Annotated in this window: 38 protein-coding genes (1 of these 38 running past the window's edge); 26 read left to right on the top strand and 12 right to left on the bottom strand. The window is 72.7% G+C overall.

The window, feature by feature from the left end; all coding sequences use genetic code 11:
• Positions 1–281 carry the 3' portion of an MFS transporter gene (locus tag ABZ842_RS31200; RefSeq protein ID WP_361544274.1) on the top strand. It extends 970 nt beyond the left edge of the window, so only the last 281 of its 1251 coding nucleotides appear in the window; the start codon falls outside the window, past its left edge; it ends in the stop codon at positions 279–281.
• Positions 235–1560 carry a D-arabinono-1,4-lactone oxidase gene (locus ABZ842_RS31195; protein WP_361544271.1) on the top strand — a complete coding sequence of 442 codons (1326 nt, stop codon included), beginning with the start codon at positions 235–237 and terminating at the stop codon, positions 1558–1560. The genes ABZ842_RS31200 and ABZ842_RS31195 overlap by 47 nt, the downstream gene beginning before the upstream one ends.
• Positions 1561–1854: 294 nt before the next feature.
• Here the strand turns inward: ABZ842_RS31195 and ABZ842_RS31190 are convergent, their stop codons facing one another.
• Positions 1855–2688, bottom strand: a complete 834-nt coding sequence (locus ABZ842_RS31190) for a hypothetical protein (RefSeq protein ID WP_361544364.1) — start codon at positions 2686–2688, stop codon at positions 1855–1857.
• A 605-nt stretch (positions 2689–3293) separates the two neighbouring features.
• Here ABZ842_RS31190 and sepH point away from each other — a divergent pair.
• Positions 3294–4391, top strand: coding sequence for a septation protein SepH (gene sepH / locus ABZ842_RS31185; protein WP_361544268.1), 1098 nt, complete (start codon positions 3294–3296; stop codon positions 4389–4391).
• A 75-nt stretch (positions 4392–4466) separates the two neighbouring features.
• On the opposite strand, the gene ABZ842_RS31180 is transcribed toward sepH, so the two are convergent.
• Together ABZ842_RS31180 and ABZ842_RS31175 are read right to left on the bottom strand one after the other, a co-directional pair.
• Positions 4467–5837: an aminotransferase class I/II-fold pyridoxal phosphate-dependent enzyme gene (locus tag ABZ842_RS31180; protein ID WP_361544361.1), complete on the bottom strand. Its 1371-nt coding sequence runs from the start codon at positions 5835–5837 to the stop codon at positions 4467–4469.
• A 40-nt stretch (positions 5838–5877) separates the two neighbouring features.
• Complete coding sequence (locus ABZ842_RS31175; RefSeq protein ID WP_361544265.1) at positions 5878–7236, bottom strand: glutamine synthetase family protein; 1359 nt, start codon at positions 7234–7236, stop codon at positions 5878–5880.
• A 327-nt stretch (positions 7237–7563) separates the two neighbouring features.
• Between ABZ842_RS31175 and ABZ842_RS31170 the strand changes: the two genes are divergently transcribed.
• The 4 genes from ABZ842_RS31170 to ABZ842_RS31155 are packed head-to-tail and all read left to right on the top strand — an operon-like array spanning position 7564 to position 11712.
• Positions 7564–8415 (top strand): acetoacetate decarboxylase family protein, encoded by an 852-nt coding sequence (locus ABZ842_RS31170; protein ID WP_361544262.1) that lies wholly within the window; start codon positions 7564–7566, stop codon positions 8413–8415.
• A complete protein-coding gene (locus ABZ842_RS31165) occupies positions 8408–9880 on the top strand; it encodes an aldehyde dehydrogenase (RefSeq protein ID WP_361544259.1) in 1473 nt (490 codons plus the stop codon). Before ABZ842_RS31170 ends, ABZ842_RS31165 begins: the two co-directional genes overlap by 8 nt.
• Positions 9873–10859 (top strand): 3,4-dihydroxyphenylacetate 2,3-dioxygenase, encoded by a 987-nt coding sequence (locus tag ABZ842_RS31160; RefSeq protein WP_361544256.1) that lies wholly within the window; start codon positions 9873–9875, stop codon positions 10857–10859. The genes ABZ842_RS31165 and ABZ842_RS31160 overlap by 8 nt, the downstream gene beginning before the upstream one ends.
• A gap of 1 nt (position 10860) precedes the next feature.
• Entirely contained in the window at positions 10861–11712 is an 852-nt protein-coding gene (locus tag ABZ842_RS31155; protein ID WP_361544253.1) for a fumarylacetoacetate hydrolase family protein, read from the top strand.
• A gap of 41 nt (positions 11713–11753) precedes the next feature.
• Here the strand turns inward: ABZ842_RS31155 and ABZ842_RS31150 are convergent, their stop codons facing one another.
• The 3 genes from ABZ842_RS31150 to ABZ842_RS31140 all read right to left on the bottom strand — a co-directional run bounded on the left by ABZ842_RS31150 (position 11754) and on the right by ABZ842_RS31140 (position 14892).
• On the bottom strand, positions 11754–12485 hold the full coding sequence (locus ABZ842_RS31150) for a gamma-glutamyl-gamma-aminobutyrate hydrolase family protein (protein WP_361544358.1): 732 nt from the start codon (positions 12483–12485) through the stop codon (positions 11754–11756).
• A gap of 341 nt (positions 12486–12826) precedes the next feature.
• Positions 12827–13411, bottom strand: a complete 585-nt coding sequence (locus ABZ842_RS31145) for a MarR family transcriptional regulator (RefSeq protein WP_361544250.1) — start codon at positions 13409–13411, stop codon at positions 12827–12829.
• 494 nt (positions 13412–13905) lie between these two features.
• Complete coding sequence (locus ABZ842_RS31140) at positions 13906–14892, bottom strand: ParB/RepB/Spo0J family partition protein (RefSeq protein WP_361544247.1); 987 nt, start codon at positions 14890–14892, stop codon at positions 13906–13908.
• A gap of 151 nt (positions 14893–15043) precedes the next feature.
• Here ABZ842_RS31140 and ABZ842_RS31135 point away from each other — a divergent pair, with 151 nt between their 5' ends.
• From ABZ842_RS31135 to ABZ842_RS31075, 13 genes are all read left to right on the top strand, one after another.
• Complete coding sequence (locus tag ABZ842_RS31135) at positions 15044–18886, top strand: BTAD domain-containing putative transcriptional regulator (RefSeq protein WP_361544244.1); 3843 nt, start codon at positions 15044–15046, stop codon at positions 18884–18886.
• Positions 18887–19111: 225 nt separating this feature from the next.
• Positions 19112–19525 carry a cell division protein SepF gene (locus ABZ842_RS31130; protein ID WP_361544241.1) on the top strand — a complete coding sequence of 138 codons (414 nt, stop codon included), beginning with the start codon at positions 19112–19114 and terminating at the stop codon, positions 19523–19525.
• A gap of 105 nt (positions 19526–19630) precedes the next feature.
• Positions 19631–20779, top strand: a complete 1149-nt coding sequence (locus ABZ842_RS31125) for an ATP-binding protein (RefSeq protein WP_361544238.1) — start codon at positions 19631–19633, stop codon at positions 20777–20779.
• Positions 20776–21141 carry a nucleotide pyrophosphohydrolase gene (locus ABZ842_RS31120; protein ID WP_361544235.1) on the top strand — a complete coding sequence of 122 codons (366 nt, stop codon included), beginning with the start codon at positions 20776–20778 and terminating at the stop codon, positions 21139–21141. The genes ABZ842_RS31125 and ABZ842_RS31120 overlap by 4 nt, the downstream gene beginning before the upstream one ends.
• Positions 21142–21345: 204 nt before the next feature.
• The gene (locus ABZ842_RS31115; protein ID WP_361544232.1) at positions 21346–22188 is read left to right on the top strand and encodes a DUF6099 family protein; all 843 of its coding nucleotides are present in this window, start codon (positions 21346–21348) and stop codon (positions 22186–22188) included.
• Between the two features lie 211 nt (positions 22189–22399).
• Complete coding sequence (locus ABZ842_RS31110; protein WP_361544229.1) at positions 22400–23323, top strand: LLM class F420-dependent oxidoreductase; 924 nt, start codon at positions 22400–22402, stop codon at positions 23321–23323.
• Positions 23324–23328: 5 nt separating this feature from the next.
• Entirely contained in the window at positions 23329–24255 is a 927-nt protein-coding gene (mmuM, locus tag ABZ842_RS31105) for a homocysteine S-methyltransferase (protein ID WP_361544226.1), read from the top strand.
• 108 nt (positions 24256–24363) lie between these two features.
• Positions 24364–25878, top strand: coding sequence for a 3' terminal RNA ribose 2'-O-methyltransferase Hen1 (locus ABZ842_RS31100; RefSeq protein WP_361544223.1), 1515 nt, complete (start codon positions 24364–24366; stop codon positions 25876–25878).
• 77 nt (positions 25879–25955) lie between these two features.
• Entirely contained in the window at positions 25956–28634 is a 2679-nt protein-coding gene (locus ABZ842_RS31095; RefSeq protein WP_361544220.1) for a polynucleotide kinase-phosphatase, read from the top strand.
• Positions 28635–28837: 203 nt separating this feature from the next.
• Positions 28838–30070 (top strand): arginine deiminase, encoded by a 1233-nt coding sequence (locus ABZ842_RS31090; RefSeq protein ID WP_361544217.1) that lies wholly within the window; start codon positions 28838–28840, stop codon positions 30068–30070.
• Positions 30071–30340: 270 nt separating this feature from the next.
• Complete coding sequence (gene argF / locus ABZ842_RS31085) at positions 30341–31390, top strand: ornithine carbamoyltransferase (RefSeq protein WP_361544214.1); 1050 nt, start codon at positions 30341–30343, stop codon at positions 31388–31390.
• Positions 31391–31513: 123 nt separating this feature from the next.
• The gene (locus tag ABZ842_RS31080; protein WP_361544211.1) at positions 31514–32347 is read left to right on the top strand and encodes an enoyl-CoA hydratase family protein; all 834 of its coding nucleotides are present in this window, start codon (positions 31514–31516) and stop codon (positions 32345–32347) included.
• A gap of 13 nt (positions 32348–32360) precedes the next feature.
• Positions 32361–34724, top strand: a complete 2364-nt coding sequence (locus tag ABZ842_RS31075; RefSeq protein ID WP_361544208.1) for a bifunctional salicylyl-CoA 5-hydroxylase/oxidoreductase — start codon at positions 32361–32363, stop codon at positions 34722–34724.
• A gap of 6 nt (positions 34725–34730) precedes the next feature.
• Here ABZ842_RS31075 and ABZ842_RS31070 read toward each other — a convergent pair whose 3' ends face one another.
• Both ABZ842_RS31070 and ABZ842_RS31065 read right to left on the bottom strand, forming a co-directional pair.
• Positions 34731–35618, bottom strand: a complete 888-nt coding sequence (locus tag ABZ842_RS31070) for a PaaX family transcriptional regulator C-terminal domain-containing protein (RefSeq protein ID WP_361544205.1) — start codon at positions 35616–35618, stop codon at positions 34731–34733.
• A gap of 9 nt (positions 35619–35627) precedes the next feature.
• Complete coding sequence (locus ABZ842_RS31065; protein WP_361544202.1) at positions 35628–37250, bottom strand: AMP-binding protein; 1623 nt, start codon at positions 37248–37250, stop codon at positions 35628–35630.
• 97 nt (positions 37251–37347) lie between these two features.
• On the opposite strand from ABZ842_RS31065, the gene ABZ842_RS31060 reads away from it, so the two are divergent.
• The 5 genes from ABZ842_RS31060 to ABZ842_RS31040 all read left to right on the top strand — a co-directional run bounded on the left by ABZ842_RS31060 (position 37348) and on the right by ABZ842_RS31040 (position 43986).
• A complete protein-coding gene (locus tag ABZ842_RS31060; RefSeq protein ID WP_361544199.1) occupies positions 37348–38562 on the top strand; it encodes an acyl-CoA dehydrogenase family protein in 1215 nt (404 codons plus the stop codon).
• Positions 38559–38957, top strand: coding sequence for a RidA family protein (locus ABZ842_RS31055; protein ID WP_361544196.1), 399 nt, complete (start codon positions 38559–38561; stop codon positions 38955–38957). Before ABZ842_RS31060 ends, ABZ842_RS31055 begins: the two co-directional genes overlap by 4 nt.
• A gap of 211 nt (positions 38958–39168) precedes the next feature.
• The gene (locus tag ABZ842_RS31050; protein ID WP_361544193.1) at positions 39169–39714 is read left to right on the top strand and encodes a MarR family transcriptional regulator; all 546 of its coding nucleotides are present in this window, start codon (positions 39169–39171) and stop codon (positions 39712–39714) included.
• A gap of 174 nt (positions 39715–39888) precedes the next feature.
• The gene (locus ABZ842_RS31045) at positions 39889–42180 is read left to right on the top strand and encodes an excinuclease ABC subunit UvrA (protein WP_361544190.1); all 2292 of its coding nucleotides are present in this window, start codon (positions 39889–39891) and stop codon (positions 42178–42180) included.
• 198 nt (positions 42181–42378) lie between these two features.
• Positions 42379–43986: a DHA2 family efflux MFS transporter permease subunit gene (locus ABZ842_RS31040; RefSeq protein WP_361544187.1), complete on the top strand. Its 1608-nt coding sequence runs from the start codon at positions 42379–42381 to the stop codon at positions 43984–43986.
• A 238-nt stretch (positions 43987–44224) separates the two neighbouring features.
• On the opposite strand, the gene ABZ842_RS31035 is transcribed toward ABZ842_RS31040, so the two are convergent.
• Complete coding sequence (locus ABZ842_RS31035; RefSeq protein ID WP_361544184.1) at positions 44225–45544, bottom strand: acyltransferase; 1320 nt, start codon at positions 45542–45544, stop codon at positions 44225–44227.
• A gap of 706 nt (positions 45545–46250) precedes the next feature.
• Between ABZ842_RS31035 and ABZ842_RS31030 the strand changes: the two genes are divergently transcribed.
• The gene (locus tag ABZ842_RS31030) at positions 46251–46850 is read left to right on the top strand and encodes a response regulator transcription factor (RefSeq protein ID WP_361544181.1); all 600 of its coding nucleotides are present in this window, start codon (positions 46251–46253) and stop codon (positions 46848–46850) included.
• 112 nt (positions 46851–46962) lie between these two features.
• Here the strand turns inward: ABZ842_RS31030 and ABZ842_RS31025 are convergent, their stop codons facing one another.
• From ABZ842_RS31025 to ABZ842_RS31015, 3 genes are all read right to left on the bottom strand, one after another.
• Entirely contained in the window at positions 46963–53592 is a 6630-nt protein-coding gene (locus ABZ842_RS31025) for a type I polyketide synthase (protein ID WP_361544178.1), read from the bottom strand.
• A gap of 23 nt (positions 53593–53615) precedes the next feature.
• Complete coding sequence (locus ABZ842_RS31020) at positions 53616–54647, bottom strand: ketoacyl-ACP synthase III family protein (RefSeq protein WP_361544175.1); 1032 nt, start codon at positions 54645–54647, stop codon at positions 53616–53618.
• A 75-nt stretch (positions 54648–54722) separates the two neighbouring features.
• Positions 54723–57671 (bottom strand): amino acid adenylation domain-containing protein (locus tag ABZ842_RS31015; protein WP_361544172.1); only part of this gene is annotated, 2949 nt, incomplete at its 5' end.

Genomic DNA, 57671 nt, shown 5'->3' with positions numbered 1-57671 from the left:
TCGTCGCGTCGCACATCCCGAGCACCAAGCTGACCGAGGGCATGACCTGGGTCAGCACCGGACTCGCGGTCGGCGTGGCGCTCGGCTCGGCCGCCGCGGGTGCGGCGGTCGACGCCTGGGGCGCCGAGACGGCCTACGGCGTCTCGGGGGTTGCCGGGGCGGTGGCTGCCGTGGTGGCGTTCCTGGGATACCGCCGGCTGCGGCAGCCGGCACCGACGCAGGAGGTGCAGCGGGTTGACGAGCGCGATCAGCACGGCGAGCGCGACGCGAGCGTGGCGTAACTGGGCGGGGAACGTCAGCGCCCGCCCGGCTCGGGAGGCCACGCCGGCATCCGCGACCGAGGTGGCGGACCTCGTGCGACGGGCGGCCGAGGACGGCCTCGCGGTCAAGACGGTCGGTTCGGGGCACTCCTTCACCGCGGTCGCGGCCACCGACGGCCTGCTGATCCGGCCCGACCTGCTCACCGGGATCCGCCGGATCGACCGGACGGCGATGACCGTGACCGTCGAGTCCGGCACGCCCCTCAAGCGGTTGAACGCGGCCCTCGCGCGCGAGGGCCTGTCGCTCACGAACATGGGGGACATCACGGAACAGACCGTCGCCGGGGCCGTGAGCACCGGCACCCACGGCACCGGTCGGGACTCCGGCTCCATCGCCGCGCAGATCACCGCACTGGAACTGGTCACCGCCGACGGTTCGCTGATCACCTGCGACGCCCGGCGGAACCCGGACGTCTTCGCCGCCGCCCGGATCGGACTCGGCGCCCTCGGCGTGATCACCGCGATCACCTTCGCCGTGGAGCCCCTCTTCCTGCTGACCGCACGCGAGGAACCGATGTCCTTCGCCCGGGTCACCTCCGACTTCGAGGAGCTGTACGCGGAGAACGAGCACTTCGAGTTCTACTGGTTCCCCCACACGGGCAACTGCAACACCAAGCGCAACAACCGCACCCCGGGCCCGCTCGCCCCGACCGGAGCGGTCAGCGGCTGGATAGACGACGAACTGCTCTCCAACCGGCTCTTCCAGGTGGTCAACTCGCTGGGCCGGGCCGTGCCCGCCACGATCCCGACCATCGCCAAGATCACCAGCCGCGCCCTGTCGGCGCGCACCTACACCGACATCCCCCACAAGGTCTTCACGACTCCGCGCCGGGTCCGCTTCCTGGAGATGGAGTACGCCGTGCCGCGCGAGGCGTGCGTGGCGGCGCTGCGCGAGGTGAAGGCGATGGTCGAGCGCTCCCCGTTGAAGATCAGCTTCCCGGTGGAGGTGCGGACCGCGCCGGCCGACGACATCGCGCTCTCCACCGCCTCCGGGCGTGACAGCGCGTACATCGCCGTCCACGTGTACCGCGGCACGCCCCACCGGGGGTACTTCACCGCGGTGGAGCGGATCATGACCGCACACGGCGGCCGGCCGCACTGGGGCAAGATCCACACCCGTGACGCGGACTACTTCGCCCGGGCGTATCCGCGGTTCGACGAGTTCCTGGCGCTGCGCGACCGGATGGATCCGCAGCGGCTGTTCCGGAACGACTACCTGCGGCGGGTGCTGGGCGCGTAGCCGGCCCTCCGAACGAGCCTTAGGGGGCTTCTGATGGATCAGGCTGGGTGAGGGTGGGGTCCCTCCCACGCCCTCCGGGCGTAGGGGAGGGGTCTGGTGCCGTGGATCTTCCCCCTGTGCCCTGCGGGCACGGGGACCCCCAGCGGAGGAGGGAGTCGACGCGGAGTGTCGGCGACCGGCGACGACGCGGAGTGGGGGCACATCCCGGGCCGAAGGCCCAGGGGGAGCGGTGCCAGGGCACGCGAGCCCAGCAAGATCCATCAGAAGCCCCCTATGTCGTGGGCTGGCCCGTCCTCAGGAGCCGCCGGAACCTGCGCCGGCGCCGGTCTTGGCGCCGGGGGTGCTCGTGCCGCCCTCCGTGCCGGGCTTCCCGTCCGCGGGCGGGGAGGGCTGCGCCGGCGGCGACGCGGGCCGCGACGGATCGGCGGGATCGGCCGGGTCGGGCGCGGTCGAGGGCTTCGACGACTCCTTGGGGTCGGGCGCCGGCTTCGTCGGCTCGTCCGTCCGGGATCCGTCCGGGGCGGGCTCCTTCTCCTGCCCCCCCTTCTCGGCCTCCTCGGCCTCCTCGCCCTTCTCCGTCTGCTGCCGGTCGCGTTCGTCGGCCGGCGGGGCGGACGGAGCCTCCTTCGGCGCGGACCCGTCGCCCTGGCCGCCGCGGACGACCGAGCCGACCGTGGTGCCGTTGCCGCCGTCGAGGCCGGAGCCGGAGAGCATCTCGTACCCGGTGATCCCGGTCATGGCGACGCCGAAGACCACGGCCGCTGCGACGGTCGGGCGCTTCCAGCCGCGGACGCGGGTGCCGTGGGTGGTGGGCGCACCGAACTCGCCGTCGCCTCCGTCCCCGCTTCCGCCATCGCTCCCGGCGGGCACCGCGCTTCGTACGCGGCGGCTCGGACGACGCGGTCGGGTGGTGGCCCCGCGTAGCTGGTCACCCGTACGGCTGAAGAGGTGCTGGAAGACCGAGCCGCCGCAGGTGGCGACGATGCTGACCACGCCGGCGCCGATGATCGTGCCGTAAACGCCGAGCCTGGAGGCGAGCACGGCCGCCGCGACGGCAGCGAGGGCGCTGCCGGCCACCTGGGGAACGCTCAGATCCAGTCGTCGCCCGGAGCGCTCCTCGCGCGTCACGTCCCGGTCGTCCCGGTCGTCCTGGTCGTCGCGGTCGCCCAACGGGTCCCCAGGACGGTCCCCAGGGCCCCTCAGGCCGTGAACGTCCCTGGTGCCGCGCTGGATTTCCTCCCGGTCGTACCGGTGTGCACCGGTATCCGGCCTCTGATGCATCTTCAGCCCCTGCTTGCCTTTCTTCCAAACCTGTACGCAAGAGGGACAGATGAGCGAAGTGAATAGTTCCCTTTGAGAAGAATCTGTGAACCAGGACACGCGTCTTCCGCGCCTCGCGGTCGAACTGTGGTGAGCGTCGCGAACTTCGATGGCGCGGCAGTCCACTCCCATGGCCCGAATGGAGTACTGTGGCGAGCCCTGGGCCCGAGCTCCCTCATGGGTGTCCGGACCTCGGGAAAGGGGGCCGAAAGCGGCGCTCGAACCGGCAGCGCCGTGATGTCGCACGGAAATCTGCACACAGAGTGACGCCTGGTCACGCTGAGTGGTGAACAGGTAACCGTGCCATAACGGCGATCACGGGCACATGCCCGACACGCCGGGCAACTCGACAAGGTTGTGGCAGGCTGCACCCGGGCAGGCCACACTCGACTAGCGGAAGCAGCGACGCACAGGTGACGTCGGCAGGCACCACCCGGGAGGTCCCCATGCCCGAACTGCGTGTCGTGGCCGTCTCCAACGACGGCACACGACTGGTGCTCAAGGCTGCGGACAACACGGAGTACACCCTTCCGATCGACGAGCGGCTGCGCGCCGCCGTACGCAACGACCGCGCCCGACTCGGTCAGATCGAGATCGAGGTGGAGAGCCACCTCCGTCCCCGTGACATCCAGGCGCGGATACGTGCCGGTGCCTCGGCCGAAGAGGTGGCCCAGCTGGCCGGCATTCCGGTCGAGCGGGTGCGTCGCTTCGAGGGTCCGGTGCTGGCGGAGCGCGCCTTCATGGCGGAGCGGGCCCGCAAGACGCCCGTACGCCGCCCCGGCGAGAACTCCGGTCCGCAGCTCGGCGAGGCCGTGAAGGAGCGGCTGGTGCTCCGCGGCGCTGACAAGGACACCGTGCTGTGGGACTCCTGGCGCCGCGACGACGGCACCTGGGAAGTGCTGCTGGTCTACCGGGTCGCCGGTGAGACGCATTCGGCCACGTGGACGTACGACCCGCCGCGCAGGCTGGTGCAGGCCGTCGACGACGAGGCGCGCGCGCTGATCGGCGAGACGGACGACACCATCGCGGCGCACGAGCCGAGCCTTCCGTTCGTGCCGCGGATCGCCCGTCTGCCCAGGGACCGGCCGCTGGACCGGACGGGGGACCGCGCGGCGGACCGCGACCGTACGGGCGGAAGCGGTACGCACAGCCCGTCGTCGAGCGAGGACGGCAGCGGCGAGCGGGACTCCCTGACGAGCCTCCTGGAGGCCGTGCCGAGTTTCCGCGGTGACCTGGTCGTACCGGAACGGGTGAATCCGGCCGAGTCGTCCCCCGAGCCCGTGCAGGAGCCCGAGGCGGCGGAGGAGCCGGTCGCGCCCGCGGCGTCGGCGGGTGCCGGATCCGCGTACGCCGACGTCTTGATGCCCCGTTCGGTGGCCGGTCATCGGGACCGTCTGGTCGGTACGACGGACCGCCAGGCCGAGGCCGACGGCGTCCGTCCGGGGCGCCGGGCCGCGGTGCCGAGCTGGGACGAGATCGTGTTCGGCACGCGCCGCAAGAAGCAGGACTGAGGGCCGTACCGGCCCTGACGGCGAGCAGGGACCCCGATGACCGGGGCCCCTGCTCGCCGTTGCGCTGCCCGGCGTTTACGGCGCCGCGGCGCGCGCCAGCTCCTCCAGGCGGTCGTGCAGCTTCTCCACGTACCCTTCGGACTCCGGCTTCATCAAGACGCTGCGCAGTACCCGCGAGCCGTCCTCGTCCGCGATCACCTTGGGGTGACGGGCGGTGAAGGCGGGGGCGGAGGCGCGAAGCGTGCTCAGGAAGACCGGATCGCCCTCCGTCATGCCCTGATGGAGCATCTGTTGTGCCGCCGCGTCGATCCTCGAGAGCGCGACCGGGTCCGTTCGGGGGAAGTACGACACGATGTCGAGTTCGGGCGGCTGGTACAGCTCCAGCCGCTCCGACGCCTCGATCAGCTCCGCCCAGCGCAGCGCGGCGCGCCGGCCGGCGGCCAGCACCCGTCCCAGACCGTCGGCGGTGGGCGGCAGCAGTTGGAAGGTGAGCCAGAGGGCCGCCGCGGACGCCCCGGCGCGCGAGCACTCCAGGCTGATCTCCCCGAGGTGGAGATCCGTGGACGTGAAGTACGTGTACGGGGAGTCGTGGAGGTAGAAGCGGCCGACGTCGGGGTCGGCGAAGAGCACCGCGCCGCAGCCGTAGGGCTGCAGGCCGTGCTTGTGCGGATCGACCACCACGGAGTCGCAGTCGGAGATCGCCCGCCACGGGGCCGCGGGCAGCCCCGCGCCGTCCGGGGCCCCGGCGAGCAGGGTGAAGAAGCCGCCGTAGGCCGCGTCGACGTGGAGGCGCACTCCGTGGCGCTCGCGCAGCGGCAGTACCCGGTCGATCGGGTCGATCGCGCCGAGGCCGGTGGTGCCGGCGGTGAGGACGACGGTGCCGACGCGGCCCGTGCTCAGCAGTTCTTCCAGGGCGGTCGGGTCCATGCGGCCGAGGTCGTCCGTGGCGACGGGGTGGCCCTCGACGCCGAGGACGCCGCACATGCGGCCGTGGGTGTAGTGCGCCTCGGCGCTGTAGGCGACGCCGAGGCCCGGGTGGAGTTCGCGGGCCACGTACAGCGCCTCCAGGTTGGCGACGGTGCCGCTGGTGGTGAGGTGGCCGAGGTGGGTGTCGAGGCCGAACATCGCGGCCAGTTGCCCGACGACCTCCTTCTCCATCGCGGCGGTGGCCGGGCCGCCGTCCAGGGCGTGGTTGTTGGGGTTGATCAGCATCGCGGTGGTGTAACCGACGACGGCGGCCGGGTGCGGCGGCTTGAGCATCTGCCCCGCGTACCGGGGGTGGAAGAAGGGGTAGTTGTCGCGCAGCCGCTCGGTGAACTCCCCGAAGACCTCCGCGAAGCGCTCGTCGGGGACGGCCAGGGACGGGTGGGGCTCGTACGTGCCGAAGCCCTCCGCCCACCGCTCGTGGGAGCGGACGGCCTCACGGAGCCAGTGCTGAAGGTCCATCGTCATGGAATTCCCTCGTGAGTGTGGTTTGGGAGACGGATCAGAGCATGCGGGCGTACTCGCGGAACTCCCAGTCCGTGACGGTGCGTTCGAACCGTGCGAGTTCTTCGCGTTTGAGTGCGATGAAGACTTGGGTGAAGCGGGAGCCGAGTGCTTCGCTCAGCGTCCGATCCGCTTCGAGGGCGGACAGGGCGTCGCGCAGGGTGGTGGGGAGCGGTGCGGACGGTCGCGCCGACGAGGACGACACGGGAGGGGGAGCCATGAGATCGCGTTCGATGCCGTCCAGGCCGGCCGCGAGGAGGGCGGCGACGACGAGGTGGGTGTTGGCGGCGGCGTCCGCGCCCCGGACTTCGATCCGGGTGCCGGAGCCCCGCTCCGGGGGGATACGGACGTAGGCGGTCCGGTTGTCGTGGCCCCAGTCGGCCGCTGTCGGTACGAGGGAGTCGGGAGACACCAGCCGGGTGTAGGCGTTCACCGTGGGGTTGAGGACGGCGGTGAGGGCGGGCGCGTGGTGGAGCACGCCCGCGAGGAACGAGCGGGCGAGGGGGCTGATGCCGTCGTCGTCGGTCGGGTCGGCGAGGAGGTTGACGCCTTCGGAGTCCACGAGGGAGAGGTGGACGTGCTGCCCGCTCCCTGCCGCCTCGCTGAAGGGCTTGCCCATGAAGGTGGCCCGTAGCCCGCGCCCCGCGGCGATCTCCTTGATCGCGTACTTGAACAGGAAGGCCCGGTCCGCCGCCCCCAGGGCGGGGCCGTGGGTGTGGTTGATCTCGAACTGGCCCCCGCTGAACTCCTGGTTGCCGCCCCGGATGCCAAGGCCCAGCGCGTGGCACTCGCGGATCAGGTGCGACAGCAGCAGATCGGGGTCGTACGCCGCGCCGACGACGTAACCGGCCGTCTCGTGCGTGGAGTACGGGCGCCAGCCCCCGGCCGCCGCCGGATCCGGTGCCAGCAGATAGAACTCCAACTCGGGCGCGGCCACCGCGTGCAGCCCCGCGGCGGCGAGGCGTTCGACCTGGCGGCGCAGGATGCCGCGCGGATCGAGGTGCAGGGGCGCGTTCCCGTCGGACGGGTCGAGGAGGTCGGCGAGGAGGAAGGCGGTGCCAGGGGCGTAGCCGGGGAGCGCGAGGGTGTCCGGGGCGATGCGGGCGTGGGCGTCGGGCCAGCCGCGCCCCGAACTCTCCGGGAGGTCGGCCGGGTTGCCGGCGAGCCCGGTGACCATCAGGGCCTGGCAGAAGGACAGCCCCGCCCCGGCGAGGCGTGCCAGCTCCGTCACGTGGACCTCCTTGCCCCGGGCGATCCCGTGCAGATCGCTCCAGAGCACTCGGACGAGGTCGACACCCCGGGAGGTGAGATGGCTCGCCAGGGCGCCGAGTTCGCAAGGCATGGGCTGGAGGGACACGGGCTGCTCCCCTTTTCGGTGGTCCGGGCCGGGCCGGGCCGACCGGCCCCGGCGGTTTCCGGCGGGTCCCGGCCTGCTTCGGCCCGCTCCGACCGGACGTGACCGGGTCCGGCCGGACACGGCCGGGGCAATGGGGCCCTGGACTCGGGCCGCACGGAGGCCGTTTGGGCTCAAACGTATGGCGTGGTGCGAAGGCTGACAAGACCTGAACCGGAGGTGGTGCGCAGTGGTGGAGGAGGTGGGTCCCGGCGTGCGGAGCGAGGTGTGCCGGGGTTGACGGCGGATGTTCCCCGACTAATATTTGGGCCCAAACGAATAGGAGGCACCGTGCCCCCGACCCATGGATTCTTCCCGCCCCGGACGGCGACGGGCGCTTCGGCGCTGATCCCCGCGCCCCCTTGGCGCTACTCCGGGGACCTGCTCACCGTGGAGTACCGCACGGACGTCGAGCGGGTGCGGGAGCTGTTGCCGCCGCCGCTGGAGCCGGCCGACGAGGACCCGGGAGCGGTCGCGCTCATCTGGGCCGACTGGCAGTCCTGTTCGGACTCCGGCGCCGAACTCCTCGATCCCGTGCGCTCGCAGTACAAGGAGGCGTTCGCCGTGGTGCGCTGTGCCTACCGCGGCCGGACCTACTCCCGCTGCGTCCACATCTGGGTCGACAAGGACTTCGCCCTCGCCCGCGGGCTCCACCAGGGCTACCCCAAGAAGCTCGGCTCCATCCACCAGACCCGCCCCCATCCCTACGGACCCGCGCCCAGGGTGGCGGCCGGCGCGCGCTTCGGGGCGACCCTCGCCGCCGCTGACCGCAGGATCGCCCAGGCGGTGATCACCCTGCGCGAGCCGGCCGAGACCGCGGGCTTCGTCAACGCCCACCCCATGGCCCACCACCGGCTGCTGCCCTCCATCGAGAAGGGCCGCGGCCCCTCCCTCGACGAACTCGTCGAGAGCGGTGCAGCCGCCGTCGAGAGCGGGCCCGCCTGGCGCGGGGAGGCCGAGCTCGACCTCTTCCCCTCGCCGACGGAGGAGCTGTCGCGGCTCGTGGTGCGCGAGCCCATCGCTGCCTACTTCCACCAGGTGGGGGTGGTGTGGGACGGCGGAAGGCTGCTGGCCACCGGCACCTCTTCGCCGCCCCCCGAAGCCGCGCCGCCCCACCCCGCGCAGGGAGGACCGCATGACTGACCACCAGACCACCGTCGCCGGGGTGCGCGTCGACACCCGGCACAGCATCGGCGGCCGACGCGTGGCGTCCGCCCGCACCTTCACCGACGTCTCACCCGTCGACGGCAGCGAACTCGGCGAGATCGCCCGCGGAGGCGCCGCCGAGGTGGACGCGGCCGTCACCGCCGCGCGGGAGGCGTTCCCCGGCTGGGCCGCCACGTCCCGCGCGCAGCGGGCCCGGGTGCTGCACGCCGTCGCGGACGGCGTCGAGCGGCGCTCGGAGGAGCTGGCCGTCGTCGAGACGTGGGACAACGGCGCCCTGCTGCGCTCCCACCGCAAGGGCGTGCTGCCGCGCGTCGCACAGAACTTCCGCTTCTTCGCCGACCGGCTCCTCGCCCTCGACCACGAGGACTTCACCACCCGCGGCCACCGCAACCATGTCTCGTGGGACCCGGCGGGCCCGTGCGCGCTGATCACCCCCTGGAACGCCCCGCTGATGCTCGCCAGCTGGAAGGTCGCGCCCGCCCTCGCCGCCGGGAACACCGTCGTCCTCAAGCCCGCCGAGTGGTCACCGCTCACCGCCTCCCTGCTCGTGGACGTCGCCGCCGCCGCGGGACTGCCGCCCGGAGTGCTCAACGTGGTGCAGGGCTACGGCGCGGAGGCGGGCGCCGCCCTCGTCGCCCACCCGGACGTGCGACGGATCAGCTTCACCGGCTCCGTACCCACCGCCCTCACCATCGCCGCAGCCGCCTCCCAGCGGCTGACCCCCGTCAGCCTCGAACTCGGCGGGAAGTCGCCCCTGCTGGTCTTCGCCGACGCCGACCTCGACCTCGCCGTCGACCTCGCCGTCGAGCAGTACGACAACGCGGGTCAGGTCTGTCTTGCCGCCACCCGCGTCCTGGTGGAGGAGCCGGTCGCCGACGCGTTCACCTGCCGGCTCGCCGAGCGGATCCGCCGACTGCGCCAGGGGGACCCGCGGGACGAGGACACCGACATCGGCCCCAACGTCCACCAACGCCAACTCGCCCGGATCGACGGCTACGTGCAGCGGGCGCTCGCCGCCGGGGCCCGCGCCGTCGTCGGCGGCGGACCCAACACCGAAGCGGGCGGCCTCCACTACCGGCCGACGCTGCTGACGGACGTCGCCCAGGACAGCGAGATCGTCCAGGAGGAGGTCTTCGGTCCCGTACTGACGCTCCAGACCTTCCGCACCGAAGCGGAGGCCGTCGCGCTCGCCAACGACACCCGCTTCGGGCTGGCGGCCGTCCTCGCCACCGCCGACCGCGAGCGCGCCGACCGCGTCACCGCGCGCCTCGTCGCCGGCACGGTCTGGGTGAACTGCTTCTACGTCAGGGACCTCAGAGCCCCCTTCGGCGGCTCGCGGCTCTCCGGCGTCGGCCGGGAGGGCGGGGACTGGAGCTTCGACTTCTTCTGCGACGTCAAGAACACCGTGACGGCACCGGAGGGATGGCGGGACCATGGGTGAGATCGTCGGCGCGGGGCTGCTCTCGCACGTCCCGACCATCGTGCTGCCGGAGGCCGACCGGCGACGACTGAACGAAGGCCGGGAGCTCACCCTCGTCACCGGCCTCCGGCAGCTGCGGGTGGACGTGTTCGACGCGGCCGACGTGGAGTACGACACCGTGGTCGTGCTGGACTCGCACTGGGCGACGACGGTGGAGTTCGTCGTCGCCGCGCACCGGCGCCGCTCCGGGCTCTTCACCTCCGACGAGCTGCCGCGCGGAATGAGCCGGATGCCGTACGACTTCCCCGGGGACCCCGAACTCGCCCGCGCCATAGCCGGGTTCGCCGATCGGCACGGCACCTGGATCACCGCCGTCGACGACGACTGCCTCCCGCTCCACTACGCCACGCTCAACCTCTGGAGGTACCTCGGCGCGGGCCTGCCCGACAAGCGCTGGCTCAGCATCGGCGTCTGCCAGACGGGCGACGGCGAGGACCACCGCAGAGTGGGCCGGGCCCTCGCCGACGGGATTGCGGCCACGGCCGGCCGCAAGGTGCTGCTGATCGCCTCCGGCGCGCTCTCGCACACCTTCTGGCCGCTGCGCGAGCTGCGCGACCACGAGGCGAGCGACCCCGCCCACATCGTCACGGCACAGGCCCGCGAGGCCGACGCGCAGCGCATCGCCTGGCTCGCCGACGGCCGCCACGACGAAGTGCTGCGGACGATGCCGGAGTTCGCCCGGCACAGACCGGAGGCCGGATTCGCGCACTACCTGATGCTGACGGGGGCGCTCGGCGAGGAGCGCTGCACGGCGCGGGCGCGCCAGTACGGCGAGTACGAGAACGCCATCGGCACGGGGCAGGTGCACCTGTGGTTCGACCGCCCGGACGGCGGCTGGACCGCGGCCCCGCCCGTGGACGCGCCGCCCGTAGCCGCCTCGTCCGTAGTCACCCCGCCCGTAGTCACCCCGTACGAGAGTTCTTCACGAGAGGTGGGCTGACGTGCCCGAGTACCGCCGTGTCCTGCTCGACGGCGCCGTCGTCGAGACCCAGCGCTCGGGTGACGAGCTGATCGCCCGCGACGGCCGCCGCGTCCCGGTCGAAGACGCCGTACACCTACCGCCCGTCGTCCCCTCCAAGATCATCGCGGTGCACCTCAACCACCGCAGCCGGGTGACGGAGTTCGGCGCCGAACTCCCCGCCGCACCCACCTACTTCCACAAGCCCACCTCCTCGCTCAACGCCCACCGAGGCGCCGTCGTCCGCCCCGAGCGCTGCCGATGGCTCAACTACGAGGGCGAGATAGCCGTGGTCATCGGCCGCGCCTGCCGCAACATCGCCCCGGGCGACGCGGCGCAGTACATCGCCGGCTACACCGTCGCCAACGACTTCGGCCTGCACGACTTCCGGGACACGGACGCCGGCTCCATGCTCCGCGTCAAGGGTTCCGACACCCTCTGTCCGCTCGGCCCCGGCCTGGTGACGGAGTGGGACTTCCGCGGCAAGTGGCTCCGTACGCACGTCAACGGGCGGCTCGTCCAGGACGGTTCGACGGACGAGATGGCCTGGGACGCGCACTATCTCGTCGCCGACATAGCCCGCACCATCACGCTCGTGCCCGGTGACGTCCTGCTGACCGGCACGCCCGCCGGCTCGCGCCCCGTGGGGCCGGGGGACGTGGTCGAGGTGTCCGTGGACGGGCTCGGCACGCTCAGAAACCACGTCGTCAGCGGGCCGGTCCCGGTCCGCACGGACGTGGGCGCCCAGCCCATGGAGTCGGAGGAGGTCCGCTCGACGGCGCTCGGCGGCGACTGGGAGCTGCGGGGCGTCCGCGCACCGCGTCCGTCGGGGTGAGAAGGGCCGACGGGGGCCGGAGAGGGGGCGGCCGGCTCCCGTCAGCGGGTGGCGTCGTCCGTCGCCGCCCGGACGAACGCATCGAAGATCCGTTGCTGCGCGGGGTCGTCCTGTGCGGTGTCCTCGGGATGCCACTGGACCGCGGTCAGCCACCCCCTCGCGCCGACCAGCTCCAGGGCCTCGGGGGTGCCGTCCGCCGCCCGCGCGGTGATCCGCAGACCCTCGCCCGGCCGGTCGACCCGCTGGTGGTGGTAGCAGGACACCTCAACCTTCTCGCCGCCGACGATCCGCGCGATGCGTGACCCCGGTCGCAGGGCCACCGGGTGGACCACGTGCCGGTGCTCGCGCGCGGGGCCGCCCATGTCCTGGAGCAGCGTGCCCCCGAGCACCGTGTTGACGACCTGGAGGCCCCGGCACACGGCGAGCGTCGGCAGGCCCGTGCGCAGCGCCTGTCGGGCCGCTTCGAGGTCGAAGCCGTCCTGCTCGGCGTGTACGTCGTACACCCGCTCGTGCGGCTCGCCGGCCTCGCCGTAGCGGTGCGGCGCGATGTCCCCGCCGCCGGGCAGCAGGAGGCCGTCGAAGCGGGCGAGGCGGGCGGCCACGTCGGCCGCGTAGGCGAAGCCGCCCGGGGCGTACGGATGGACGGTGACGGGCTCGCCGCCGGCCCTCCACACCGCTTCGACGAGCGCACGGGCGCTGACTTCGGCGGCGTAGCGCAGCGCTGAGGCGGACGCGGAGAAACGGGCGGGGATCGCGATCAACGGTCTCGGCAGGGGCACGGCTGATCCAAGGGGGGTGTTCGCCCGACCGTCGCCGACGGAGGGACGCAAGCGCACGAGGGGGGTGGTCGGCGGCGGGCACGCAAGGGTCGTCAGGAGGGCAGCGCACGCACCGTCGAGCGGATCGTATGGTGCCAAACGAACTACCGGCAAGAGTCACGGAACGGACCGTCGGCAAGGAGCCGGGAGCGGACCGTCGGCCAACGGGGAACGAACCGTCGGCCAAGTGCGCGGACGACGAGCCGTGGGCAGCGGACGCGGCAGTGAATCGATGGCAAGGGGCGCTGGCCGGCTTCACGCGTCCGGTGCGCGCGACCGGCACCGCCGTCGACGTGTCAGGCGTGCGGAGTGTCCTTGGCGCGCCGCCCGCTGCGGCGCGGCACCGGCGGCTCGCCGCCGAGGAGTTGCCGTCGGCGCTCCTCGCCGTGCGCCTCGATCTGCACCACCACGCGCCGCAGGGCATCCGCCGTCCGCCGGCTCTCCTCGTCGCTCAACTGGGCGGCGACGAAGACCTCCTCCTCGTTGAACTCCGGGAAGAGGCTCTGCATCAACTCCTCGCCCTCGTCGGTGAGGGCGAGCAGTACGCGCCGGCCGTCGGAGGGGTGTTCGCTGCGGCGCACCAGCCCCCGCGACTCCAGGGTGCGGGCCACCCCCGTCAGCGTGCCCTTGGAGATGCCTGCCTCCGCGGCCACCAGACGGGTCTCCATCTCGCCCCAGATCCACACGACCCACAGCACGACGAAACCGGTCCACGTCAGGTCGGATCCGCGCAGCACGGAGTTCTCCACGTGCTGGCGCACCGCCGCGGCGGCGCGGTGGATGTTGCCCACCATGGCCATTTGGTCGTGGTGGACGGGCGCTCCGCCCAGTTTGGCCCGGATCATTCGCTCGGTCTCGGCGATGGGTCGCTGACCAGGCACGGACCCTCCTCTGGCTGATGGCTGAGCTTTTGACCGACCACGGTCGACCGGAGTGCGCGGGGTGTCCGGCGGTCCGGCTGTCCGGGTTCAGATCATAGGTGCCCGCCCGAGGAAGGAGCCGGGCACCGCCCCCCGGGGGGGAGGGATTCGGACGGGGCCCTTCCGAGAGCGGCGGGAACGAACGAAAGCCGGTCGCGGTTCGGTCGCGACCGGTCATTCAGAAGTCCACGGAGAGGTGAATGGGGCGGAGTGCTCAGGGGCGCACAGGGCGTTCGGGATCGTACGCATGTGCTCGGATCATGCGTATGGCTCAGGATCGTGTGAGTTGCTCAGGGTCGTGCGGGTTGATCTGGGGTGTACGCGGCGCTCGGGGGCGTATGCGGCGCTTCCTCCGCGCTGTGGTCGCAGCGCGGAGGTGACGACAGGGCCCCGCCGCTGCTCACGGCAGGCCGCTCACGACGGTCGGGACTCCCGACGGCGCGCGCAGGGCTCGCTCACGCACGTCGCGGGGACGCCATCCTGGCCGCCCGGGCCTCCTTCTCCGCCTCTTGCCACAGCCGCCGCAGCATCCTGGCCCGTTCCGCCGGACGCATCCGGGAGATCGCGATCTCCGCACACGCGACGCCGTCCGCCCACGGCATCGTCACCACCCCGCGCTGCCGCGGAATGCTCGTCACCCCGGCCTGGTGCGGCATCCGGTGCGGCTGGCGCAGGTCCGCACCCCGGGCGCCGGCCCCCCGCCCCTCCGCACCGCGCGACTCGGAGGCCGCAGCGCGGGCGTCGGCCCGCTGCTTCTGCTGCTGCGGGCTGAGCCGGGAGAGGTTGCGCACGTGCACCACCTTGCGCCGGCCCGCGAGGAGGTCGGCCTGGAGCTCCGGGCCGAGTTCCAGCACGGACAGCTTCGAGGAGATCGTGGACTGGGCGATCCCGAGGCGCTTGGCCGCCTTGTTCTGGGACCCGTAGAACTCCACCAACTTCTTCAGCGCGTACGCCTGCTCCAGCGGGTTCATGTCGTCGCGGTGGACGTTCGCCACGAAGGCCGCTTCGAGCAGGGAGCGGTCGGTCGACACGAGGGCGTCGTCGACGCTGACGCGGACGGTGGTCAGGCCGGCCGCGCGCGCCGCCTCCAGCCGACGGTGGCCGTCGACCACGATGTAGCGGGCGTTCGGGTCGAGCTCGGCGGCGCGGGAGGGCCGTTCGCGTATGTACGCCTCCACGGACGCGACCGTGATGGCGTTGACGAGCCCGATCTCGCGGATACTGGTTGTCAGCGGCTGGAGGTCCCGCAGCGCCTCGCGGGGGTTGTCGGGGTTGCGGCCGATCAAGCTCAGCAGCAGCTCCGACGGTTGGACGGTGTCCTGGTGCGCGGGGGCGTCGCCGCCCGCTGCCGTTTCCGGGTGGGAGTGGAGGTGGGAGTGGATTCTGGTTTCGGATCGTGACTGGTCGGTCCTGTCGGTCTCGATGAACATATCGGAAGACATGCTGGTGAGCCCTTTCGTCTTGCCTGCCGCCCGAGTTCCCCGTGTTCTAGCCCGAGCTGGGACGAATCTTCCAGAGCCCACCGGCCAGAGCCTGGCCAAGTGGTTGCCAATCGCTTGCCACGGAGCGGGCTGATTGCGGAGGATTCACGACATGACCGATGGGGGAATGCGGTTCCGGATCCTAGGCGGCTTGGAGTGGCTCGCCCAAGGCGCCTCGCTGAGGATCGGCCGACGACGCGAAAGACTGCTGCTCGGCCTGCTGCTGCTGGAGTTCGGACGCGTGGTGCCGGCCAACCGGCTGATCAATCTGCTCTGGGACGAGGGGCCGAAGCCGTCGAGCGTTCGCGGCAGCCTCCAGGTCCACGTCTCGCGGCTCCGCGGCCGGTTCACCGCCGAGGACGCGGAGCACTACGGCTTCGCCTTGGTCAAGTCCGGTGACGGCTATCTGATCGAGGGCGATCCCAGCGCCGTCGACCTGCACCGCTTCCGCTACTCGCTGCAGCGCGCGGAGCGGGCGGAGAACCTCGTCGAACGGCTCCGCCTGCTCGACCGGGCCCTCGCCGACTGGGGCGGCCCGGTGCTGGCGGGCACCGCGCCGGACGGACTGGTCCGCCGGCTGGGCGCCGGCTTCGAGGAGTCGTACATCTCCGCGGTCACCCAGCGCGCCGAGGCCCGACTGCTGTTGGGCCGGCGCGAGCTGGTCCTGGAGGAGCTCGCGCGGGCCACCGCGGAGCATCCGCACCACGAACGCCTCGCCATGCTGCGGATGATCGCCCTCTACCGGGCCGACCACCGCGGCGAGGCGCTGGAGGTCTACAACGAGACCAGGACCCGGCTCGCCGAGGACCTGGGGCTCGACCCCGGTGCCGACCTCCAGCACGTGCAGCGCATGATCCTGCACGCCGACCCGATGCTGATGGACGACGAGGTCATTCCGCGGACCGAGCGCGGACGCATCGACCCCAGCGGCCGGGTGGGGTGGTTCCTCTCCGGCGTCCCCGAGCTGCGGGGCCGCGGCGACCGGCCCGGCAAGGCCGAACGGCAACAGCTGCCGGGAGAGGGCGGGCGCGGCAGGCCGGACGGACGGCAGGACCCCGCAGCGCCGCCACTCGCCTCCCCGTCGAACGGACTGCGCGGCCAGAACGACACGGGCGCCCCCGACTGTTGGGACGGTGCCGAGCCCGGCGACGCCGACGGTGCCGGGTACGAGCGACGGCAGCCGTACGACGGCGGCCGGCCCCAGGGGCTCCGCTCCGGCCCGCGCCACGACGAGGGGCACGGCCCGCGCCACGACGAGGGGCACGGGCACGGGCACGGCCCCGGTCACCACCAAGGCCGTCCGCTCGACCAGGGCCGGGGGACCGTGCCCGGCGACGGATACGGTCAGGGGCGCGACTTCGGCCACGGCGCACGCCCCCAAGACCCCGCGCACCCTCAGGGCCCCGCACGCCCCCAAGACTCCGTGCGCTCCCCGACCCCCGTTCGGCCGCCGGCCCAGGACCACGCACGGCCCCAGGACCACGCCCGCGCCTACGACCAGGTAGCCGACGAGCCCGTACGCCCCGAGGCCGAATCCGTCCAAAGCCACTCCAGGACCGGCGCCTTCATCGGCCGCGCCAAGGAACTGGCCCAGCTCGGCCGGCTCGTCGAGGACGCCCGCGGCGGCTCGGGCGTGCTGATGATCGTCGGCCCCGCGGGCAGTGGCAAGACCGCGCTCGCGCTGCAATGGTGCCGCGGCTCCCGCGACGCCTTCCCCGACGGCCAGCTCTTCCTCGACCTGCGCGGCCACAGCGACGAGAGCCCCATGAGCGCCAAGGAGGCGCTCTCCGGGCTGCTGCGCGCCCTCGGCACCCCGTACCAGGAAATCCCGCACGACCTCGCCCAGATGGCGGAGCTGTACCAGCGCACCCTGTCCGACCGGCGGGTCCTCATCGTCCTCGACAACGCCGAGTCGGCCGTCCAGGTGCGGCAACTGCTCCCGTACGACACCGGTTGCCTGGCCCTGGTCACCAGCCGCAACAGGCTCGGCTCCCTGATCGTCACCCACGGCGCGTCCATGCTGCCGCTGCGCCCGCTGGCCGCGGACGACGCCAAAGAACTCGTCCGCAGCGTCGTGGGCCGGCGCCGGTCCGCCGCCGAACCCGACGCGCTCGCCGAACTCGTCGCCATGTGCGGACGGAGCCCGCTCGCGCTGCGCATCGCCGCGGCCAACCTCGCGCTGCACCCCGAAGGGCTGATCGCGCAGCACGTGCGGGAGCTGCGGTCCGGCAACCCCCTGGAGACGCTGGCGGTCGCCGGCGACCCCGACTCCGCCGTGCGCAGGGCCTTCGAGCTGTCGTACCGCCGACTCGACGCGGAGGCCAGGGACGCCTTCAGGACGCTGGGCATCCTGCCCGGGCCCGCGACGACGGTGCCCGCCGTCGCCGCGCTCCTCGGCCGCACCGTCGCCGCCACCGTCGCCATCCTCGACCGCCTCTTCGCGGAGCACCTGGTCGAGCTCGTCGGCCGCGACCGGCTGCGTCTGCACGACCTGATCTGGTGGTACGCCCGGCTCCTGGTCGACGCGGAGGACCCGGTGGCCGCGCAGCGCGAGGCCCGCCGCCGGCTGCTGCGGTGGTACGTGGCCTCCGCGGACTCGGCGGCCCGCTGCCTGTATCCGCAGATGCTGCGCCTGGAAGTGGCCCCCGTGGGCCCCGAGGCCCGGGCCCAGACCTTCGACGACCCCCAGCGGGCCGCCGACTGGTTCGACGCCGAACACGCCGAGCTGGTGCGGCTGATCGAGGCCGAGGCGGCGGCCGGCACCGACCCGGCGGGCGACGGGTCAGCCGCGCCGCCAGACGCCAGTGTGTGGATCCTCGCGGACATCCTGCGCGGCTACTTCTGGCTCCGCCGGCACACCAACGCCTGGATCACCGTGGCCTCCCTCGCCCTGGCCACCGCGCGCGAGGGCGGCGACTTCCGCGGCCAGGCCGCGGCCGAACAGAGCCTGGGCCTCGCCCGCTTCACCATGGGCGACCTGGAGCGCAGCAAGCACCACTTCGAACTCGCCATCGAGCTGGCCCGGTGCGCCGACTGGGGCGTGGGCGAGTCGGTCGCCCTGTCGAACCTCGCCGGGGTCTCCGGCGACCTCGGGCTGCTCAGCCAGGCGGCGGAGTACTACGGCCAGTCCATCGCCATCGACCGCAAGCTGCGCCGCAGCCCCTCCCAACCCCTCCTCGGGCTGGGCGAGGTACTGCACGGCATGGGGCGGCTGCGGGAGGCGGAGCGGCTGTGCCGACGCGCCCTCGCCCTCTCCCACAAGATCGGCGCGCCCGACAGCGTCTCGCGGATCAGTTGCAGCCTGGCGACCATCTCGCTGGACCTCGGACTGCTGGTCACCGCCCACGAGCTGGCTGTGACCTCCCGCCGCGGATTCCAGGCCATCGGCAACCTCCCGGGCGAGGCGGAGGTGCTCAGCGTCCTCGCCATGATCGGCGCGGAGGCGGGCGACGGGCTGGGCGCGCTGCGGGCGGCGCTCACCGCCTGTCGGCTCAGCAGGCGCTCGGGACGGCCGCGGCTGCGTATGGACGCCATGATCGCGATGGGGCACGCCCGGTACCAACTCGGCCAGTACGAGCGGGCCTTCGAACACTTCCGCATCGCCCACCGCACCGCCGAGGGCATCGGCTATCTGAAGGGCCGCACGATGGCGCTCCTCGGGCTCGGCGTCTGCGCGGCCCGACTGCGCCGCCCGTTGGAGGCGCTGGGGTACGCGGCCTCCGCGCTCACCCTTGCCAAGGAGTCCCAACTCCGGCTCCTGGAGGGCCAGGCGCAGGCCGTCATCGCGCTCTCCCAGGGGGCCTGCGGGGACACCGACTCGGCCGCGCGCGCCGGCCGGCTCGCCCTGGACATCTACACCGGCACCGGATACCGCCCGCTGCACTCGCCCTTCGGCCGGCCCATGGAGGGCATCCATCCGGAGGACGGGTTCGCGGAGGTGTTCCTCCGCTGCTGAGGGGCGAGCGGGCGGCGGCGCGCGGGGCGCACCGTTTCGTATGTCCGTGACGGGAGTCACGCGCGCGGGTCCGGCGGCGGCGGGCGTCCGTGCGGGCGTTGTCAGTGGCGCCCGATACGGTGCAGGGAGTCGAGTGTTGGCCCCGCGCACGTGCTGGACGAAAGGTGCGCCACCCACTCGTGTCGCTGTTGGGCCGAACGGGTGAGGGGCGGGAGGATGGACCCCATGAGCAGGTACGAGAGGTACGACGTCACCGACGAGCAGTGGGAGGGTTTGGCGCAGGTCGTTCCGTTGCGCGGCCGGGACGAGTGGCCGTCGAGGGTCGACCACCGCACGGTTCCGCAGGAGTACGCGGTCGAGCAGCGTCGTTTCATCGTGCTGCGGGTGCAGGTCTTCGCCGACGCCCGTGAGGTGGCCGAGTATCTGATCGCGCAGATCCCGGTGTTGCTGGACCTCACCAGCGCCGACCCCGACGTGGCCAAGCGCATCCTCGACTTCAGCAGCGGGGTCGTCTTCGGCCTGGGCAGCGGCATGCACCGGGTGGACCGGAACGTCTTCCTGTTGGCCCCCGCCGGTACCGAGGTCGACGGCATCGCGGAGGCGACGGGCACCTTCTCCACCGCCTCGATCCGCCGCTGACCCGCGCGCGGGCGCGGCCCCTTGCGCAAGACGGGTCGCCCGTTCGTAGGAAGGTCCCGGCGGCGGAACGGTTCGGCGAATCGGCGGCTGCGTACCGTCCGGCCCATGGACCAGCACGCTCCCTTCACTCCCGCGCACTCCCCCCGACCCGCCGTCACCGAGCTGCGGTTGTCCGCCTTCCGCTCGCACCGCGGTGCGACGTTCGCACTGACCCCGCTGACCCTCTTCACCGGCGCCAGCGGCACGGGGAAGTCGAGCGTCTTACAGGCGTACGAGGCCCTGGCCGCCCTGGCGGCCGGCGAAGGGCTGGGGGACGTCTTCCCGGACCCCGCGGCCTGCGTTCCCGAATGGGCCGGCGCGGACACCGAGGGGCGCCGAGGGTTCCGCATCGGTTGTACGGTCGACGGCCCCGCCGGTGCCGTACGCCTCGACCTCGCCGTCCAGGCGGAGCCCACTTTGCGGATCGTCGGCGAGCGCCTGACGTGCGGCGGGCAGACCCTGCTCACCACCGCCCTGCGCGACCCCGAACGGTCGTCGGTGCAGGCGGCCTGGCTGACGGCGGGCTCGGTGCCGGTGACCCGCGCCCCGCTCCCCGACGACCGGCTCGGTACGTCCCTGCTGCCGCTGCGCGTGGCGGGGAAGACTGCGGGCCAACTGCTCGTCCTCGCGGCGGCTGAGCAGGTGGTGGTGGCGCTGCGGTCGGTCTTCGCCTGCGATCCGCAGCCGTGCGGGATGCGGCGGCCGGTGGCGGCGGGCGACGGTCGGCTGCGCCGCGGCTGTGACAACCTCGCCGAGGTCCTGCACCGCACGCGCAGCGAGTGCACCAGGCGGCACGCCCGGCTGACGGCCGCCGCGCGCCGCGGGTGCGCCGGCGAGGTGGCCGAGCTGGCCGTCGAGGAGACGGCGGACGGGCTGCTGCGGGCGCTGCTGCACCGGGGGGCGGGGCGCACGGCGACGCCGGTGGAGCGGCTCGGCGAGGGGGAGCTGCGGTATCTGGCGCTGGCGTTGGTGCTGTTGACCGGGCCGGGGGTGCTGGCGATGGACCAGGCCGCGGAGGTCCCGTCGGCGTACCAGTCGATGACCGTCCTCGCGGACGGCTTCGACCGCAGCCTCGATCCCGGGCAGGCGCGCGAACTGGTGGCACTGGCGGTGGAGATGGCGGCGCGGGGGCACGTCCGGCTGGTGGGGGCGGTCTCGGACGCGACCTTCGCCCGCGGGGTCGAGGGCGTGACGGTGGTAGACCTGGTGCCGTGACGAAAGAAGGCAGTGGAGCCAGTGATTCGAGTCGGCGCGGGGACGGCCCGTCCGTCGCCGACCTCCAGCAGCGGCTGGCGGAGTTCGCACGGGCGCGGGACTGGGGGCCCTACCACACCCCGAAGAACCTGGCTGCGGCGCTCAGCGTGGAGGCGGGCGAACTGGTCGAGATCTTCCAGTGGTTGACTCCGGAGGAGTCGGCTCGGGTGATGGAGGACGAGGGGACGGCGCACCGGGTGCGGGACGAGGTCGCCGACGTGCTGGCGTATCTGCTCCAGCTGTGCGAGGTCCTGGGGGTCGACGCGCTCGCCGCGCTCTCCGACAAGATCGACCGCAACGAGAGCCGCTTTCCGGCGCCATGAGTTAACGACCCGTCAACCCGGGGCGCCCGGCCCTTCGAAGAAATGGAACGATCAAGGTTTTGTCACTCTATGGAGTCATGAAGTTGTCCACAGCCGGCTTCCTGTCCACAGATTTCCCTTTTCCTCTGGCGTTTTGACTCAAAGCCCTTCACGCTGGGTAATGAACCTGTTGGGCAGACAGTCGTACGATCGGGGGCGGCGTACATGGAAGCGGAGCGACTCATCGACATGAGTCGACTGGCCCTGGCTCGCACCAGGGTGGTTTCTGAGGTGGTGATCGAAGCGTGGCAGGCTCAATTGCTCGCGCAGGCGATCGGCGGACAGCTCGCGGCATCCGGGCCGCCCGAGTTGAGCCGTGACGCACTGGGGCTCGGAGAGATCGAAGGTCCCGGCGCAGGAAGCGCGGAGCACTCCGGCGTCCTGCGCGGACGGACCAGAGCGGCCGGTCTCACGGGGATCGAGGACCCCCGCGAGACCCTGCTCGCTCTCGGGGCGCTGTTGGTGGACGTCGGGGTCGCCCTGATCTCGGTGGCCTGCGCCACCGAGGAGGACGGGCTGTACTGGCACTGCATCCGGGCCATGGATGCGGCCGACGAGTCCGCCGATCGGGTGCGCTCCATGCTGCACAGGCTCTCGGCCAGGGATCTCGCCGGCCGTGACCTGCGCAGACCGCCGGGCGACGTCCGGGCGCGAGCCGGGCCGTCCGTGGGGTCGAGCGGCCGGGCCGGTGATCGCCCCCCGCCGGGGCGGAGCGCCGTGGCGCGGACGTCCGAGCCGCCCTCGGGCGAGTGCGGCCCGGGGCGGGACGGCCGCGGAGCCGTGCCGCGCGGCGGCCGTCCGGCCATCGGCGGCCGGAGCGATCCGGACCGTACGGACGGGCCGGTGACATCGCACGTGCCGCTGCCGCCCCGCTCGGCAACCCGCGGCGGCGCTCCCGCCGCCCGCCCGCGCAGCTCGGGCGGCTCGGCCCGAGCCGAGGAAGGGCAGGGCCCGAGCCGGCCGACCGGCATACCGGACCCGGTGGACTCGACGGCGAGTACGTGGTGAACGGCACCGCGCTGATTCGGCCCGCCGCGTGCAGCGCACGCACCGCGTACAACGGGCTCACCGAGCTCGGCCCGTGCGGTGCCGAGCCGGCAGCCCGCCCTCCGGCCCGCCGCTCCTGGCCGCCGCCGCGGCGGCCCCGATGCGACACCCGAAGATGCAGGCAGGGGGCGGCGAGGCGGTTGACCACGGCGGGACGGTGCAGGATGGACGCATGGATCTGCGCATCTTCACCGAACCCCAGCAGGGCGCCAGCTACGACACCCTGCTGACCGTCGCCAAGGCCACCGAGGACCTCGGGTTCGACGCCTTCTTCCGCTCCGACCACTACCTCGCCATGGGCTCCGCCGACGGGCTCCCCGGCCCCACGGACGCCTGGATCACCCTGGCCGGCCTGGCGCGCGAGACCAGCAGGATCCGGCTCGGCACCCTGATGACCGCCGGCACCTTCCGGCTCCCGGGCGTGCTCGCCATCCAGGTCGCCCAGGTCGACCAGATGTCGGGCGGCCGGGTCGAGCTGGGGCTCGGCGCCGGGTGGTTCGAGGAGGAGCACCGGGCGTACGGCATCCCGTTCCCGAAGGAGAAGTTCGCCCGGCTGGAGGAGCAGCTGGCGATCGTCACCGGCCTGTGGGCCACCGAGGCCGGCGCCACGTACTCCCACGACGGCACGCACTACCAGCTCAGCGACTCGCCCGCGCTGGCCAAGCCCGTGAACGGACGGGTGCCGGTGCTGATCGGCGGGCACGGGGCCACCCGCACCCCGCGCCTGGCCGCGCAGTACGCGGACGAGTTCAACATCCCCTTCGCCTCCGTCGAGGACAGCGAGCGCCAGTTCGGACGGGTCAAGGCAGCGGCGGAGGCCGCCGGGCGCGCCCCCGACGACCTGGTGTACTCGAACGCGCTGGTCGTGTGCGTGGGACGGGACGACGCCGAGGTGGCCCGGCGTGCCGCAGCCATCGGACGGGAGGTCGACGAGCTCAAGCAGAACGGTCTGGCGGGCTCGCCCGCGGAGGTGGTCGACAAGATCGGTCGGTACGCCGCCGTCGGCTCGTCCCGGATCTATCTCCAGGTGCTGGACCTGCACGACCTGGACCACCTGGAGCTGGTCTCCGCCCAGGTCCAGTCCCAGTTGGGCTGACCGCCGTGCGCCCCGCCCGCACGCTCGCCCGAGCCCTCGCCGAGGGGCCTGTGGTCCTGGACGGAGGCCTGTCCAACCAACTGGAGGCGCAGGGGTGCGAGTTGTCCGACGACCTGTGGTCGGCACGCCTCCTCGCGGACGGGCCGGGGCAGATCGAAGCCGCCCACCGGGCGTACGTGCGGGCGGGCGCCCGGGTGCTGATCACCGCCAGCTACCAGGCGAGCTTCCAGGGGTTCGCCCGACGCGGCGTCGGGCGCGCGGCGGCGGCCGGGCTGTTCGCCCGCAGCGTGGAGCTGGCCCGGGCCGCCGCCGACGCGACCGCGGACGAGGTGTGGGTGGCGGCGTCGGTGGGGCCGTACGGCGCGGTGCTCGCGGACGGCGGGGAGTACCGGGGGCGCTACGGCCTGACGGTCCGCGAGCTGGAGCGCTTCCACCAGCCCAGGATCGAGGCGCTGGCAGCCGCCGGACCCGACGTCCTCGCGCTGGAGACCGTGCCCGACGCGGACGAGGCCGAGGCGCTGCTGCGGGCGGTCGAGGGCTGTGGCGTGCCGGTCTGGCTCTCGTACACCGTCAGGGACGGGCTGACCCGGGCCGGTCAGGACCTGGCTGCCGCGTTCGCGCTGGCCACGGGGAACGACCAGGTGGTCGCCGTGGGCGTCAACTGCTGCGCACCCGGGGAGGCGGACGGTGCCGTAGCGCTCGCCGCACGCACGACGGGTAAGCCCGTCGTCGTCTATCCGAACAGCGGTGAGGCGTGGGACGCGGTGGCGCGGGACTGGCGCGACGGCGGAGCGGACAGCGGTACGGACCCGGCGCGCGTCCGCCGCTGGCTGGCGTCCGGTGCCCGGCTGGTCGGCGGCTGCTGCCGCGTCGGCCCGGCCGCGATCGCGGACGTCGCCACCGCCCTGGCCCCGGCCGGCGGCACCGGCTGACCTGCGGTCAAGCCCGTCGAAGGCTGGCGGCGGGCCACCAGCCCCTCGGGGCTGCCCGCCGAGAAAATTTCGGGCACGAGTCCCCTCAACACCGCCATAATCGGTCAGGTGTTCTTGACGATCCGAACGACCGGCACCCCGCAACGACCAGCGACCGACCTCGGGTTCCTGCTGCACAAGCATCCCGACAAGGCGCAGTCGTTCTCCACCTCCCACGGCAGGGCCCACGTCTTCTACCCCGAGGCGACGCCCGAGCAGTGCACGGCCGCGCTGCTGCTGGAGGTGGATCCGGTGGCGCTGGTACGTCGCGGCAAGGGCAAGGGTCGCGGCGGAGCGCCCGACTCCGCCCTCGCGCAGTACGTCAACGACCGGCCGTACGCGGCCTCGTCCCTGCTGGCCGTGGCGCTCAGCACGGTCTTCAGGAGCGCCCTGCGGGGCGTGTGCGCCGCCCTGCCCGAGCGAGCCGAAGCACCCCTTCCGCTACGGATCGAGATACCCGCCCTGCCCGCGCGCGGCGGCGGCGAACTGGTCGAGAAGCTCTTCGGCCCCCTCGGCTGGACCACCGTCACCGCCCGACCGGTCGCCCTGGACGAGCAGTTCCCCGAATGGGGCGAGTCCCGCTACGTCCAACTCGTCCTGGAAGGCGAGCTGCGACTGGCCGACGCGCTGCGGCAGCTGTACGTCCTGCTGCCCGTCCTCGACGATGCCAAGCACTACTGGGTCGCGCCCGACGAGGTCGACAAGTTGCTGCGCGCGGGCGACGGCTGGCTCGCGAACCACCCGGAGCACCGGCTGATCACCAGCCGCTACCTCTCCCGGCGCTGGCGCCTGACCCGCCAGGCGGAGGAGCGCCTGGAGCTGGTCCGGCTGGCCGAGGCGGACGACCTCGACGTCGAGGACGTGGACAACGCCGTCGACGAGAGCCAGGACACCGAGGAGCGTCCGGTGCCCCTCGCCCAGCAGCGGCGCGACGCGATCCTGGAGGCGCTGCGCGCCGCCGGCGCCCAGCGCGTGCTGGACCTCGGCTGCGGCCAGGGCCAGTTGGCGCAGGCGCTGCTCAAGGACGTCCGGTTCACCGAGGTCGTCGGCGTGGACGTGTCCGTACGGGCGCTGACCATCGCCGCGCGCCGGCTGAAGCTGGACCGCATGGGCGAGCGCCAGGCCGCCCGCATCCAACTGTTCCAGGGCTCCTTGACGTACACCGACAAGCGACTGGCCGGGTACGACGCGGCGGTGCTGAGCGAGGTCATCGAGCACCTCGACCTGCCGCGGCTGCCCGCGCTGGAGTACGCGGTGTTCCAGGCGGCCCGGCCCAGGACCGTCATCGTGACCACGCCCAACGTCGAGTACAACGTCCGCTGGGAGACGCTGCCGGCCGGGCACGTGCGCCACGGGGACCACCGGTTCGAGTGGAGCCGTGCGGAGTTCCGCGGCTGGGCGGAGGCCGTCGCCGCGCGCGACGGGTACGACGTCGCGTACCTGCCCGTGGGGCCGGACGACCCCGAGGTCGGCCCGCCGACCCAGATGGCGGTGTTCACCCGCGTCGACGCTGACGCCCGCACCGACGGCGAACGCCGCACCGGCAGCGAGGACGGCACCGTGAAGGAGGCGAAGGCGGCATGACCCACCCGAACACCCCCGAAAACGCAGAAAACGCAGAAAACGCAGAGAGTGCAGAGAGCGCAGAGAGCACAGAGCCGATGAACACCGCCACCGACGCCCCGCCGGCGAGAAGACGGCTCCCGATCACCGACCTGTCCCTCGTCGTCCTCATCGGCGCCAGCGGCTCCGGCAAGTCCACCTTCGCCCGCCGCCACTTCAAGCCCACCGAGGTCATCTCCTCCGACTTCTGCCGGGGCCTGGTCTCCGACGACGAGAACGACCAGGCGGCCAGCCGCGACGCCTTCGACGTTCTGCACTACATCGCCGGAAAGCGGCTCGCCGCCGGCCGGCTCACGGTCGTCGACGCCACCAACGTCCAGGTCGAAGCCCGTCGCCAACTGGTGCGGCTGGCGCGCGAGCACGACGTCCTGCCCATCGCCGTCGTCCTCGACCTGCCCGAAGAGGTCTGCGCGGAGCGCAACGCCACCCGCCCGGACCGTGCCGACATGCCGCGCCGCGTCATCAAGCGGCACCGCGGCGAACTCCGCCGCTCCCTGCGCGGCTTGGAGCGCGAGGGCTTCCGGAAGGTCCACGTCCTGCGCAGCGCCGCCGAAGTGGACTTTGCCGAGGTCGTCCTGGAGCGCCGCTACAACGACCTGCGGCACCTCACCGGCCCCTTCGACATCATCGGCGACGTCCACGGATGCAGCTCCGAACTGGAGACCCTCCTCGCCGAACTCGGCTACCGGGACGGGGCCCACCCCGACGGCCGCACCGCCGTCTTCGTCGGCGACCTCGTCGACCGCGGCCCGGACAGCCCCGGCGTCCTGCGCCGCGTGATGTCCATGGTGCAGACCGGGAACGCGCTGTGCGTGCCGGGGAACCACGAGAACAAGCTCGGCCGTTACCTCAGGGGCAGGAACGTCCAGCACACCCACGGCCTCGCCGAGACCATCGAGCAGTTGGAGAAGGAGGACGCCAAGGACCCCGAGTTCCGCCAGCGCGTCGCCGAGTTCATCGACGGGCTCGTCAGCCACTACGTCCTGGACGGCGGCGACCTGGTCGTCTGCCACGCCGGCCTCCCCGAGAAGTACCACGGCCGCACCTCCGGCCGGGTGCGCTCGCACGCCTTGTACGGCGACACCACCGGCGAGACCGACGAGTTCGGCCTGCCCGTGCGCTACCCCTGGGCCGAGGAGTACCGGGGTCGCGCCGCCGTCGTCTACGGCCACACCCCCGTGCCCAACACCTCCTGGGTCAACAACACCATCTGCCTCGACACCGGAGCCGTCTTCGGCGGCCGGATGACCGCCCTGCGCTGGCCCGAGCGCGAACTCGTCGACGTACCCGCCGAGCAGGTCTGGTACGAGCCGGTCAAGCCGCTGCTCACCCAGGCCCCGGGCGCCCGGGAGGGCCGGCCGCTCGACCTCGACGACGTCCAGGGCCGACGGATCGTGGAGACCCGTCACCTGGCCCGCGTCGGCGTGCGCGAGGAGAACGCGGCGGCGGCCCTGGAGATCATGAGCCGCTTCGCGATCGACCCGCGGCTGCTCGTCTACTTGCCGCCGACGATGGCGCCCACCGCCACGTCCACCGTCGATGGCCACCTGGAACACCCCGCCGAAGCCTTCGCGCAGTACCGCGCCGACGGCGTCCGGCAGGTGGTCTGCGAGGAGAAGCACATGGGCTCCCGGGCCGTCGTGCTGGTCTGCCGCGACGCCGACACCGCCCGCAAGCGCTTCGGCCTCACACCGGCAACCGCAAACGGCACCGGCACCACGGGAACCACCGGCACCACGGGAACCACCAGCACCACGGGAACCACCAGCACCACGGGAACCACCGGCACCACCGGTGCCGACGACGCCGTACCGACCGGTGCCCTCTACACCCGCACCGGACGGCCCTTCCTCTCCGACGAGTCCCTCACCGAAGCGCTCCTCGACCGGCTGCGCGCCGCCGCGACGGCCGCCGGGCTCTGGGACGAGCTGGGCACGGACTGGCTGCTGCTGGACGCCGAACTCATGCCCTGGTCCCTCAAGGCGTCGGGGCTGCTGCGCTCGCAGTACGCGGCCGTCGGCGCCGCGGCGGGCGCCGTGCTCCCCGGGGCCACCGCCGCCCTCGAAGCCGCAGCGGCGCGCGGCGTCGACGTCGGCGCCCTCCTGCACGTCCAGCGCGAGCGGGCCGACGACGCCGCCGCCTTCACCGAGGCGTACCGCCGCTACTGCTGGACCACGGACGGGCTGGAGGGCGTGCGCCTCGCGCCCTTCCAGGTCCTCGCCGCCGAAGGGCGCTCCCTCGCCGGCGTACCCCACGACGAGCAGCTGGCCTGGCTGGACCGGCTCGTGGAACACGACCCCACCGGGCTGATCCAGGCCACCCGGCGGCTGGTGGTCGACACCGGCGACGAGGCGTCGGTGCGGGCCGGCACGGACTGGTGGCTCCAGCTGACGGCCGCCGGCGGCGAGGGCATGGTCGTCAAGCCGCTCCAACCGCTGGTGCGCACCGAGAAGGGCGCCCTGGTCCAACCCGGGATCAAGGTCCGGGGCCGGGAGTACCTGCGGATCATCTACGGTCCCGAGTACACCCGCCCGGCCAATCTGGAACGGCTGCGCAACCGCCACCTCGGCCACAAGCGCTCGCTCGCCCTGCGCGAGTACGCACTGGGCCTCGAAGCCCTCGACCGGCTCGGGGACGGGGAGCCGCTGTGGCGGATCCACGAGGCCGTGTTCGCGGTGCTGGCCCTGGAGTCGGAGCCGGTGGACCCCCGCCTCTGAGCGGTCCGTCCCGCCCCCGGTGGGGCGCGCCCCGACCTCGGGACGCGCCCCACCGGCCCCGGCCGGTGCACCGACCCGCCCCTGCGAGGCAGTCTGGGAGTCCGGGACCGAGTCCGCGACGCAGACGATGCGGGCGGAGGGCCTGTCGGTGTCCACCGGACGGCCACCGAGTGAAAGGCCCGCCGCGCGGTGAGGATGGCCACATGGGATTCCACGTCGACTCCGAGACCGGGCGGCTGCGCCGGGTCATACTGCACCGCCCCGACCTCGAACTGAAACGCCTGACGCCGACCAACAAGGACGCCCTGCTCTTCGACGACGTCCTGTGGGTGCGCCGCGCCCGCGCCGAGCACGACGGCTTCGCCGACGTGCTGCGCGACCGCGGGGTGGAGGTGCACCTCTTCGGCGACCTGCTGTGCGAGTCACTGGAGATCCCCGAGGCCAGGAAGCTGGTCCTGGACCGCGCCTTCGACGAGAAGGAGTACGGGCCGCTCGCCGCCGACCACCTCAGGTCCGCCTTCGACGCCCTGCCCTCCACCGACCTGGCGGAAGCCCTCGTCGGCGGGATGACGAAGCGGGAGTACCTGGCCGGGCACCCGGAGCCCACGTCCGTGCGGTTCCACGTGATGAACCTGGACGACTTCCTGCTCGACCCCCTCCCCAACCACATCTTCACCCGCGACACCTCCGCCTGGATCTACGACGGGGTGTCCATCAACGCGATGCGCTGGCCGGCCCGCCAGCGCGAGACCGTCCACTTCGAGGCGATCTACACGTACCACCCGCTCTTCGCGGGCCCGGACGCCGGCTCCTTCCACCACTGGTCACAGGGGCAGAGCGACTACCCGTCCACCATCGAGGGCGGCGACGTGCTGGTGATCGGCAACGGCGCGGTGCTGATCGGGATGAGCGAGCGGACCACGCCGCAGGCGGTGGAGATGCTGGCCCAAGGGCTCTTCGCGGCCGGCTCGGCGCGCACCATCGTGGCCCTGGACATGCCGAAGCGGCGGGCGTTCATGCACCTGGACACCGTGATGACGATGGTCGACCGGGACGCCTTCACCCAGTACGCGGGCCTCGGGATGCTCCGGTCGTACACGATCGAGCCGGCCGAGGGCCCACAGGGGCTCAAGGTCAGCGACCACCCGCCGGAGGAGATGCACAGCGCGATCGCCGCCGCGCTCGGACTGAAGGAGATCCGGGTGCTCACCGCCACGCAGGACGTGCACGCGGCGGAGCGCGAGCAGTGGGACGACGGCTGCAACGTCCTGGCCGTCGAGCCGGGCGTGGTCGTGGCCTACGAGCGCAACGTGACCACCAACACCCACCTGCGCAAGGAAGGCATCGAAGTGATCGAGATCCCCGGCAGCGAGTTGGGGCGGGGGCGGGGAGGACCGCGCTGCATGAGCTGCCCCGTCGAGCGGGACGCGGTCTGACGGCAGGGACGCGGTCCGACGCTGGGGAGGCGGTCCGAGGGTAGGGACGCGGCCCGACGGTGGGGACGCGGCCCGAGGTACGGAAGTGCCCGTCCATGGTGGACCCTGGTTGCACGGACCCGAATCGGTCGATCCCGGACACCCCCTCCGGTCGCCCCCGAACCGACCGACTCCGGGTCTTGTATAGCAATGCAGGGGATCGTATATACTTCCATCCATTGCCGACCATGCAAGCGTCCCTTCCCCACACGCAGCGACCAGGAGCAGCCCATGGCGATACACCTCGAAGGCCGCCACTTCCTCAAGGAGCTGGACTTCACCGCCGAGGAGTTCCGCGGTCTCGTCGCGCTGGCCGCCGAGTTGAAGGCGGCCAAGCGGGCCGGCGTCGAGGAGCGGCGGCTGCGCGGGAAGCACATCGCGCTGATCTTCGAGAAGTCCTCCACGCGTACGCGCTGCGCCTTCGAGGTCGCCGCGGCCGACCAGGGCGCCGCGACGACGTACATCGGTCCGGCCGGATCCCACATCGGCAGCAAGGAGTCCACGAAGGACACCGCGCGCGTGCTCGGGCGGATGTTCGACGCCATCGAGTTCCGCGGGGACGCCCAGGCCAAGGTGGAGGAGCTGGCGGCGCACGCCGGCGTGCCGGTGTACAACGGCCTCACCGACGACTGGCACCCCACCCAGATGCTCGCCGACGTCCTCACCATGGTCGAGCACACGGTCAAGCCGCTGGAGCAGATCTCCTTCGCCTACCTCGGGGACGCCCGCTTCAACATGGGCAACTCCTATCTGATCACCGGCGCCATGCTCGGCATGGACGTGCGCATCGTCGCCCCCCGGGCGTACTGGCCGATCGAGGAGGTCCAGGCGAAGGCCCGGGCCATCGCCGAGGTCAGCGGCGCCCGGATCACCCTCACGGAGTCCGTCGCCGACGGCGTCCTGGGCGCGGACTTCGTCGCCACCGACGTGTGGGTGTCGATGGGCGAGGCCAAGGAGGTCTGGGACGAGCGGATCGAGGTCCTGCGTCCGTACGCCGTGACGATGGACGTGCTGCGGGCCACCGGCAATCCGGACGTGAAGTTCCTGCACTGCCTCCCCGCCTTCCACGACCTGGGCACCACCGTGGCGCGGGAGGTCCACGAGACCCACGGCCTCACCGAGCTGGAGGTCAGCGACGAGGTCTTCGAGTCGTCCCACTCCGTGGTCTTCGACGAGGCGGAGAACCGGCTCCACACGATCAAGGCCGTGCTCGTGGCGACGCTCGCACCCGCGCCGCTGGGAGTGGAGATCCCGGAGGTCCCCGTCGCCCGGGAAGCCTGAGGGGTCGTATCGAACGAGGGCGCGCGCTATCGCGCGCCCGTGACGGAAGTCACGGGCGGGTGATAGCTTCGTGAGAGGCAGCGGCGGACCGGCGCCGCCCGCCCTCGAAGGAGGCCGCCTCTCATGAGCCCCTTTACCGGATCCGCGCGAAGCACCGACCCCGAGGAATGGCGCCATCTACGGCTCGTCGTCGCCGACGGCGTCGCGACCGTGACCCTCGCCCGCCCGCAGAAGCTGAACGCCCTCACCTTCGGCGCGTACGCCGACCTCCGCGACCTGCTGGCCCAGCTGTCCCGCGAACGTTCCGTACGGGCGCTGGTGCTGGGCGGCGAGGGGCGCGGCTTCTGCTCCGGCGGCGACGTCGACGAGATCATCGGCGCCACCCTCGCCATGGACACCGCCCAGCTCCTCGACTTCAACCGGATGACGGGACAGACCGTACGGGCCGTCCGCGAATGCCCCTTCCCGGTGATCGCCGCGGTGCACGGCGTCGCCGCCGGCGCCGGCGCCGTCCTCGCCCTGGCCGCGGACTTCAGGATCGCCGACCCCAGCGCACGGTTCGCCTTCCTCTTCACCAAGGTCGGGCTGTCCGGCGGCGACATGGGCGCGGCCTATCTGCTGCCCAGGGTCGTCGGCCTCGGACACGCCACCCGACTGCTGATGCTCGGCGAGCCCGTCGGCGCCGCCGAGGCCGAGCGGATCGGCCTCCTCAGCGAACTCGTCCCCGAGGGCGGCGCGGACGCCCGGGCCGCGGAGTTGGCCCGACGCCTCGCGACCGGCCCCGCGCTCGCCCACGCCCAGACCAAGGCGCTGCTGACGGCCGAACTCGACATGCCGCTGGCTGCGGCCGTGGAGCTGGACGCCGCCACCCAGGCCCTGCTCATGAACGGCAGCGACTACGCGGAGTTCCACGCGGCGTTCACGGAGAAACGGGCGCCGAAGTGGCAGGGGCGATGACGGGGAGCGCCCCGTGAGTCCCCGCGTGAGCAACCGCAGCACCCCCGTGAACACCCGCCTGCGCGCCCCCTTGCGCGTCGCCGTCATCGGCGGCGGCCCCGGGGGTCTGTACGCCGCCGCCCTGCTCAAGCGGTTCGATCCACGGCGGGAGATCACCGTCTGGGAGCGCCGGGCGCCCGACGACACCTTCGGCTTCGGCGTGGTGCTCTCGGACGAGACCCTGGGCGGCATCGAAGCCGCCGACCCGACGGTCCACCGGGCCCTCAGCGACGAGTTCGTCCGCTGGGACGACATCGACATCGTCCACCGCGGGCGCACCCTCATCTCGTCGGGACACGGCTTCGCCGCGCTGGGGCGCCGCACGCTGCTGCGGATACTGCACCGCCGCTGCGAGGAGCTGGGCATACGGATCAGGTTCCGCACCGCGGCACCGCCCGTCGACGAGCTCACCGCCTCCCACGACCTGGTGATCGCGGCGGACGGCGCGGGCAGCACCACCAGAGGGGCCGACCCCGCGGCGTACGGGCCGCGCATCACGACCCACCGCTGCCGCTACATCTGGCTGGCCGCGCCCGTCGCCTTCGACTCCTTCCGCTTCGAGATCGCGGAGACCGAGCACGGGGTGATGCAGCTCCACGCCTATCCGTACGCCGCCGACGCGTCCACGGTCGTCGTCGAGATGCGCGAGGAGGTCTGGCGGGCCGCCGGATTCGACGCGGACGCCCCGGCCGCCGCGGGATCGCGGTCCGTCGAACGCTGCGCCGCGATCTTCGCCGACGCCCTGGGCGGCCGGCCGCTGCACGGCCGCGACTCCACCTGGACCGCGTTTCGCACCGTCGTCAACGAGCGCTGGTCCCACGGCCGTACGGTCCTGGTCGGCGACGCCGCCCACACGGCCCACTTCTCCATCGGCTCCGGCACCAAACTGGCCGTCGAGGACGCCGTGGCGCTGGCCGCGTGCGTGGCGGAGCAGACGACCCTGGACGACGCACTCGCCGCGTACGAGGCCGAGCGCCGGCCCGTCGTGGAGTCGACGCAGCGGGCGGCGACGGCCAGCCTGCGCTGGTTCGAGGAGCTGGGGACGTACGTGGGCCAGCCGCCCCGGCAGTTCGCGTTCAACCTGCTCACCCGCAGCCGCCGGGTCACCCACGACAACCTCCGGCTCCGCGACCGGGCCTTCACGGACGCGGTGGAGCGGGACTTCGACTGCCCGCCCGGCACGCCCCCGATGTTCACCCCCTTCCGACTGCGCGGACTGACCCTGCGCAACAGGGTCGTGGTGTCCCCGATGGACGTGTACGGGGCGCAGGACGGCGTCCCGGACGACTTCCACCTCGTCCACCTGGGCGCGCGGGCGCTGGGCGGCGCCGCCTTGGTGATGACGGAGATGGTCTGCGTCAGCGCCCGGGGTCGGATCACCCCCGGCTGCACCGGCCTCTACACCTCGGAGCAGGCCGTCGCCTGGCGGCGGATCACGGACTTCGTGCACGACCGGGCGCCGGGCACCGCCATCGGGGTGCAGCTCGGCCACTCCGGGCGCAAGGGCTCCACCCGGCGGATGTGGGAGGGCATGGACGACCCGCTGCCGCGGGGGAACTGGCCGCTGGTGGCCGCCTCGCCGCTGCCGTACCGGCCGGGCGTCAGCCAGGTGCCGCAGCAGTTGGACCGCTCGGGGCTCGACTCCGTGCGCACCGAGTTCGTCGAGGCGGCGCGGCGGGCCGCGGACGCCGGCTTCGACCTCCTCGAACTGCACTGCGCCCACGGCTACCTCCTCTCCGGCTTCCTGTCCCCGCTGACCAACAGGAGGACCGACGCCTACGGCGGCTCGCTGACGAACCGGCTCCGCTTCCCCCTGGAGGTCTTCGACGCGGTGCGCGGGGCGTGGCCCGCGGACCGGCCCGTGACGGTGCGGATCTCCGCGACCGACTGGGCTCCCGGGGGGACGACGGACGACGACGCCCTGGCGATCGCGCGCGCCTTCGTCGAGCACGGCGCGGACGCGATCGACGTGTCCACGGGCCAGGTCGTGCCCGGCGAGCGGCCCGAGTACGGCCGCTCGTACCAGACCCCGTACGCCGACCGGATCCGCAACGTGCTGGGGGTGCCGGTGATCGCGGTCGGGGCGATCTCGTCGTGGGACGACGTGAACTCGCTGGTCCTGGCGGGGCGGGCCGATCTGTGCGCGCTGGCCCGGCCGCATCTGTACGACCCGCACTGGACGCTGCACGCGGCGGCCGAGCAGGGCTATGCGGGGCCGGGTGCGCCGTGGCCCGACCCGTACCGCGCGGGCAGTCGCAAGCCGCCGACGGGCCGTACGGACGCACCGAACCCACCCCGGATCAGCCTGACGGGGCTGCTGGACCCCGCCGGCCCATGAGGGTGGTCAGGAGGCGGTGACGGGGGACGCGTCCTCGTCCCCCTCCTGATCGTCGTGGCCGTCCCGGCCGTCCGGACCGCCCTGGTCGGTGCCGTGCACGAACACCGCGCCCGCGTCCCGCAGCAGCTCGTGCAGCCGGCCGAAGACCTCCGCCGAGCGGGACCCGGGCCAGCCCACCGGGAGGAGTTCCAGCGGCAGCCCCGGATCCGCGTAGGGCAGCCGGCGCCAGGAGTCGAGGGCGAGGAGGTAGTCCCGGTAGGCGTCCTCGGGCGTGGCGATCCGCCCGCCCAGCCAGTCGCGCAGGACCGGCTCCTGCCCGTCCAGGAACTCCTGGTGCTGCTTGGCGATCGCCCCCAGGTCCCACCAGCTCGCGACCGCTTCCGCCGTCGCCGCGAAGCCCAGGTGCTCGCCGCGGAAGAGTTCGACGTACGGGTCGAGCTGGAGGCGGCGCAGGGTGTGCCGGGTCTCCTCGTACAGCCGGGCGGGTGCGACCCAGACCCCGGGGGCCGCCGAGCCGAAGCCGAGGTGGCCGAGGCGGGAGCGGAGCAGATGGCGCTTGCTCCGTTCGGCTTCCGGCACGGAGAAGACGGCGAGCACCCAGCCGTCGGCGAGCCGCGGCGTCCTGCGGTCGTAGATGCGGCGGTCGCCGTCTTCGAGGAGCTGGCGGGCGTCGGCGGACAGCTCGTAGCCGGCGGAGCCCTCAGGGGTGCGGGCGGAGATCAGCAGCCCGCGCCGTTTGAGGCGGGACACCGACGAACGGACGGACGGCGCGTCGACGTCGAGTGCGGCCATCAGCCGGATGAGTTCGGCGACCGGGAGCGGCCCGGTGCGCTCGCGCCCGTACGCGCCGTAGAGGGTGACGATCAGGGATCGGGGGGTGTGCTGGTCGGCCACGTGATCACTCTAAGGTGACTTCTCCGTGCGCAGGCGGAAGCGCTGGAGCTTGCCGGTCGGGGTGCGCGGGAGCGCGTCGAGGAAGACGACGGAACGCGGGCACTTGTACGGGCTCAGCCGGGCGCGCACCCACTCGATCAGGGCCGCGGCGGTGGCGTCGCCCGCGGGGACGCCGCCGCGCAGGACGACGTACGCCGCCACGACCTGGCCGCGCAGGGCGTCGTCCTCGCCGACGACCGCGGCTTCCTGGACGTCCGGATGGTGCAGCAGGGCCTCTTCCACCTCGGGGCCGGCTATGTTGTAGCCGGCCGAGACGATCATGTCGTCGGCGCGGGCGACGTAGCGGAACCAGCCGTCGCTCTGGCGCACGTAGGTGTCCCCGGTGAGGTTCCAGCCGTCCCTGACGTACTCGCGCTGGCGGGGGTCGGCGAGGTAGCGGCAGCCCACCGGGCCGCGGACGGCGAGCAGCCCCGGTTGGCCGTCGGGGACGGGGGCGCCGTGGTGGTCGACGACCCGGGCCTGCCAGCCGGGCACCGGGACGCCGGTGGTGCCGGGGCGGATGGAGTCGTCCGCCGCGGAGACGAAGATGTGCAGCAGTTCGGTCGCGCCGATGCCGTTGATGATGCGCAGGCCGGTGCGGTCCAGCCAGTCGTGCCAGGTGGCGGCCGGCAGGTTCTCGCCGGCGGAGACGCAGCGGCGCAGCGAGTCGACGTTCACGTGGCGCGGTTCGTTCAGCATCACGCGGTACGCGGTCGGCGCGGTGAACAGCACCGTGACGCGGTGCTCGGCGATCGCGGGCAGCAACTGCCGCGGCCCGGCCCGCTCCAGCAGCAGCGCCGAGGCCCCCGCGCGCAGCGGGAAGACGACCAGGCCGCCGAGCCCGAAGGTGAAGCCGAGCGGCGGGCTGCCGGCGAACAGGTCGTCCGGCACCGGCCGCAGCACCCGGGCGGAGAAGGTGTCCGCGACGGCGAGGACGTCGCGGTGGAAGTGGATGCACCCCTTGGGGCGGCCGGTGGTGCCGGAGGTGAAGGCGATCAGGGCGACGTCGTCGGCGGCCGTCGGCACCGCGGGGAAGGGGCGGGCCGGCGCGGCGGCGGCGAGGTGCAGCAGGTCGCCCTGGGAGGTGCCGCCGTACGGGGTGATCCGCAGGCCGCCGCGGTCGACCCGCAGCAGCTCGTCCAGGGTGCGGGCGTCGCACAGGGCGTGGCTGACCTCGGCGATCTCGCAGATGGTGGCGAGCTCTTCGGTGCGGTGCTGGGCGAGGACGGTGACCGCGACGGCGCCGACCTTCATCACGGCCAGCCAGCAGGCCGCGAGCCAGGGGGCGGTGGGGCCGCGCAGCAGGACGCGGTTGCCGGGGACGACGCCCAGGCGGGCGGTGAGGGCGTGCGCGATGCGGTCGACCCGTTCGTGCAGCTCGCCGTAGGTCCAGACGTCGCCGGTGGGGGTGCGGAAGACGGGGCGGTCCGGGCCGAACCGTTCGACGGTCTCGTCCAGCAGTGCGTGTCCGCAGTTCAGCCGGGTGGGATAGCGCAGCTCGGGCAACTCGAAGATCAGCTCGGGCCACAGGTCCGCGGGCGGCAGGTGGTCGCGTGCGAAGGTGTCGACGTGGGCCGAGGGTGTCAGCTCCATGGTGCGCCCCCTTGTCATGGTGGGGTCGTGAGAGGAGCGTATCGTGGTGGTGACGACAGTCAACGGTTCGCGATAGATGAGATATGTGAGGGCGTCAATGCCCGTATTCTCGCTCGATCCGGTACAGACCGCCTGGTGCGCGGAGCTGCGTGCGCTCGCCGTCGGGACCCTCGAACCGTTGGCCCGGCGGGGTGCGCCGGGCCGGGTGAACCGTCCGTTGCTCGCCGCCCTGGGTGAACTGGGCCTGTTGGCAAGGCTGTTCACCGGTGTGCCGGCGGACGGGCCCGGAGAAGAGGCGGGGCGGGCTCTTGGGGACGGGGGACCGGTCGCCCGCCCCGGCGCCTTGGACCTGTGCCTGCTGCGGGAGTCGCTCGCCCACGGCTGTACGGAGGCGGAGACGGCGCTCGCGCTCCAGGGCCTCGGCGCCCGGCCGATCGCCACGGCCGGCAGCGCGGAGCAGCGCCGGCGGTGGCTGCCCGAGGTGATGGCAGGGCGCGCTGTTGCGGCCTTCGCCCTCAGCGAGCCGGGCGCGGGCTCCGACGCCGCGGCCCTGGCGCTGGCCGCGGAGCCGGCGTCGAAGTCGGGCGGCGGTTGGCGCTTGACCGGCGAGAAGTGCTGGATCTCCAACGCTCCCGAGGCCGACTTCTACACCGTGTTCGCCCGGACGACCCGCGGCGCCGGCGCGCGCGGCGTCACGGCGTTCCTCGTCCCGGCCGATCGCCCCGGCCTGTCCGGCACGGCCCTGGAGATGCTCTCGCCGCACCCGATCGGCGCGCTGACCTTCGACGGGACGCCCGTGACCGGGGACGACGTGCTGGGCGAGGTCGACCGGGGCTTCCGGGTCGCCATGGACGCCTTGAACCTGTTCCGGCCCAGCGTCGGGGCGTTCGCGGTGGGGATGGCCCAGGCCGCGTTGGACGCGACCCTCGTGCACACCGCGCGGCGCACCGCCTTCGGCGGCCCCCTCAAGGACCTCCAGTCCGTCGCCCACCAGGTCGCCGAGATGGCCACCCGCACGGAGGCCGCCCGGCTGCTGGTGCACAGCGCGGCGGCGGCGTACGACGCGGGCTCCGCCGACGTGCCGAAGCGGTCGGCGATGGCGAAGCTGTTCGCGACGGAGGCGGCGCAGTACGTGGTGGACGCGGCCGTCCAACTGCACGGCGCACGGGCGCTGGAGCGCGGGCACCTGCTGGAGCACCTGTACCGCGAGGTGCGCGCGCCGCGGATCTACGAGGGCGCGACGGAGGTCCAGCGCTCGATCGTCGCCAAGGAGCTGTACGCACCCCGGGGAGCCGAAGGAGCGCCCGCATGAGTCTGCACCGCCTCAACCCCGCCGAGCTCTCCGCGCCGTCGGGGTTCTCGCACGCCGTCACCGCCACCGGCTCCCGCCTGGTCTTCCTCGCCGGGCAGACGGCGCTCGACGGCGCGGGCCACGTCGTGGGGGAGAGCCTGCCGGAGCAGTTCGAGGCGGCCCTCGCGAACCTCCTCGCCGCGCTCGCCGCCGCCGGCGGCGCCCCGCACGACCTCGCCCGGGTCACCGTCTACGCGACCGACGTCGCCGACTACCGCGCGCACGCGCCCGAACTGGGCCGGATCTGGCGACGGTTGGCGGGGCGGGACTATCCCGCGATGGCGGTCATCGGCGTCGTACGCCTGTGGGACGAGCAGGCGATGGTGGAGCTCGACGGAACGGCCGTCCTGCCCTGACCGGCCCCGCGACCTCTGGCATCCGGCCGGAAGGCGCAACGGAGCAGGGTCGGAGGGGGCGACGGGCCGCGGCCGGACGACGGTTGACAGCGGCGTCCAACCGTGCCGATACCTCCCCCGTCGTGTATCTTCGCGGTGAAGTTACTTCGCAGGGGCGGGGCCGTCATCTCCAGCGGTGGAACCCGTCGCCGTACAGGTCGGGAAGGGGAGCATGTCCAGCGAGAATCCGAAGCCCGGGGGCCTGGAGGCGCAGCGCGACCGCCTCATGGACGGGCTTCGAGCGTTCGGCGCCAACTACACCGAATTCACCCAGCGGTTCGCGGCCTGGCTGGGGCTCCACTCCACGGACGCCGCAGCACTCGCCGAGATCCTGTACGCGGAGGACCAAGGGGTGCCGCTCTCCCCGGCCCGGCTCAGCGAGCGCATCTCCCTGTCGTCCGGAGCGACGGCCACCCTGCTCAACCGACTGGAGACGGCCGGTCACATAGTCCGCACCCGCGAGCACACCGACCGCCGGATCGTGACGCTGCGCAGCAGCCCCGGGGTGAAGCCGCGGGCCGAGAAGTTCTTCTGGCCCTACGCCGAGCAGATGGCGGTGGCGATGTCGCACTACACCCCGGCGCAGCTCCAGGAGTTCGAAGCCTTCATCGACCGGTTGCGCGCGACCATGGATTCGCTGCTCGCCAACGAGTACCGCGGTCGGCAGCCGGGCACCTCGTCCGCCCGTGGCAGCAACGGCACCAGCAGCACCACCTGACGCGCCCGACGCACACGACCCGCCCGACGCACGCAACGCGACCGCGACCCGCAGCCGCCGCACCCACTCCTGCCCGGACGTCCGCGGGCGCGCCCGCGCGCCCCGACGCGCCCCGACGGAGCGCGGCCGGCGCCGCCGGGCCCACCACCCACCGCACGAGAACGGAAAGACTCAGTGAGCCCAGCGCACGCAGCAGCAGACGGCGGCGCCGCCGCGACCGACTTCGCCCAGGTGATCCGGGTGAGGGGAGCCCGTGAGAACAACCTGACCGGCATCGACATCGACATCCCCAAGCGAAAGCTGGTGGTCTTCACCGGGGTGTCGGGCTCGGGCAAGTCCTCGCTGGCCTTCGACACGATCGCCGCCGAGTCGCAGCGACTGATCAACGAGACCTACCCGGCCTTCCTCCAGTCCCAGATGCCCACGCTGCCGCGCCCGGACGTGGACAGCCTGGAGAACCTGAACGCGGCGATCGTGGTGGACCAGGAGCGGATCGGGGCGAACTCCCGTTCCACCGTGGGCACCGCCACCGACACCTGGACCATGCTCCGGATCGTCTTCGCCCGGGTCGGCGCACCGGCCGTGCCGAGCCCGAGCGCCCTGTCGTTCAACGATCCGGCCGGCATGTGCCAGGAGTGCGGGGGCGTGGGGCGCACCTCCACCATCGACATTGAGGGGATCTTCGACCGCAGTCGCTCCCTCAACGAGGGCGCGATCGTCTTCCCCAACTTCGCCGTCGGGTCGGTCTTCTGGAAGATCTACAGCGAGTCGGGGTTCTTCGACAACGACAAGCCGCTGGCGCAGTACACGCCGCAGGAGTGGGACCAGCTGCTGACCGGCACGGCCGACGAGGTCGTCAAGACCGGCGGCTACAACATGGCGTACGAGGGCGTGCTCGACAAGATCAAGCGGCTGTACCTCTCCAAGGAGGTCGAGACGCTGCGTCCGCACGTGCGCCGTGCGGTCGAGGCCATCGGCGTGATCGGCCCGTGCGAAGCCTGCGGCGGCAGCCGGCTCAACGAGGCCGCCCGCAACTGCCGGATCGACGGCGTGAGCATCGCCGACTGCAACGCCATGCAGATCACCGAGTTGAGCCGGTGGGCCGCCACCCTGCCGGAGGGCGGCATCGCCCCCCTCAAGGCCGGGCTGTGCTCCATCCTGGCCAACCTCGTGGAGATCGGCCTCGGCTATCTGAGCCTGGACCGCGCCGCGGGCACCCTCTCCGGCGGCGAGGCGCAGCGGATCAAGATGGTCCGCCACCTCGACTCCAGCCTCACCGAGATGACGTACGTCTTCGACGAGCCGACCGCGGGGCTGCACGCCCACGACACGGCCCAGATGATCGGCCTGCTGGAGCGGTTGCGGGACAAGGGCAACACCGTCCTCGTCGTCGAGCACAACCCGGACGTGATCGCCGCCGCCGACCACGTCGTCGACATCGGCCCGCGCGCGGGGCGGGGCGGCGGCCGGGTCGTCTACCAGGGCGACGTCGCCGGGCTGCGGAAGGCGGGCACGCCCACCGGCGACCACCTCGCGGTCCGTCAGCCCGTCAAGACCGAGGTGCGCGAACCGGTCGGCACGCTGGACGTCAAGTCGGCGAACCTGCACAACCTGCGCGACGTCAGCGTCAGCATTCCGCTCCAGGTGCTGACCGCGGTCACCGGGGTGGCCGGCGCCGGCAAGAGCTCGCTGATCATCGGCTCGCTGCCGAAGGACGCCGACGTCGCGGTCGTCGACCAGTCGCCCATCAAGGGCTCCCGCCGCTCGAACCCGGCCACCTACACAGGGATGCTCGACGGCATCCGGGAGGCGTTCGCCGCGGCCAACCGCGTCAAGGCGTCCCTCTTCAGCGCGAACTCCGACGGCGCCTGCCCGGTCTGCAAGGGGCTCGGGGTGACGTACACGGACCTCGGGTACATGACCGCGGTCCCCACCACCTGCGAGAAGTGCGAAGGACGCCGGTTCACCGACGAGGTGCTCGCCTACCGGCTGCGCGGCAGCAGCATCGCGGACGTGCTGGCGATGTCGATCGACACCGCGGCGGAGTTCTTCACGGAGAAGCCGGTGCTGTCCGTGCTGACCACCCTCCAGGACGTGGGGCTGGGGTACGTCAGCCTCGGCCAGCCGCTCACCACCCTGTCCGGCGGGGAGCGCCAACGCCTGCGCCTGGCCATCGAGATGCGCAAGGACGTCAGGACGTACGTCCTGGACGAGCCGTCGACGGGTCTGCACCTGGCCGACGTGGACAACCTGGTGCGGCTGCTCGACGGCCTGGTGGACCGGGGCGCGTCGGTCATCGTGATCGAGCACAACCTGGACATCGTCGCGCGGGCGGACTGGGTCGTGGACCTCGGGCCCGGCGCCGGTGACGAGGGCGGCCGGATCGTCTACGAGGGGCCGCCGGCCGGGATGCCCACGGCGGGGGAGTCGGTCACCGGCCGCTTCCTGCACGCCTCCCGGGGCTGATCCCCGTACGGTCCGCGGGGCCGGCGCACCTTCGGGGTGCGCCGGCCCCGCGGCCGTCCGAGGGTCGGCGCCCGAGCGCCCAACGGGATGTGACGCGTTCCACTCGTCGGTTTGACAACCACCCCGCGTCCTAATTACCTTTATGGTGAAGATACACCAGGGTGGAGGAATGAAATCGTGACAGAAGAAACCCCTTCCATGCGTCAGTGGCTAGGGCTGGTCGCCGTGTCCCTGGGCGTGGCCCTGATCGTGGTGGACATCACGATCGTCAATGTGATCCTCGCCCCGATCATCGAGGACCTGGACGTCACCTCGGTCGAGGCCCAGTGGGTCCAGGAGTCCTACGCGATCATCTTCGCGGCGCTCCTGCTGATCACCGGGCGCCTCTCGGACATCCAGGGCGCGCGCAAGATCTTCCTCATCGGTCTCGTCGTGTTCGGCGTGACGAGCCTGGTGGCGGCGGTGGCGCCGAACGGCGGCCTGCTGATCCTGGCCCGCTTCCTCCAGGGCATCGGCGGCGCGATGATCCTGCCCACCTCGCTGGCCCTGGTGAACGCCACGTTCACCGGCAAGGCGCGCGGTCAGGCGTTCGCCGTCTGGGGCTCGACCATCGGCGCCGCGGCGGCCGTCGGCCCGCTGCTCGGCGGCTGGCTGGCGGACATCTCGTGGCGCTGGGCCTTCGGCATCAACATCCCGATCATCACGCTGATCATCGTGGGTGCCCTGCTCTACCTGCCGGCTTCCCCCCGCACCGAAGGGAAGATCGACGTCTTCGGCGGCGTGCTCTCCGCCGTCGGCCTCGGCTTCCTGGCGTTCGGTCTGATCGAGGGCCGCTCCTACGGCTGGATCATGACCACGAAGACGCTGGAGATCGGCGGCATCGAGTGGAGCGGCGGGCTCTCCCCGGTCTTCGTCTCCTTCGTCGTCGCCATCGCGGTCCTGATCGCCTTCTGGCTGCGGCAGTCGGCGCTCAGCAAGCGGAACGAAGAGCCGCTGATGGACACCCGGCTGTTCTCCATCGCCTCGTTCCGCAACGGCAACGTGGTGACGCTGGTCGTGGGCCTCGGTGAGTTCGGCATCATCGCGGTGATGCCGCTGTGGCTCCAGTTCACCCTGGACTACAGCGCCTTCCAGGCGGGCCTCGCGCTGGTCGCGCTGGCCGCGGGCAGCTTCTGCGCGAGCGGCGCCAGCTTCTCGATGACGGCCACGCCGCTGAGCCTGGTCCGCATCGGTCTGCTGTTGGAGGCCGCCGGTCTGGTGATGCTGGGCCTGGTCGCCGCGACCGACACCTCCTGGTGGGCGATCGCGATCGCGCTCTTCATCTACGGCGTCGGCGTCGGCTTCGCCACGGCGCAGGTCACCAACATCGTCCTGGTGGACGTCCCGGTGGAGAGCGCCGGTCAGGGCTCCGGCATCCAGAGCGCATCGCGCGAACTGGGCGCCGCCCTCGGCATCGCGGTGCTGACGACGCTGTTCTTCAGCACGCTCACCACCAAGCTGAGCGACAGCCTCACGGGCTCCGGGATGCCGGAGAAGGAGGCCGAGGGGCTGAGCGGAGTGGTCACGGACAGCGCCGGCTCGGTCATCCCGTCCTTCGCGTCCAAGCCCGAGACCGCGTCCGTCGCGGACGCGGCGCGCGAGGCGATGTCCGACGCCATCCAGCTCTCCAGCTACATCTGCGCCGGCCTGCTGGCGCTGGCGCTGCTGGCGACGCTCACCGTCTCCAACCGCAAGGGCGGCGGAAAGGCGGACGACGCGGCGGGCAGCGAGCAGGACGCCGTGAAGGCGCAGCCGAGCGCGCACTGATCGGGCCGCGTCGATCCGAACCGTCCCGAAGTCCCGTACGGGCGGGGGGCGGACCGGATCGACGCGCACCCCCTGCACCGGACGAGCGCCGGTGCACCCTGACCGACCCGGTCGGAGAGTCAACATCCCCCGTACTCTCCGGCCGGGTCCACTCTTGTTCCGCCTCCCCTCCCGTGCGGTGACCGCCCCCGGCCCGCCGTCCTTGGCACGGACGGCGGGCCGGGGGCGTCCCGTTGGGCTACACGGTCGAACTGCCCATCCGACGGTCGGCGTCCGTCCCCTTTCCGTCCGTCCCCTTGCCGTCCGGGCCTTCACCGTTCGGTCCCGCGCCGTCCGACCCGTCGGGGCCCGGGCGTTCGGGGGAGTCCGGCGTCGCGGGCTGCGAACGGCCGCGGATGATCCGGGTCATGGGGACTTCGACGCACCGGTACAGGATCCAGGCGGCCACCCCGGCGACCAGCGCGTACACGACGAGGAGGGCGAGGACCCCCCAGGCCGGCACCGCCTGGTCGGGCCGGGAGAGCAGCCCGAGGTCGACCAGCCACGGCCGGATCCGCCCCAGGGTGTTGAGGATCAGCACCATGTGCACGGCGTAGAAGCAGAACGAGATCTTGCCCAGGAACACCATGCGCCGGCCCCGGAACGGGGTCCACCGCCCTTCCCGGTCCGCGTTCGCCAGCGCCGCGATCAGCAGCGCGAACGGAACGAGCATGCCGGCGGCCCGCTGGAGCGGCGCCGGCAGCTCCCGGTTCAGGATGAAGGCGGCCAGGCAGATCACCAGTGCGAGGTTGGCGCCCGGCCCCCGCCAGGCGCCCCTGCGCACCAGCAGCGCGACGACGATGCCCACCACGAACTCGGTCAGCCGCATCAGCGGGAAGACCTCGGTGAACCAGAGCATGAACTGGCTGTCGTAGCCCTCCATCGGCACGATCGGCGTCGGCTCCGGGGTCTTCAACGTGAAGACCCGCCCCACCAGCGTGGGCCCGACCAGCGTCAGGGCCACGCAGGCGGCGCCCGTGACGTACAGCGCCCGGGTGCTCGCCCTGACGAGCACCACCAGCAGCGCGGGGAAGCAGAAGTAGAAGAACGCCTCCGCGCTGAGCGACCACATCACCGGGTTGAGCCCGAAGACGTACGACTGGTCCGGAATCCACGCCTGGAGCAGGAAGGTGTGCGCCAGCGTGACGCGCCAACTCGGCCAGAGGTCCATGGAGACGAACGTCAGCACCACCGCGAGGAGGGACGCCGCGACGTACACCGGGAAGACCTTGGCGAACCGGTGTCGCCAGAACAGCAGCGCCGGACGGTCCGTGGGGGTGGACCAGGTGAGGACGAAGCCGCTGAGGACGAAGAAGAAGGAGACCCCGATGAAGCCGGTGCCGAAGACGTCGAGGATGCCTTGGTCGATCGCGGACGGGGCGGGGGCCCCGAACGGGGTGCCCAACTGCAGTGCCGTGAAGTGCAGTCCGAAAACCAGGAATGCGGCGACCCAGCGTAATCCGGTCAGGGAGGGTAGTGTTTCGCGCCCCTGGGAAGAGCCGGGAGATTCGCGTTCCATTCCGTGTGGTCCTTTCATGGAGCGGTGAAGTGCGCCGTGTCGAGCCGCGGTTGGGTGATGGCTGTCACGCGGTGGGCGCGGTGCAGCAAGGCCGTCCGGAACGCGGTGGAGACGGGCGCCGGACGTGCTGCGTCCACGGTCGGGGAGACCGCGGGTCGAAGGGGAGCGGCACGGCCGTGGTCGAACGCACCGACGCCCGCGCGGAGATGGCGGGCGAAGGGGCGGACCGGGGTGCCGGACAGATGTCCCCAGAATCCCTGTCATATTCTTCGGTACTGGTCAGAGTGTCAAGGCGGTCGACCCGGCCCGCCCTACGCTGCATTCGCGACCCTCCGTACTGCCTGGTAGGGGTGACGGGTGCCGCGTCGTCAAGATCACGGGGTGGGGCCGGAAAACGCCCACAAGGGAGTGATTCAGGCCATTGGGGGGCACGTCAAGGTCAAGCAAAGAAGGTAAATATTGGATTTAGTGTGGAGTTTATGGTCACTCGACGAGTTTCGTGGGCACTTTCATATGGCTGAAATGTGACGGTTCATTGACGCTTGCTGGGAGCAACCTTTCTGTGCTGTCGAACCGCAGGTGAAAGGGGGAGTGGATGGTGAGTCGGGGGGAGATCGGGGTCCTTCTCATATCCGAAGACCAGTTGGAGCGTGCCGGACTGCACGCGGTTTTGGGCAGGGATCCCGGAATTGTCATCGTGGGGGACGTGGATTCGCCGGGGGAGGCCCAGCGGGTCGCCTCCTTATGCAAGCCGGACGTGATCCTGTGCAGCGAGCGCATGCTGTCGCGCGAGACGCAGGTGCTCGCCGAGCGGCTTGCCGCCCAGTCCAACGACGCGCGGCCGGTCCATCTGATCGTGCTGGTGCCCTCGCCCGACGACCAGGCCATCAGCCTGCTGCGGATCGGCCGTTGCACCCTCTTGGGCCGGGGCGTCAGCCCGACCGACCTGATCGCGGCGATCAGGTTGACCGCGGCCGGGTACATGCCGATCAGGACCGACGTGGCGCGGAGCCTCGCCGCGGCCTCGGTCTCCCTCAAGGGGGCCGCGCCGGAGACCCTGGACCAGGTGCGGTCCCTGACCAAGCGCGAACGGCGGGTGTTCGAGCTCATGATCCAGGGGCTCTCCAATCCGGAGATCGCCACCGGACTCGGGGTCGCGGAGTCGACCGTCAAGTCCCACGTGCAGAACATCCTGGGCAAGCTCGACTTGAGGGACCGCGTCCAGGCGGTCATCTTCGCGTACGAGGCGGGGATCGTACGGCGCTCCGCTTCGCTGAGCGGACGGCTCGGCATGTCGGTCGCCTGAGGACCGACCGTCCGAGGACCGACCGTCCGACGGCCCGGCGAACGGCGGCACGCGGGGCCCGAGCGAAGCGTTCGCCCAGGCCCCGGTGCCGGTCACGTCACGTCACATCGCGTCACGACCGCTGTGCCAACTCGGCCGTGATGAACTCCGCGAGGTCGGCCAGGCTCTGGCCGCCGAGCATCTTCGCCATCGGCACCGTGACCTCGTACGCGCGCTGCACCTCGCTGCGCACCTCGGTCGCCATCAGGGAGTCCAACCCCTGACGGTTCAGCGGCTTGCGGGCGCTGAGCCGCTGCACCGGCAGCGCCAGCACCTTGGCGAGCCGCTCCGCCAGGAACGCGTACACCGACTCCGGGCCGGCCTCCCCGCCGCCGCCCGCGGCGGAAGCCGTGGCCGCGGCGGGACCCGGGGCAGGGGCCGCGTCCACAGGGCGCAGCGCCTCGGCCTGCTCGAACGGCATGCCCTGCACGGAGTCGTTCACGGGCGGGACGCCCACGGGCGCGGCCTTCACCGGCGCGGGCTGCACGGGCGCCGGCCGCGCCGGGATGACGTCGCCCACCACCTCCGTCAGCAAGGAGTCCCGCGCTGCGTCCGGATACGCGCTCCGCCACCGCTCCCAGTCCGCGGCGACGACCGTGACCTGTCCGACCGACTCCGTCAACAGGCCCTGGAGCAGCCCGATGCCCTCCCGGGGCGTGAAGCTCTCCATGCCCTGCGGCGCCAGGTCCCGGCCGTGCTCCTCGGCGTACCTGGCGACCATGCCGACGGACGACCAGAAGCCCCAGTTCACCGAGAGCGCCGGCAGGCCGAGGCTGCGCCGGTGGTGCGCCAGCGCGTCCAGCCCGGCGTTCGCGGCGGCGTACGCCCCGAGGCGCGGCGAGCCGAGCACCGACGAGGCCGACGAGAAGAGCGCGAAGAACTCCAACTCCACGCCTGCCAGGGCGCGGTGCAGCGCCCACGCGCCGGCGACCTTCGGCTGCACCATCGCGTCGAACCGGTCCGGTTCGAGCTCCGCCGCCGACGCCAGGTCGATCACCCCGGCCGCGTGCAGCACGCCCCGCACCGGCGGCCGGCCGGCCTGGGAGAGCTCCCGCAGCACCTCGCGCACCGCCGTCTCGTCGGCGACGTCCACCGGGTGGTACGTCACCCGGGCCCCGCTGCCGGCCAGTGCGTCGAGCACGTGTCCACGCCCGCCGAGCGGGCTGCGGCCCAGCAGCACCAGGTCCCGGGCGCCGCGTTCGACGAGCCAGGTCGCGAGCTCGACCCCGATGCCGCCGAGCCCGCCGGTGATCACGTACGTCCCCTCGGACGCCGTCCATCCCGCTTGTGCGGGGGCGCCGGCGTCGACGACCCGAAGCGCCTCGACGGGCTCGGCCGGCTCGACCGCGTCGACCGGCTCGGCCACCTCGTCGAAGCGGATCAGCACCTTGCCCACGTGCCGGGCCCGCGCCATCTGGCGGAACGCCGACTCGACGTCCTCGCCGTCGTACACCTCGTACGGCAGCGGTTCGATCGCCCGGCCGTCGACGAGTTCGAGCACCCGGTCGAAGAGCTCGCCCGCCCGCTGCGGGCGGGTGCGGAGCATGTCCACCAGGTCCATCGAGTGGAACGTCAAGTTCCGGGAGAACGGCAGCAGCCCGATCGAGCTGTTCTCGATGAGGTCCTTCTTGCTCAGCTCCACGTACCGCCCGTACGGCGCGAGCAGTTCCAGGTTCCGGGGGATCGCCTCGCCCGACAGCGAGTTCAGGACGACGTGCATCCCTTCGCCGCGGGTCGCGTCGGCGAACTGCCGCGCGAAGTCCGTGGTCCGCGAGTCCGCGACGTGCCGCACCCCGAGCGCCTTGAGCAGCGCCCGCTTCTGCGGACTGCCCGCCGTCGCGAAGACCTCCGCGCCCCGCCACCGGGCCAACTGCACCGCGGCGAGCCCCACGCCCCCGGTCGCGGCGTGGATCAGCACCCGCTCGCCGGGCCCGAGGCGCGCCAACTCGCACAGTCCGTAGTACGCGGTGAGGTACGCGGCCGGCAGCGTCAGGGCCTCCTCCACCGACAGCCGGGCCGGGATGCGGGCCACCAGGTGCGCGCTGGTCACGACGTGGCTGGCGAGCGCGCCCTCCGCCAGGGCCACCACCTCGTCGCCGACCGCGACCCCGGCCGCGCCCTCGCCGAGTGCGGTCACCACGCCCGCGCACTCCCAACCGAGCTTCGCCCCCTCCTCCAGGCCGGGGTAGGCCCCCATCGCCGTGAGGACGTCGCGGTAGTTCAGCGCCGAGTGCGTCACCCGGACCTCCACCTCGCCCGGCCCGGGGCGGCGCACCGGCACCGGCACGCGGCCGATCCCGTCCAGGAGGCCGATCGAGCGGTTGCGGATCTCGTACCGCTGCGGTGCCACGGCGTGCCGCGCCCCGGACCGGTGGCCGGCCGGCGTGCGGGGCACCAGCCGCGGCACGCACCGCTCGCCGTTGCGGAAGGCGAACTGTCCCTCGCCACCGCCGTCGCCGAGCAACGTCGCGGCCAGCAGCTCGACGTCCCGGTCACCGGCCCCGGCGGGCAGGTCCACCAGGGTGCACCGCCACCGCCGGTACTCCTGCGCCAGCGAGCGGCCCAGCCCCCACACCATCGCCTGACCGACCGAGACCGGGCCCGGGGCGTCCGGCAGGTGCTGCGCGCCCTCGGTCACCAGGGCGAGCCGGCCGACGGGCCAGTTCGCCTCGTCCAACGCCTGCACCAGGTGCAGCACGCTGAGGCAGCCGAGCCGTTCGGCCTGCGCCACCGCCTCGCCCACCGACCCCGCGTCGCCGGGATCGCGCACCTCGCGCGAGAACGCGTGCACGATCCCCTCGCACGCCGCGTCACCCACCCGCTCCCGCACGGCCGTCAGCAACCTGCGGTAGTCCGCCGCCGAGTCCACGTCGATCCGGTACCGGTCCGGGGCGACCTCGGCGAACGTCCCGCCGACCTCGCCCGCGGCCCGCGCCCCGCTCGCCTCCACGACGACGCAGCGCCCGCCGAGCCGCCGCACCAGCACGTCGGTCGCCCGCTGCCCGCCGCCGGCGAACACCAGCCAGTAGCCGTCGCCCCGCACCGGAGGGGCGAGGGCCGGCGCCGGCCGCCAGACGACCTCGTGCAGCCAGCCGCCGGTGTCCCGCGCCATCTGCCGGGGCACCAGGAAGCGCAGCCTGACCCCCTCCATCTCGGCGATCAAGGCGCCCTCCTCGTCGCGTATCTCCACGGTGCCGACGAAGGCTTCCGCGTCCTCGCCGGTGCGCACGGCATGGCTCCACACCGGGCCGCGCGGACGCCCGTACAGCCGCACCCGGCCGATGCCGCCGAGGACGAACGCGTCGTGCTCGCCGGGCCGGTCGAAGTCCGCCATCGCGGCGGCCAGCGTGTGCCCGCAGGCGTCCAGCAGCGCCGGGTGGAAGTGGTGGGGGTCGTCCGCGGCGGCGACGGAGTCCGGCGCCTCGATCCGCGCCAGTGCCTCGCCGTCCCGGCGCCACAGGGCGGTGACGCCCTGGAAGGCGCCCAGCCACTGGTTCCCCTTCTCGGCGAACCTGCGGTAGAACTCCTCGCCGGACAGCTCCTCGCAGCGCTGGCGCACCGACTGCCGGTCCTCACCGCCCGAAGCCGCGGTGGACGGGCCGGGCTCCGCGAACTCCAGGGCCCCGCTGACGTTGCGGGCGTACTCCCCTTCGTCGTCCGGGAAGCGGCTGCTGACCTCGAACGACCAGGAGCCGTCGGCGCCCGGGAGCAGCGCCACGCGCACCAGCGGCGGCTCGCTCGACGGCGGCAGATAGATCGCCCGGTGGTACGTCACGTCGCGCAGCGCCGGCATCGAGCCGAACGCGGCGTGTGCGGCAGCCGCCACCAACTCGACGTACGCCGTGCCCGGCACGATCACCACGCCCTGCACCTGGTGGTCGTTCAGATACGCGTTCGCCGCCAGGTCCACCGGACCCTCCCACACCCGGTCGGCGCCGGGCACCGGCGGACCGAGCAGCGGATGCCCCGCGGCGGGCACGGCGGCCGGTACGGGCGTCTCCTGCGGGAACCAGTAGCTCTGCCGCTCCCACGCGGGCCCGGGCAGCCGCACGTACGGCGCACCCGGCGCGAACAGCCGGTCGAAGTCCACCGGATGGCCGCTCAGGTGCACGGACGCCAGCGAGTCAAGCAGCCGCGCCGCCTCCGGCTCGTTGCGTCGCGTCGAGCCCACGACGAGTCCGGCGCCGCGCGCCGCGTCGGCGTACTCGCGCATCGCCGGGACCAGGATCGGATGCGGACTGATCTCCACGAACACCGTCGGCCCCTGCTCCAACAGCCGCTCGACCACCGGCCCGAAGAGCACCGGCTGACGGAGGTTGCGCGCCCAGTAGTCCGCGTCGAGGGCGGTCCCGTCGACGCTCTCCGCGTCGACCGTGGAGTACATCGGCACGTCACCGGCGCGCGGCCGGAGCGATGCCAGTGCCTTCAGCAGCGGCTTGCGCAACGGCTCCACCTGCGGCCCGTGGGAGGCGAAGTCCACCCGCACCAGCCGGCAGAACACCCCGCGCTTCTGCAGGGCGACCAGCACCTCCCGCATCGCGTCGCCGTCCCCGGACAGGATCGTCGAGGTGGGGCCGTTGACCGCGGCGACGCAGACCCGGTCCGCGTACGGCGCGAGCTCCCGCTCCGCCTCCGCGGCGCTCAGCTCCACCGAGGCCATCGCGCCCCGCCCGGACACCTCCTTCGCCAGCGCGCTGCGCCGGCAGATGACCGCGGCGCCGTCGGCGACGCTCAACGACCCGGCGACGACGGCCGCCGCCGCCTCGCCCATGCTGTGTCCCACGACGACGTCGGGCGCGAGCCCCCACGACCGCCACACCGCGGCCAGGGCGACCTCCATCGCCCACAGCGTGGGCTGGATGACGTCGACGCCCGTCAACTCGCCCTCGCCCTCGGTCAGCAGGTCGATCACCGACCAGCCGGCCTCGGCGCGGATCGCCGCGTCGCACTCCTTGAGCGCTTGTCGGAAGGCCGGCTCGGTGCGCAGGAGCTCGCGCCCCATGCCCACCCACTGCGACCCCTGCCCGGGGAAGACGAACACGACCCGGGCGCGCTCCTCGTACACGTCGTCCGCCGACTGCACGAAGGCGCTCGGCTCGTCGGCGAGGAAGGCGCCGAGCTTGTCCGCCAACTCCTTGTGGCTGGCGCCGACCAGGGTCAGTCGGCTCTCCCGGTGGTCACGGCGGGTCGCCGCGCTGGCGCAGACGTCCACCAGCGGCAGCGCGCCGCCCTCGTCCGCCCGCTCCAGATACCGCTGGTAGCCCTCGGCCACCCGGCGCAGGGTCGCCGGCTGGTGGGAGGAGAGCGTCAGCAGCCGCGGCCGTTCCGCGCCCGCGGGCTCCGCCGGCTGCGGGCGCTTCGACGCGGCCGGTGCGGGACGGTGCGCACCCAGCACCACGTGCACGTTGGTGCCGGAGATCCCGAACGAGCTGACGCCCGCGAGCCCCGGCCGTTCGCCCTGCGGCCACTCCTGTTCGTGCTGCGGCACCCGCAGCGCCAGCGACGACCAGTCGATCGCCCCGGTCAGCTCGGCGCTGTGCAGACTGGGCGGCACCACGCCGTGCTCCAACGCCAGTACGGCCTTGATCAGCCCCGCGACCCCGGCCGCGCCCTCGCTGTGACCGATGTTCGTCTTCGCCGAGCCGACGAGCAGCGGACGATCGGCCGGCCGGCCCTCGCCCAGCACGGCCGCCAGCGCACCCAACTCCACCGGGTCGCCCACCGGGGTCCCGGTGCCGTGCGCCTCCACGTAGTCGACCTGCGCCGGATCGACGCCCGCGTCCTCGTAGGCGGCGACCAGCGTCTCCCGCTGCCCCGACTCCGCCGGTGCCATCAGCGCGTTCCCGCCGTGGCCGTCGTTGACGACGGCGGAGCCCAGGATGACCGCGCGCACGGCGTCGCCGTCGGCGACCGCCTGCCGCAGCGGCTTGAGCACGACGACCCCTACGCCGTCGCTGCGCACGAAGCCGTCCGCGGACGCCGACGCGAACTTGCACCGGCCGTCGGGCGCCAGCATCCGCCCGTCGGAGAACGTGACGCTCTCCTCCGGCGACAGCACCAGATTGACACCGCCGACCACCGCCAGCGTCGACTCACCGCTGCGCAGGCTCCGACAGGCCATGTGCACCGCCGTCAGCGAAGACGAGCAGGCCGTGTCCACGGTGAGGCTGGGGCCGCGCAGGTCGAAGGCGTACGACAGCCGCCCGGACAGCATGCTGGGCGCCGTGCCCGCGTTGGCGTACACGTCCAGGACGCCCCGCCGGCTCATCGACTCCCAGTAGTTGCGGCCCATGGAGCCGACGAAGACGCCGGTGCGGCCCGCGGTCAGCTGCTGCCGGGTCAGGCCCGCGTCCTCCACCGCCACCGCGACGGTCTCCAACAGCAGCCGCTGCTGGGGGTCCATGTGCTGGGCCTCGCGGGGGGCGACCCCGAAGAAGTCGGCGTCGAACGCGTCGACGTCGTCGAGGAACCCCCCGTACCGCGTGACGATCTTCCCCGGGGTGCCCGGGCGTGGATCGTAGTACGCGTCGATGTCGAAGCGCGTCGGTGGCACCTCCGTGATGGAGTCCGCGCCGGAACGCAGCCGCGACCAGAACTCCGTCACGTCCGCGGCCCCGGGGAACCGGCACGCCATGCCCACGACGGCGATCGCGTGCTCGGGCGTGGACACCTTCGACGCCTTGCGGCCCTTGCGGTTCGTCATCGTCGTCCTCCTTGTCGGACTGTTCAGATGGCCCATGGGGCGTTCTCGCTGATCGTCAGGACGGCGCTGCTGACCACGAACCCGGGCGCCGCGCCCGCGAGCAGCACGTGGTCACCCGGGCCGACCTGTCCGGTCGTCACGAGGTGGTCCAGGGCCACCACGTGGTCGCTGGCGGCGAGGTGGCCGACGGTGCGGCCGAAGTCCCAGGTGGACTTCTCCTCCGGCAGGCCGAGGGGGTCGAGGAAGAACTGACCGACGAGGTACTGGCCCTGGTTCACGTAGATCGCCCTGGCGACGTCCCCGACGTCGATCCCGGCCTCCTTCAGGGACCGTCGGGCCACTTCCGCCTGCCGCTCCGCGATCACCTCGTTGACTTCGGCCAGCGGCCGGTGCGTACGGCCGAAGTGGCGGGCCCGCGCCACCATGTCGACGGTCTCCCGGCCGCTGGTGTCGAACAAAGGCTCGGCGCCCCGGTGCAGGCCCTCGAACTCGGGGACGACGGACTGGTTGACGGCGCGGACCTGCGCGATGCCGCCGGCGGTGGACAGCACCACGGCGCTGGCCGCGTCGCCGATGACCGTGCCGGGGCCGTAGCCCTGCCAGCGGTCGCCCAGCGGGGAGGAGAAGTTGTCGGCGGTGGTCAGCAGGGCCGTCGTGCGGTCGGGGTCCGCTGCGAACTGGCCGGCGGCCAGCTCCAGGGCGGCCAGCATGCCGTTGCAGCCCTGGCGCACCTCGAAGGCGGCGGCGTCCTCGCACCCCAGCTCCCGCAGGACGTACCCGCCCGGGTACCACATCGTCGGGCCCTGTTGGAGGACGCACGAGTGGATGAGGAAGTCCACCGCTGACGCCGCGCACCCGGCCCGACTCAGGGCGTCCCGGGCGGCGCGGACCGCCATGTCGACGGGCGGGGTGTCACCGGCCACGAGCGTGCCCGTGACGCCCGAGTCCAGCATCAACGTTTCTTCGTACAAGCCCAGTTCGATCGCGCGTCGGCTGCTCATCCGCTCCGGCAGATAAGCGCCCAACCCGCTGACGTAGAGATCGTTCGGCCGCATGTGACTCCCTCGCGTGGTGCGCCGGGGTGTGTGGGGGACGGTGGAGCAGGTGTTGCGGGCTTACGGGCTACGGGGTTACGGGCGGTTCGCCAGGTAGCGGGCGACGACGGCGCCGATGTCCCGCAGCGCCTTCGGCTCGGTCATCCGCAGGTGCTCGCAGTCGACGGGGTGCTCCTCCAGGGCGCCGTCGACGTGGGGCGCCCAGGCGCCGGCGTCCGGCGCGTCGTCCGCGCGCCCCTCGGTTGCGGTGAAGAACAGGACGTCGCCGTCGAAGGTCTCGGGCCGGTGGCCGTCCAGGAGGCGGAGGTTGTCGGCGGCGACGTCGACGAGCGCACGCACCTGCGCCGGCTCCAGGTGCGCCGACAGATTGCTCTCGGCCTCGACGAAGGCCAACAGTTCGGCGGGGTCGCCCGGGCTCGGATCGTTTGGATCGCCTGGACCCAGCCCGGCGCGCCCCAACAGCAGTGCACGGGCACTCTGTTCGCCCCCGGGCTCGTCCGCGCGGGCGAACGGGACGTCGGGGTAGGCGTCCAACAGCGCCAGCAGCCGCACGTCCTGTCCCTGGCGGCGCAGCTCGACCGCGACGGCGTGCGCGACCACGCCTCCGTAGGACCAGCCGAGCAGGTGGTACGGGCCGGCGGGCTGCACCGTGCGCAGCGCGGCTGCGTAGTCGGTCGCCATCTCCTTCAGCGTCGCCGGACGCGGCTCCGGCCGGGCGATGCCGCGGGCCTGGAGCCCGTAGACGGGGCGGTCCGCGCCGACGCCGCCGAGCAGCGCCGCGTAGCACCAGCTCAGACCGCTGGTGGGGTGGACGCAGAAGAGGGGCGGCTCGCTGCCCCGGGCGCGCAGCGGCAGCAACGTGCCCAGCGCGTCCGCCTCCGGGGCCTCGTCGCCCGCGTCGAGGTGCCGGGCCAGTTCGGCGACCGTCGGGTGCTCGAAGACGGCCCTGATGGTGTGCCGGGCGCCGAACGCCGACTGGATGCGGCTGGTGAGGCGGGTGGCGAGCAGGGAGTGTCCGCCGAGTGCGAAGAAGTCGTCGTCGACGCCGACCCGGGGCAGGTCCAGGACCTCGGCGAACAGGGCGGCGACGAACTGTTCGTGCGGGGTGCGGGGCGCGCGGTCGGTCACCTCGGCGGTGAAGTCGGGCGCGGGCAGCGCGCTGCGGTCGAGCTTGCCGTTCGGGCTCAGCGGCAGCGCGTCGAGGACGACGTAAGCGGCCGGCACCATGTGGTCGGGGAGCACGGCCTTGAGGTGGTCCCGTACGTCCGCGGTGTCGAGGTCACCGCCGGCCGCGGGCACCAGGTACGCCGTCAGATGCGTCTGGCCCGCCCGGTTGGTGTGGGTGTGCGCGGCGGCGTGGGCCACCTTGGGGTGCGTCGCCGCTGCGGCTTCGATCTCGCCGAGTTCGATGCGGAAGCCGCGGATCTTGACCTGGTGGTCGGAGCGGCCCAGGTGGTGCAGGGCGCCGTCGGCGCTCCAGCGACCGAGGTCGCCGGTGCGGTACATGCGGGTGCCGGCCGGCCCGTACGGATCGGCGACGAAGCGCCCGGCGGTCAGCGCCGACCGGTTGACGTAGCCGCGGGCCAGCCCGCCGCCGGCCAGGTAGATCTCCCCGGTGACGCCGGGCGGCACGGGACGCAGTGCCGAGTCGAGGACGCGGACGTGCGTGTTGGGGTTCGGGCGTCCGATGGGCGGCGGTGTCGCCGTGGCCGTGAGCGGGTCGGAGAGGGTGGCGCAGACGGTGGCTTCGGTCGGCCCGTACGCATTGACCATGCGCAGTCGCGGCGCCCACCGGGCGGTGAGCTGCGCGGGGCAGGGCTCGCCGCCGACGACGAGGGTGGTGAGGGTGGGGAGCTGCTGGTCGTCGGGGAGGGTGGCGAGGACGGTCGGGGGGATCAGCGCGTGGGTGATGCGCTGGTCGGTGAGGAGCTGGGCGAGGGGTTCACCGGTGAGCGGGCCGGGCGGCGGCACCACCAGGGTGGCGCCCGCTGCGAACGCCATCAGGCACTCCATGACGGTGGCGTCGAAGCTGGGGGAGGCGTTCTGGAGGACCCGGCTGTCGGAGGTCAGCCCGAAGCCCTCGACCTGGGCGACGGCCAGGGCGTTCAGCCCGCGGTGGGGGACGGCGACGGCCTTGGGGCGGCCGGTGGAGCCCGAGGTGTAGATGACGTACGCCGGGTTGTCGGGCCGTAGCAGCCGGGTGCGGTCTTCGTCGGTCGGATTCGTGGTGGGGCGCTCGGCGAGTTCCCGGTGTGCGGTGTCGAGGTGGAGGCGGGGGGTTTCGGTGTCGGGGAGACGGGCCGCGGTTTCGGTGGTGGTGATGAGGTGCGCCGGAGCGGCGTCGGTGAGCATGAAGGCGACGCGGTCGGCGGGGTAGCCCGGGTCGACGGGCAGATAGGCGGCGCCGGCCTTCAGGACGGCGAGCATGGCCGTGATCGTCTCCGGTGAACGGGGCAGGGCGAGGGCCACGACGTCCTCGGGGCCGATGCCCCGGGCGATGAGCTGGTGCGCCAGCCGATTGGCGCGCTCGTTCAGCTCGCCGTAGGTCAGGGTCGTGGCGCCGTGGCTGAGCGCCGGCGCCTGAGGAGTCGCGGCGGCATGGAATTCGACGATGTCGGGCCAGCGCAGCGGTTCGATGTCACGGGCCGTGTCGTTCCACCGTGCGAGGCAACGCTCTTCTTCCGGAATGAGGGTCTTGATTTCACTGATACGGGCGTGCGGGTTCTCGGCGATGGCGTCGAAGAACTGGATGAGGCGGGCGGCGATGTTGTCGACGGTTTCGCGGTCGAGGAGATCGGGGCGGTATCCGAATTTCAGCCCGATGCTCTCCCCCGGCACGGCCGTGAGGCTCAGCGCGTAGTGCGTGGCGTCATGGGCTTGGACGTCGACGATGCGCAGGTCGCCGATGGTCTGGCCCAGTCCGGCAGGGTCCAGGGGGTAGTTTTCGAAGACGGTGGTGGTGTTGAAGAGTTGGGTGTGGTTGGTGGTGTTGTGGATGTGGGTGAGGGAGAGGTGTTGGTGGTC

Origin of the sequence: Streptomyces sp. NPDC047315, from assembly GCF_040643215.1 — a bacterium.
Lineage (GTDB): Bacteria > Actinomycetota > Actinomycetes > Streptomycetales > Streptomycetaceae > Streptomyces.
This window is presented reverse-complemented; position numbering and strand designations above follow the sequence as displayed.

What these genes read in the sequence shown, in the direction of transcription:
- ABZ842_RS31025 (WP_361544178.1), bottom strand. Translation starts at nt 53,592, where the DNA reads ATGACGAACCGCAAGGGCCGCAAGGCGTCGAAGGTGTCCACGCCCGAG.
- ABZ842_RS31180 (WP_361544361.1), bottom strand. Translation starts at nt 5,837, where the DNA reads ATGGACCTTCAGCACTGGCTCCGTGAGGCCGTCCGCTCCCACGAGCGG.
- ABZ842_RS31140 (WP_361544247.1), bottom strand. Translation starts at nt 14,892, where the DNA reads ATGTCTTCCGATATGTTCATCGAGACCGACAGGACCGACCAGTCACGA.
- ABZ842_RS31095 (WP_361544220.1), top strand. Translation starts at nt 25,956, where the DNA reads ATGAACACCGCCACCGACGCCCCGCCGGCGAGAAGACGGCTCCCGATC.
- ABZ842_RS31160 (WP_361544256.1), top strand. Translation starts at nt 9,873, where the DNA reads ATGGGTGAGATCGTCGGCGCGGGGCTGCTCTCGCACGTCCCGACCATC.
- ABZ842_RS31055 (WP_361544196.1), top strand. Translation starts at nt 38,559, where the DNA reads ATGAGTCTGCACCGCCTCAACCCCGCCGAGCTCTCCGCGCCGTCGGGG.
- ABZ842_RS31135 (WP_361544244.1), top strand. Translation starts at nt 15,044, where the DNA reads ATGACCGATGGGGGAATGCGGTTCCGGATCCTAGGCGGCTTGGAGTGG.
- ABZ842_RS31020 (WP_361544175.1), bottom strand. Translation starts at nt 54,647, where the DNA reads ATGCGGCCGAACGATCTCTACGTCAGCGGGTTGGGCGCTTATCTGCCG.
- ABZ842_RS31065 (WP_361544202.1), bottom strand. Translation starts at nt 37,250, where the DNA reads ATGGAGCTGACACCCTCGGCCCACGTCGACACCTTCGCACGCGACCAC.
- ABZ842_RS31115 (WP_361544232.1), top strand. Translation starts at nt 21,346, where the DNA reads ATGGAAGCGGAGCGACTCATCGACATGAGTCGACTGGCCCTGGCTCGC.
- ABZ842_RS31060 (WP_361544199.1), top strand. Translation starts at nt 37,348, where the DNA reads ATGCCCGTATTCTCGCTCGATCCGGTACAGACCGCCTGGTGCGCGGAG.
- ABZ842_RS31130 (WP_361544241.1), top strand. Translation starts at nt 19,112, where the DNA reads ATGAGCAGGTACGAGAGGTACGACGTCACCGACGAGCAGTGGGAGGGT.
- argF (WP_361544214.1), top strand. Translation starts at nt 30,341, where the DNA reads ATGGCGATACACCTCGAAGGCCGCCACTTCCTCAAGGAGCTGGACTTC.
- ABZ842_RS31050 (WP_361544193.1), top strand. Translation starts at nt 39,169, where the DNA reads ATGTCCAGCGAGAATCCGAAGCCCGGGGGCCTGGAGGCGCAGCGCGAC.
- ABZ842_RS31110 (WP_361544229.1), top strand. Translation starts at nt 22,400, where the DNA reads ATGGATCTGCGCATCTTCACCGAACCCCAGCAGGGCGCCAGCTACGAC.
- ABZ842_RS31035 (WP_361544184.1), bottom strand. Translation starts at nt 45,544, where the DNA reads ATGGAACGCGAATCTCCCGGCTCTTCCCAGGGGCGCGAAACACTACCC.
- ABZ842_RS31090 (WP_361544217.1), top strand. Translation starts at nt 28,838, where the DNA reads ATGGGATTCCACGTCGACTCCGAGACCGGGCGGCTGCGCCGGGTCATA.
- ABZ842_RS31165 (WP_361544259.1), top strand. Translation starts at nt 8,408, where the DNA reads ATGACTGACCACCAGACCACCGTCGCCGGGGTGCGCGTCGACACCCGG.
- ABZ842_RS31080 (WP_361544211.1), top strand. Translation starts at nt 31,514, where the DNA reads ATGAGCCCCTTTACCGGATCCGCGCGAAGCACCGACCCCGAGGAATGG.
- ABZ842_RS31125 (WP_361544238.1), top strand. Translation starts at nt 19,631, where the DNA reads ATGGACCAGCACGCTCCCTTCACTCCCGCGCACTCCCCCCGACCCGCC.
- ABZ842_RS31040 (WP_361544187.1), top strand. Translation starts at nt 42,379, where the DNA reads ATGCGTCAGTGGCTAGGGCTGGTCGCCGTGTCCCTGGGCGTGGCCCTG.